This window comes from Streptomyces sp. NPDC015130 (genome assembly GCF_043080005.1).
Taxonomy (GTDB): domain Bacteria; phylum Actinomycetota; class Actinomycetes; order Streptomycetales; family Streptomycetaceae; genus Streptomyces.
In genome coordinates, this window is record NZ_JBIBVC010000004.1 from 282021 (window position 1) to 339691 (window position 57671).

Below are 57671 nucleotides of genomic sequence, written 5' to 3' on the forward strand. Positions count from 1 at the left end.
CCGGCTTCCTGGGCCTCCGCCCGCAAGCGCGCCCGCAGCTCCCGGGCGGCCGGTCCCCCCGTGTCCAGTCGGGCCTCGCACGGGTACACGCGGTCGCGGACGAACGCCGACACCCGCTTCCGCAGCAGATCGAGGTCGGCGTCCACCGCCGTTTCCTCATGATCCGTCACTGTTTCCTCCGTTCGGGGAACTCGACAGAACGCGCGTCCGACTGTCTGCCCGTGGAAGTGGTCGGGCGTACCCGCCCGCCGGTTCCCGCGATCGTGACAGTTCCGTGCGCCGGCCATCGCCCGCGCGAGGAGAGGAGAGGCATGGCGTCATCAGCGCCCCCGCACACCGCGGCGCGCCGCCCGCTCGACGTCCCGCGTCCGCTCGACGCCCTGCGTGTCGGCATCGGTGGCCCTTCGGCCCTCACCCGGGTCGCCGCCGACCACCTGAGACGCCTCGGGGCGCGGGTGGAGGACACGGACGCGGGGGAGACCGTTCTCGGCGGCGCCGGGTTCGCGCCCGTCACCGCCCGTACCGCTTGGGGTGCGCGCGGCTCGGGAATCGAGGACGAGGCCACGGCCCAGGCCGCCACCGGCGTGATGGCCGTGCACGGCCGTCGCCACGGTGCGCCGCGCGGCCTCGGGGCCGACTTCGTGGCCACGGCCACCGGTGTGCTCACCGTCCAGGGGCTCCTCGCCGGGCTCGTGGCCCAGGCGCGCGGCGGCGACGGCCCTCGCCGGGTGAGGACCACGGCCGACCGGGCCGGTCTGCTCGCCGTCTCCCAGTACGTGGCCGCTTCCGGCGCCGACGAGCCGGAGGCCGTCGACATCGGCCCAGGCGGTCCGCCGTTCACCTCGGCCGAGGGCGTCGTCTTCGAGCTGGAGACGCTCGACCCCGGAGCGTGGGCCGACTTCTGGCGGGCCCTCGGCGCACCCGCCGAGGCGATACGGGCGGGATGGCGGCCCTTCCAGTTCCGGTACGCGACGGCCTGCGCGCCCTTCCCGCCGGTCCTGCACGAGGTCACCCGTACGCACTCCCTGGAGCGGATACGGCAGGCTGCCGCCTCCTCCGGGGCCGAGGTGTGTCCCCTGCGCACGCTCGCGGAGCGCGCGACGGAGGACGACGGGGCGGATCCCTGGTCCCTGCGCCGACTCCGCCCCGGCCTTTCCGCGGCCGCACGGCCCGTCTCCCCGGCCGGGCCGCTGGAGGGAATGACGGTCCTGGAAGCGGGACGCCGGATCCAAGCTCCCCTGGCCGCACACCTGTTGGGCCTGCTCGGTGCCCGCGTGATCCGGATCGAGCCGCCGGGCGGTGACCCGCTGCGCGGCATGCCGCCCGCCTGCGACGGGACCTCCGCCCGCTGGCTCGCCCTCAACCGGGGCAAGGAAGCCGTCGAGATCGACATCAAGTCACCCGACGACCGGCGCCGTCTGCGCGAACTCGCCTCCGAAGCGGACGTGTTCCTGCACAACTGGGCCCCGGGAAAGGCGGCCGAGCTCGAACTCGACGCCGAACACCTCGCCGCCGCCAACCCCGCCCTCGTCTACGCCTACACGGGCGGCTGGGCCGACCGGATCGCGGGCGCCCCCATGGGCACGGACTTCATGGTGCAGGCACGCACCGGGGTCGGCGAGGCCGTCCACCCCGTCGACGAGCCGCCGGCACCCTCCCTCATGACCCTGCTCGACGTCCTCGGCGGTCTGCACGGAGCCGAGGCCGTTCTGGCGGGGCTGCTGCTGCGTGAGCGCACCGGTCACGGCGTACGGGTCGACTCCTCGCTCCTCGGTGCGGCCGACACCCTTCTCGCCACCTCCCTGGAACGCGTCCTGCGCGGGCAGGACCCCCGGCCACCGGTCGGATTCCGGCACCCGGTCCGCACCTCCGACGGCTGGATCGCACCCAGCGACCCCTGTGCGGCGGCCGCCTCCGCGTACGACGTGAGCGGCACGTGCACCGAGGACGCCCTTCACCGGCTGCGCTCCGCCGGCCTGGCCGCGACCGCCGTCACGACAGACCTGGCCGACCTGCGGCACGACCCGCGCCTGTCCGGCCCGATCGGCCGGGACGCGCACGGTGCCCCCGCCGTTCCCGACCCCTGGAGCCTCGCGTGACCGTCACCCTCACCGACCTGCTGCCCGCCGGACTCCGCCGCTCCTGGGCGGTCGACGGAACCTGCCCGGACCTCGACCTCTACAGCCTGTTCCGGGCCCGGCAGATCGCCGACCTGCACCGGACCGCGATCCTCGACGCCAAGGGCAAGCTCTGTTACACGGCCCTCGACCGCAAGGTCAGAAGCCTGGCCGAGGGCCTGAGAGAGCTAGGCGTCGGCCCCGGGGACGTCGTCGCCGTCCAGCTGCCCAACCACCGCAACGCCGTCATCGCCGACCTGGCCGTCGCCGCCCTCGGGGCCGTGGCCCTGCCCTTCCCGGTCGGGCGCGGGGCGGTGGAGGCCGAGTGCCTGCTGCGCCGCGCGGAGGCCGTCGCCGTCATCGTCGCCGGCGAACACCGGGGCCAGGCTCATGCCGCCGACCTCGTCGCGCTCCGGACCGCCCTGCCGGCCCTCCGGCACGTGATCTCAGCAGGACCGGGCCCCGCACCCGAAGGAACGATTGCGCTCCGCGAGCTCCTCCGTACCGACCCGGCCCGTTTCGTCGCCGCTCGACCCGACCCCGACGGCGCGGCCCGCATCCTCGTCTCCTCCGGCTCCGAGGCGGAGCCGAAGATGATCGCGTACTCCCACAACGCCCTGGCCGGCGGACGGGGCAACTTCCTCGCCTCCCTCATCCCCGACGGCACCCCGCCCCGGTGCCTCTTCCTCGTCCCGCTCGGCTCCGCCTTCGGTTCGAACGGCACGGCGGTCACCCTCGCCCGGCACGGCGGATCCCTCGTCCTGATCGACCACTTCACCCCCGAGGCCGCCCTCGCCGCGATGCGGGAACACGCACCCACCCACGTCCTCGGCGTCCCGACCATGATCCGGATGATGCTGGAGCACATGGAACGGACGGGCGAGCACGTACCCGCCCCGACCGCGCTCGTCCTCGGCGGCGCCCCGCTCGACGAGGCCACCGCGTCCGCCGCCGCGAACGCCTTCGGCTGCTCCGTCGTCAACCTGTACGGGTCGGCCGACGGCGTCAACTGCCACACCGGCCTGGACCACAGGGTCCCGCCGACCGACCGCTCCGGCGTCGTCGCGGGACGGCCCGACCCGCGCGTCGCGGAGATCCGCGTCGCCGACCCCGAGAGCCACGCGCCGCTGCCCGACGGACAGATCGGCGAGATCGTCTCGCGCGGCCCCATGACTCCGCTCCGCTACGTCGCCTCCCCGGACCTCGACGCCCGCTACCGCACGCCCGAGGGCTGGGTCCGCACCGGAGACCTCGGCTACCTCGACGGGGACGGCGTCCTGCACGTCGTCGGCCGCCTCAAGGACGTCGTCATACGCGGCGGCGCCAACATCAGCCCGGCTGAGGTGGAGCGCGAACTGGCCGGTCATCCCGCCGTGCGCGACGTCGTCTGCGTGGGCGTCCCGGACACGCTGATGGGGGAGCGGCTGGTGGCGTGCGTCGTGGCGAGGGGCGGGGAGCGTCCGACGCCGGACGACCTCGGTGCGTACCTGACCGCCCAGGGCGTGGACCGGTACAAGCACCCGGAGCGCGTGCTGGTCCTGGACGCGCTGCCGCTCACCGCCGCGGGGAAACCGGACCGGGCAACGCTCAGGCGCCGGGCCGCACTGGACGAACGCCCCACCGCACCGGCCCCGGCATGAGGGAAGGGGGAGGGCCGCGCCGACGCGAGACCCTCCCCCCACCGCACGCGGTCAGGCCCCGCTCATCGCCTTCTTCAGCTCGGTGGCGGCGTTGCGGTACACGGCGAGCAGGTCGAGGTCCTCGCCCGGGTAGTTGACGATCTTCACCTGCTCGGCGCCGGTGTCGGGCAGGACGGTTCCCGTCGACATATGGGCGTTGTCGAGGACGAAACCGGGCTTCTTCGCGGAGAGCGCGGCCAGTTGGGCCGGGGTGACCGGCTCGGGGCCGTACGTCCCCACCGTCGTGGCGCCGGCGAGCCCGGCCGCCCAGCCGGTGAAGACCTGCGTGACGACGGACGGGCTCTTCCCGCCCGGCCAGGCGGACTTGAGCTCGCCGTTCAGCTTGGCGACCTCCCCGTCGAGCCGCTCCTTGAACTGAGCGGCGGCCTCCTTCGTGCCGAACAGCGCGCCGAGACGGGCGACTTCGGCACCTGCCTTCGCCGGGTCGTTGTCGAGACCGACCTCGACCAGCTTCGCCTTCGACCCGGCCGCCTCCTTGATCTTGGCGGCGTACGGCTCGAACGGCGCGTACAGCACGAGGTCGGCCTTGGCGACGGCGGCGAGGTCCGAGGGCTTCGGCTCGTAGTCGGGGGCGTGGTGGACCGACTGCGGGACGATCACCGTGACGTCCTCGGCTCCCGCGGCCTTGGCGAAGGCTCCCTCCCAGGTGGTCGTCACGACCACGACCGGCTTGTGACCCGTGGCCTCGCGATCCCCGGGCTTCGAGGCGTCCTCGCTCCCGCAACCGGTGAGGAGCGGGAGGCCTGCGGTCAGTGCGACGAGGGAAGTGAGACGGGCGGTACGGACGCGGGTGCGCGCCATGAGCTGTTTCTCCGTTCGGGGACGAGATGGGCGGCGAGGACGACGGCCCCCGCCGTGAGGACGAGGACCGGGCCGGGAGGCCAGTCCAGCCCCAGGGCAAGCAGGAATCCGGTGAGGTTGACGGCCACCCCGATGCCGACCGCCCAGAGGGTGATCGACCACAGCGAGCGGCCGAGCCGCCGCGCCGCGAGCGCGGGCAGCAGGGTCAGCGCGTCGACGAGCAGGGCGCCGGTCAGTTTGATCGCGCCGGCCACCGCGACGGCCACGAGCACGAGGAGCGCCGTGGTGAGGAGGCGGACCGGCACGCCCGAGCACTCGGCGAGCTCCCGGTCGTACAGCAGGAGGGACACATCCCTGCGCTTCCACCAGAACAGCGCGGGGACGACCACGGCGAGGGCGCCGAGGACGACCAGGTCGGCGGTGCCGACCGAAAGGATCGAACCCCACAGAAGCGCGAAGGCACCCGAGGCGTTGACACCGGAGACGGCGAGGACGAGCAGCGCGGCCGCGACGGCCAGGCTCATCAACAGGCCCATGGCGCCGGACAGCCCGTCGGGCGTGCGAGCCAGCGGGGCGACTCCCGCCCCGGACAGCGCGCACGCCACGAGCGCGCACAGCATCGGATCCAGTCCGGTGAGGAGTCCGACCGCGATGCCGAGGAGCGCCACGTGCATCATCGCGAAGCGCACCGGCATGATGTCGAGCCCGACGATGATCACACCGACCACCGGCAGGGCGACGGCCGCCAGGAGCAGGGCGAGGCCGGCCCGCTGGACGGGCACGAGCTGGAGCACGGCCCCGAGGTCGGCCGTCGCGAGCGCACTCACCGGACCTCCCTGAGCCGGCCGGCGGCCATCTCCAGGACCCGGTCGCACCGCTCGGCGAGCGCCCGGTCGTGCGTGACGACGACCAGCGTCACCGGCAGGGCGGTCAGCACGTCGGCGGCCTCCTCCTGCCCCTCGAAGTCGAGGGCGGCGGTCGGCTCGTCGGCCAGCAGCACCTGCGCCCCGGCCGCCACGCAGCCGATGGCCCGCGCCAGGTACATGCGCTGCAACTGCCCACCGGAGAGCGTGTCCACGGACCGGCAGGTCAGCGCACCGACGCCCAGCCGCTCGGCGGCCCCGGCCGCGTCGGCCGGGGCACCGCTGCTCGCCAGGAGCTCGTCCCCGCGCAACGGGAACCTCCCGGCGGCCGGCTTCTGCGGGATCCAGGCGCAGGACCGCCGCCGCCACGCCCACTCGGCGGCCGTACGGGCGGGCCGCCCGCCGACCTCGATGCTGCCGCTGACCTGCCGGTGCAGCCCGAGGACCGCGCGCAGCAGCGTCGTCTTGCCGGACCCGTTCGTCCCGGTCAACGCCACCCGCTCGCCGGCGGCGATCTCCAGATCGACCTCGGCGACCGCCTCGTCACGGCCGTGCCGGCACGCGACCCCCCGCATGCGTATGTCCAGTCCGCCCATCCCGTGCCCTTCAACTCCACCGTGCTCGTGCGATGAAGCAGTCGGACGGACGGTGCGCCGAGTTCCCGGGAATCGGGGCGCCGATGCCTCAGAAGTCGACGCGCAGAGTTGCCCGGACCGGACGGGAACCGCGAACCGCCCCCGCCCGACCCCTGTCATACCGTCACTCCAGGAACAGGAGCACCGTATGAACCGCAGGGCGTTACTCCGCGCCACCACCGCCCTCGGCGCCACCGGCGCGCTGGCCGCCACGGCGGCGCCTCCCGCGTCCGCGGCCACCCCGGACCCCGCCCGCCCGCTGCGCGTCCACATCGCGATAGCTGACCGTCGGCAACAGCCGACTGCACCACAACACCGTCATCGTCAGCGACGACACCGGCAGCGTCGCGTTCGGCACCGCCCTCGTCGGCTTCGCCCAGACCGCGGTCAGGAACAGCACCATCCACGACAACACGGCCACAGCCGTCGGCGGCATCGCGCGCGGCACCCTCGCCGATGCCTCCACCATGACCGTGAGCGCGACCGTCATCCGCGACAACACTGTCAGCGCGCCCGGCGGCACCGCGGCCGGCGCCGGAGCCGCGACCAACTTCCCGATGGCCATGACCAGCAGCACCGTCACCGGCAACCGCGCCTCAGCCCCTGACGGCGGCACCGCGCTGTCCGCGGGCATCCACGTCGCCGCCTCCGGCAACCTCACTCTGGGCAGCACCACCGTGCGCGGCAACACCGCCACCGCGCCGGGCGGCACCGCCCAGGGCGGCGGCATCGGCAACGCCGGCGGCACGCTGACGGCCGGCCAGGTGAACATCGGCAACAACACCGCCAGCGCTCCCGGCGGCACCGCCCAGGGCGGGGGCCTGTTCAGCACCGGCACGTCGACCCTGAACCAGAGCGCCGTCATCGCCAATCGCGCCACCGACGGAGGCGGCATCTTCGAGGCGGCCGGCACGGTCACCCTGAACAACACCGCGGTCAGGGCGAACACCCCGAACAACTGCGCCCCGCAGGCGAGCATCCCCACCTGCACCGGCTGAGCGACCCCGTTCGGATCCGCGTTCGACCCTAGGTCTGGCGGGCGAGGGCGTCGTGGCCTTCGGTGGCCGAATCACCGTACGCACCAAGCAGGTTGGGGGCTTCCGGGGAATTCCTCCTCTACGATTCGAGCTGCTTCTAGGATGGGCACGCTGAACCGGATCGGGGGGAACATGAATCCGGCACTACTCGCGGCAACGTCCGCGTCCATCGTGGGAGCGTTGACGACGGAGGCGTGGCCGCAGCTGCGCGACCGCATGACGAAGCTCTTCCTCGGCATGCGGCGGCCCCAAGAGGCCGCCCAAGTCACGGAGGAGCTCGACGAAGCCCGCGAGATGATCCTCGCCGTCGAGATCGACGAGGGCAGGCACATCGAGCACGAGGCCACGGTCGTCCTCCAGCGACGCCTACGAGACCTGCTCTACCAGGACGCGTCGGCGAACGAGGACCTGCAGGAGATCCTCGTCGACCTGCTGGTGTCGCCGTCGACGAACTACGACGCACCGGACCCGCGCTCCCTGGCATTGCTTCAGCTGGTCGACGACTCCACTCCTGCCCCGGGGGAGCCCCGGCGTGCGAAGAGAACACTCTCCAGACGCCAGTCGAGTCTGCGCACGGCACTACAGGACATCACCATCGAATTTCCCCTCGCAACGGCACGCATGCTTCCGCAGGACCCCCCCTCCTTCACCGGACGGGATCGCGAACTGCACCAGCTGCTGGAGGTGGGAACGAGAACCGGCGAATCGCCGGTCGTCCTGCTGCACGGCATGCCCGGCGTGGGTAAGACCGCACTCGCGGTCCACGTCGCGCACGCCCTGGCCGACGAATTTCCCGACGGACAGCTGTTCATCAACCTACGAGGCCATGCGCCCGCGGACGTCCCCGCCTCACCGAAGCAGCTGCTCGGCTCCCTGCTCGTGGCAGTGGGTATCCCCGCGCCCGTGCAGCCCCCGAGCGTCCATGGCCGCGCCGGCCTGTGGCGCAGCTGGCTGGCCACCCGGAACGTCCTGCTCATCCTCGACGACGCCGCAGACTTCGCGCAGGTTCAGCACCTCCTGCCCGGCTACCCCGGCTGCCTCACTCTGATCACCAGCCGGGTGAGGCTGGAGGTGCCGGAGATCTCCCTCTCCCTTCCCCTCGACGTACTCAGACCCGAGGAATCCGCCGCGCTGTTCCACCAGATGCTGCACCAGAGAGGAGCGTCGACCGGCCCGTCCCAGGCGGCTGAGGTGGCCCGCCTGTGCGGGCACCTGCCGCTGGCTCTGTCCATGGTCTCCGGACTGCTCATGGCGCACCCCACCTGGACGGTGAACGACCTGGTCGACGACCTCGACCACTTCTCACGGCGCCTCATCGCGCCCAATGTCGGCGCGACATCCGTGGGCCAGGCTCTCGGCACCTCCTTACGCAGCCTGGAACCCGGCCAACAGACCTTCCTGCGCAGACTCTCGCTCCATCCCGGTCCGGACCTGGAGAAGCGGGCCTGTTCCGTCCTGACCGGCGTCACCGTCGACCGTGCCGACGAATACCTGGAGAACCTCTACCAGCGCAGTCTGCTCAGCGAGGTGTCCCCGGGACGCTTCCGGATGCACGACCTGCTCGTCTCCTACCTCGAATCGGCCCCTGAGCGGGATGACAGCGATCCAGAGACGGATCTGGAGCGCGAGGGGCATCTCCAGCGGCTGGTCGACTACTACCAGCGCACCGCGACCGCCGCGTACCTGATGGAATCCCACCTGCAGCCCGTCGAGGAGCTCCGCACCTTCCTGCCCGACTCCGCACCACCACTGAACGATGCCGCTCAGGCCGCCGACTGGCTCGCGGCCGAGCTCGACAACCTCGCGGCCTGCACGCAGTTCGACGCGGACCACCCCGATGCCGTTGCACAGATCTCCACCATCGTCACCGCGCACCTCCTGAGGCTCGGCGCATCCGCCGTGGACACCGCGGAGCACGTCATCGGTGTGGGCAGACACAGGGCGTTCGAGCGCGGAGACCTCCGGGCCGCGGCGCTCTTCACCCACCTGTCCGGGATCATCGCCCTCGCGCGCGGTGAGCTGTCCCAGGCACGGGACACCCTGGACGAGGCCCGTGCGCTCAGCGCCCGGGGCAGGTGGCAACTGGGTGAGGCCCGGGCTCTGTTCACCCTCTTCATCGTGTGCCGTATCAGCGGCGCACCGGACGCTTCCCGTGACACGCTGAACCAAGCCGGGCAACTCTTCGCCGAGGCGGGAGACCAGAGAAGCCTGGCCAGGGTCGCCGAGCAGATCAACCGACTGGAATCGGACAAGGCCGGGCAGGACCTGGCGCAGTTGACCGGTCCGTCCGGTCAGCCGCAGGCAGCACTGCCCCTCGAAGACATCCTCGAACAGCTCGAGCAGCTGGCGCTCGCCATGTACCTGGAGAGTCTCGCCGCCACAGGGCAGACGGCCACCGCCGACGACGCGCAGCGCCTGCCTGCAGCCGAACAGACCGACGAAAAGACGCCTGCCGAGCAGACGACTCCTCCCGACGACGAGACACCAGAGACGGACGCGGGCAATTACGGTGGCATCGGGGGAGAACCCCCGGACACCCCCGTTCCCGCGGAGTTCCCCGACGAGGACCCCGATCCGTGCCCTACGGGCGACATCTCGGCAGATGCCGAATCGTCGATCCCCGTCGAAGACCTCGACGCGATCGACGAACAGGTCATCAACTTCTGGTTCACGGACGACATTCCGGACGACCAACCGCTGAAGGTCGACACGTCGTACACCGGTTGCTTCCAAGTCGGCCCCGACCGTGACGAGAACCGCGCGGAGGGCGACCGCGCCATCCCCCCGGACGACATTCCCGCCGACGGCCTGCCCACGCAGTGGTACGTCCTCTCCAGGACGTGCAAACTCGCCCTCGCCGACGAAACCCGCGAGGCGGAGCCCTCGACAGCCGGCGAACACCCGGAATGGGCCGTCGAGTTCGACCTCCTGGTTCTGCCTCACGCACCCTCCGAGGAACGTCTCGTCACCGTCACGCCCACAAGCCCCGGGACCTGCCGCATCGACGTCCTCGTGATGGTCGACGGCGACCTCTACCGAGAGCTCACCATCGAGTTTCCCGCCGAGCCCGCCACTCCCGGCTCCACCCCTCCCACGCAGGGCACGCCTGCGACGGGAGCAGCACCCACCCGGGAGTTAGCCAATCTGCCTGCCCCTCGTGACGAGAAGACCCCGCCTGCCCTGCCACCGTCCGAACCGGGAAACGCTTCCGCGAGAGCCGCGTCAGCATCGCGGCGTCCTCCCAACCAACGCCCCGGCGCGCGAGTGTCGATACGCAGTACCCGCAGAGTCGCGGCCAAGCACACGGCACTGCAGAACCCGCACGACTGGCAGCAGCCGGCCCATACCCTCACGCTCACCCTGATGCCGCCGAGAGCGGTGTGGCAACTGGACGTCGAAGGTAAACCCGGCCAGAAGACTTCTGGTTTCGAGAACTGGCAGCCCGAAGGTGACGCGGCCCAATGGGCAAGCGAGGTCCAGGAGGCGCTGGAGGCGTACCGGCAGCACCACGCAAGCCGGTACAACAGCATCACGCCCAAAGACATCGCCAACAGACTCCACGAGTTCACACCCGACGCAGACTGGGCGAACTCCGGAACACGGGCCACTCCCGACGACCAGCAGGCGTGGAGCGAGGTCGAGCACAGCCCACACCTGCGCGAGCTGGCCATGGCCGGCAGCCAGCTCTTCACGACGCTCTTTCCCAGGGAGCACCGCTTCCACCAACTGATCAAGAACCTCGCGCCGGGCGACAGACTCCATGTCAACTGGAGAGACGACAGCCTCGACCACATCCCCTGGCCGCTGATGTACGGCGGAACGCTCCCCAGCGCAGGCCAACCGGTCAGTGCCCAGGAGTTCTTCGGTCTGCGACTTCGCACCACCCACATCGCGCGCTCCGCGGAGACCGCGCGGGTGCTGTCGCCCGACTTCGCGCGAGCCCATCTCATGTACTGGGGCGGCAGCGAAGGAGACGAGACGACGCGGGTGGCGCTGGAGCACATCAACGAACTCGACCAGTGGAAGCCCCTGGTCCTGCCCCAAGGCCAGGAACGGCGCAAGGAAGAGCTCTCCACCTACCTGTGCAACCCCGACTCCCTCTCGCTGCTCTACGTCTTCAGCCAGGCGTACAGCAGGAAGGGACAACTCCGCGGCCTCCGCTTCGGCAGCACGGTCGAGGACGAAGACGTCCTCCTGCTCTCGGAGATGGGGGACCAGCCCCTGAGCGACCAGCCACTGGTGTTCATGAACGCCTGCGAGACCTCCTCCGCGGAGTACCTGCACAGCAACCTGCTCCAGAACCACTTCGTCCGACGCGGCAGCCGCGCCTACATCGGCAGCGAGTGCAAAGTCCCCGCAGGCTTCGCGGCCCGCTTCGCCCACGTCTTCTTCCACTTCCTCTACGACCGGTCCCACCGCAACCACCCCACGGCCGCCGGCGAGGCCCTCGCCCAGACGCGCAAGTTCTTCTGGGACCAGTACCGCAGCATCGGCGGTCTCTTCTACAGCTACGTCAACGACGACCAGCTCTTCGTCGCCCGCCCCGGCGAAGTCGAAGCCATGCACAACCCCCGCCGGGCAACGCCCCAGACAACAGCGAGGTACGCGTGACCACACCGCACGACCGGCAGCACACAGGCCACCAGTTCCTCGAGGGCGACACGGCGACCCGACTGTCGCTGCTGCGCTCGCCGGACCACGCCGACAGCCTGCGCCGCTTCCTGGGAAGCCGCGTCTACACCGAACTGCTCGACCTGGCCGGCCCCGCACCGCATGAGCATCTGGCCACGACGACCGGATCGAGCCTCGTCTTCGTCCCCGGCGTCATGGGCAGCGTCCTGGTCAGCCGGGGTCTCGGCGGAATCTGGTGGCTCGACGTCAGGAACCGCCACCGCGTCGACAGCCTGGCCCTGGCACCCGACGGCCTGAACGACGCCCACGACTCGTTCAAGGTCACACCCGCGGCCCTCGACATGTCCTACGAGGGATTCCTGATCGCCGCCGCCGCCCACCGGGACCACGACCCCCACGCCTTCCCCTACGACTGGCGCAAGCCCCTGGACGCCAGTGCCGACGAACTCCACCAGACGATCCTCGCCACCCGTGCGGCCACGCCCGGGCGACCCGTCCACGTCGTCGCCCACAGCATGGGCGGTCTGGTCGTCCGCACCGCCCTCATGCGCCACCCCGACCTGTGGAGCCACATCGGCAAGGTCGTCTTCCTCGGCACACCGCACTACGGTTCACCCGCCATCGCCGGCTACCTGAAGAACCATCTCTGGGGCCGAGAACTGCTGGCACTCCTCGGCCGCTACCTCTCCCGCGACACCTTCCGCAGCCTCACCGGCGTCCTGAGCCTCCTGCCTGCCCCGGCCGGCGTCTATCCGTCCAGCACCAGCCCCTCCGGCGATCTCTACCACCACCCCTGCGCCGACTTCGACCTCTACGACGCCGCCGCCTGGCATCTCACACTCTCACCCGCGCAGCAGCTGCAGCTGCAGGCACGACTCGACGACGCCCGCAAGAGCCACGAGGATCTCCACCTGTGGCACAGCGCCCTCGACCAGGGCCTGCGGGACCGGATGGCCGTCATCGCCGGCACCGGATTCAAGACCCTCTTCCGCATCGCCTATGCCAAGCGTCCAAAGCTCTGGCACAGGATGGACCGCGTCACCAGCCGGGAACCCGGAAACCCGCACCGCGACGGAGACGGCCGTGTGCCGCTCGCCTCGGCGCGACTGAAGTCCATCGGCGAGACCCGCTACATCAACGGTGAGCACGGAAGTCTCCCCAACCTTCCAGAGGTCCAGCAGGACGTCTGGAACTTCCTGGCCGACCGTCCCATGCGCCTCGCCGAGACACCGGCAGCCGCCCTTCAGGAACACCTCGGCGGCGCCGTACAGAGGACTTCCGCGCTGGCCCTTCCTCACGTCCCCGGGCTCCCTCTCGACGACCCCGGCTACCTCGACTTCACAGGCCCCACCTTGGCGCAGCTGGCAGACCTCGAGAAGCGCCTGGCCGACGGCGAACTCCCGGACTTCATGAGAACCCGCCTCCTCTGACGTACTCGCCAGGGGGCGGGCCGTGGCGGTCGGCCTGACGGCCCGGCCGCCACGCCGGGATCACGGCCCTACCGGTCGGGAATGCATGACCGGCGGTGTCCTCATCACGAGCAGAAGACATGGCAGGTGCTCTCCCAGCTGCCGACCGAGCCAGGTGAGCTCCTGGAGGGCTCGGCGGCGGTGGATGAGGGCTGGGACGCCTTGACCCACGTGGCCGCCTTGCTCCTCATCTCTCGCGAGGTCGGGATTTCTGACGGGGGAGCGTGGGCAGTGGCGGCAACACCCAGGTGAGGGGCTTCGGGCCTGCCGTAGAGGTGACGTGCTGGTCCCCGGTCCCGTCGCCGAGGTCGACGCGGTACGCGTCCGGGCTTCCGGCCTGCTTCCATCGGGCGTGGAGGGTTTCGAGCTCGGCCCAGATGTCGCGCGGTCCGTGGACACGGACGGTGCCGTCATCGGGACCGACTACGGCCCACGCGTCGTCCCCGGGCGCGACGAGAGTCATGGTGTCGGCCTGGAAGTCCCGTACCACCCCGCCCACCAGGTACGCGGCGGCCAGCCAGAAGCCGTAGGCGTCATCCGGCGGCGGCGCGAGCCGCGTCGCCCGCGCCGTGCCGGGGTCCGCCTTGATGCGGGCTCGGTGGTCGACCGCGTTCAGCCACCGGTAGCCGAGCATGGGCCGATACCCACTCCGCCCGCCCCGCAGGGTCGCCCCGATGCGGCCCGCGCGGGTGCGGGTGACCTCGATCCGGCCGGGCCAGCTCGGAGTGCGGGTGGCAAGCGTGGTGAGCAGCCGCCCACTCGGCGCGAGCTGCTCCGTCCAGGCGCGCGGGACGCGGGGGACACCGATGCCGGAGTGGATCCGGTCGAACTCCCCTCCCTCCGGGTGTCCATCGAGGGCGTCGCCTTCCAGGACCGTCGCTTCCAGGCCGAGCCGGTCGAGGCTGCGTTGGGCGAAGGCGGTCATGTGCCGGTCGTGCGGCGTACTGGGGCGCCGCCCACAGCACCGCGGTCGGCCAGGTGTAGGTGGAGCACGGTGCAGGCAGGCAGCGTCGTACGGCCCGCGTGGGCGTTACGTCCGGCTCCGCCCTGGCCGGCGGGCCAGGGTGTGCACGAGGCGGCCGACATCCCGGTACGGGCTCCGCCCGGACGCGGCCCACTCCAGTTCCAGCACCGCCGCGTACACCTCCGGCTCGGGGCTCCAGGTGTCGTCGAGGTGGTCGTGGAAGATCCGCACGCCCTGCCACGGCAGCGGGACCAGTCCGTGGTCGGCGGCGAGCCGGTCTAGGACCACCGGGTCGTCGCCCCGGGTCATCAGGCCGAGACGGCCGGCGCTGCTGTCGGCGTGCACTCCCGTTCGCGGCTCGGCCTCGATGAGCCGGCGCGCGGTCACGTAGTCGCCGCCCAACGCCTCGCGCACGCCCAGAGACCTGCGGTTCTTGACGAGGACGCTGAGCAGGCCGCCCGGCGCGACGAGCACGGCCAAGCAGGCCAGTGCGGCACCAGGTTCGTCCAGGTACATCAGCACGCCGTGACAGCACACCGCGTCGAACCGCTCCCTGTCGAAGGGGAGGGACTCGACACCGGCTTCGACCAGCCGGACACGATCCGCGAGCGCGGAGCGGGCGGCGAGCCGCTCGGCCACGGCGCTCAGCATCCGGGCCGACGGATCGACAGCGGTCACGTGGTGTCCGGCCATGGCCAACCGGATCGTCATCTCTCCGTTCCCGCACCCGACGTCGAGGATCTCCACGGGACGGCCCGGGAGTTCCGTGCGAAGCCGCCGCTCGACCAGGTCGTGACGGAGCCGGCCCCGCGCGCTGTCGCAGTGATCGGCGTACACGGCGCCCACCTCGTTGAACCCGTTCGCGCCGCCGTCTCCGATGAACCCGTTCACAGCGCCCACTTCGTCGAACCCGCTCACGGCACCCACCCGATCTCCGTGTAGGCGCGTCCCGCCTGGATGCCGTCGATCGCGGCGCGGGTGTACGGGACGGTCGGCTCAGGGAGGTCCTTCACGTTCCACCACTGCCAGTCGACGCACTTGTCCGGCTCCCGTAGGGTCGGAGTGCCCTCCCAGGGCCGGGCCCGGAAAAAGAGCTGGACGCGGGGCGGATCCGAGGGCTGTTCCCGCATGTGCACGGTGTGGACGAGGTCGACGTCGGCCGGGTCGATCACCAGCCCGGCCTCCTCGTATGCCTCCCGCACGAGGCATGCGATCGCGGCCTCTGCCTCGCAGTGGCCGGCCAGCACGTGCCAGAAGCCGCCGGCGTACGCCGAATTCGGGTGCCGGCGCCCCAGCAGGACCCGGCCGTCGTGCTCCAGGTAGAGGTGGACACCGACCACATGCAGCACCGTCCCGGACGGCGGCGACGACCCGGCCTCATTGCCCGCCGGTTCGTCGACGACCGCAGGGTGGGTCCGGTCCTGTGGCTCCCGACCGCCGCCCAGCAGCGACCATCGTCCCGGTTCCCAGATCCGCGGCTTGTCGGCGTCCCGCAGATGCAGCAGGTACCGGCCGCGGCCGTCATGGATGATCGCGGAGGCGTTCACCGGAACGATCACGCTCTCCAGGCCGGACGCGGTGAGCTTGGCACGCAGCGTCGGGGAGGACACCTCGTCGAACGGCAGCCACACCGCGTCCGCCACCTCCTCGGGCTGCAGGGTGGGCGCGGGCGCTTCGTCGGCGAGGTGGAAGACGAAGCGGAAGTCGTAGTGGCGGTGGCCCGGCTCGTCCTTCGCCAGGTCGGGGGCGATGTCGTGGACGTCGATGTCGATCGGCCCGTCCCGGAACTCGGCGGTGGGGACGAGGGAGGCGGCAGGGATCCCCGTCTCCTCCGCGGCCTCCCGCAGGGCTGCGGCCGGCAGCGTGTCATCGGTGGCTTCGACGTGCCCGCCCCGGCAGAGGAGCAGCCCGCCGGACGCCTTGTGACGGATGTGCAGGACCTGCCGGTGACGGTCGATCACCACCGCGCTGCAGGTGATGGGTCCGGGAAGAGCGGACCGGTCGGTCGGGGCGTCGCCGGTGTCCAAGGCGGCAGACAGACCGGCCAGCATGGCGCGCTCGGAGGGGTTCCGGTCCAGGTAGGCGGCGACCAGGGCACGCAGGTAGGGGAGAGCGGGCGGCATGTCAGACCTCACAGACAGGGAAGGGGGAACGGGCGTCCGAGACGAGCGGTGGCGTCATGACAGGACCTGTCCCTCGTCGACGGCGTCGGCGGTCGTGTCCTGGGCCTTGTCCGCAGGGGCGGTCTGGACCGGCACCGAGGTGGTGGTGAGGAACTGGCGGGCCTGCAGCTCGTACGCATCACGGAACGCGCCCGTCCCGGTGACGGGATCCATGAGCTCGGTGAAGGTGCCGTGCTCGACGACGCGTCCTTCGTCGAGGACGTAGATGAGGTCGGCGTGGCGTGCGCTGGCGAGACGGTGGGTGATCAGGACGACCGTCTGTCCTTCGTCGGCGAGCCGGTGGATCTGGTCGAAGACCCGCTGCTCGGCGGCGGCGTCCAGCGCGCTGGTGGGTTCGTCGACGATCAGGACGTCCCCCCGGCGCAGCCGGGCGCGGGCGAGCCCCAGCTTCTGCCATTGCCCGCCGGAGATGTCCTGGCCACGTTGGTAGCCGCGGGCGAGCAGCGCGTCGAGTCCCTGCTTGAGCCTGGCGATGACCTTGTCGGCGCCGGAGTACGCGGCGGCGTCCTGGATCTCCGCGTCGTTCCAAGAGACGGAGCTGCGGCCGATGCCGATGTTGACGCGGGCGGTGAAGGGCCACCTGTAGAGGTCCTGGGCCACCATGGCGATCCGGTCGAAGATCTGCTCCCGGTCGGCCTCGGCGGTGCTGACACCGCCCCACAGGACCCGTCCCTGGGTGGGCTGCCGCACGCCGCTGAGGAGGCTGACCAGGGTGGACTTGCCGGCGCCGTTCGTACCCACCAGGGCGACCGTCCTGCCCCGAGGGATGACGAGATCGACCTCCGCGAGGGAAGGCGTGTCCTTGCCGGGGTAGGCGTAGGTGACGTTCTCGAAGCGGATCTCGTCGACCAGGTCCGGGAGGGCCTTCCCGCCCGTGGGCACAGCACGCCGGACGGCCTCGTCGCAGAGGCGCTCGAGGTCCGCGATGTACAGGGCTTCGGCCTGGAGCTCGGTGACGCGCATCACGAGGCTCGTGATGCCGGCCGAGCTGCTACGGATCGCCAGGACGGCCGTGCCGGCGATCGCGAGGTCCATCTGCCCGGCCCACAGCAGTGCCCCCAGCACGCCGTAGGTGGCGATGGTCGCCACCCCCCGTACGGAGTCCGAGAACAGGTTCACCCGCACGCCGGTCCAGGCCAGCCTCGTCTGCTCGACCTCGCTGGTCTCGGCCATCAGTCGGAAGTGCCTGAGCAGCAGGGGAGCCACCCCGTGGACGCGCACCTCGGCCGCGGCCCGCTGGTCGATCAGCAGCTGACTCAGCAGCTTGGCGGCCCGGGCGTGCTGGGCGAAGCGGTGGAAGCTGGTGTACCGGTGCCGGGCCATGCTGATCGAGCCCCATGCGCTGGGCAGAGCCATGAGCGCCAGGAGAGGCAGGAGTACCGGGTGCAGCACGGTCAGGACTCCGGCGGCCGCGACCAGTGAGATCGCGGAGGTGACCACGGCGGTGCAGTAGCCGACCATTCTCCGCGCGGCGTCCGCACCCCACTGCGCGGTGTCCATCAGCTTGTGGAAGCCGTCGTCCTCGATGGCCTCCAGCTCCACCCGGGCCACGAGGCTGAGGTAGCGCTCGGTCGCCGCGCGCTGCACCTTGGGCTCCAGGATGCGGGTGGCGGCGAGCGAGGCCGACCTGCAGACCGCGCCGACCGTCGAAAGGACGGCGACGATGGTGATCGCCGGCAGCGCGGCCCGCAGCCTGCCAGGTACGTCTCCGGGAGCGAGGAGCTCCACGAGCAGGGCGTTGACCATGATGAGGGAGACGGCCTGCGTGATGCCCTGCCCGAACTCGCTCAGCGCGACCGTGGTGAACGCCGGGCGGTCGACTTCCCGGGCGAGGCGGACGGCGAGTCGGACCTGCCGGGGGAGTGAGCGGGCCATCTCCCCCATACCGAGCCTCGCCCAGGCGTCGGAGTGGACGGCGAAGCCCTGGTCGTAGGTGAGCTTCCCGCCGAACAGCAGCCGCTCCGACTCCGACGCCTCGTCCTCGGACGCCGGCACTTCACTGGTGTGCTTCATGCCTTCCACCCCGGATCCGGGCGGTTCGTCCGAGCGGCTGCGCCGGCCAAGGCGCACGCCGGCACCATGACGGCGCAGGCGCCGCGCCGAGGCTGATGGATCTGCTGACGGAAGATGGGAAGGGGATGCATCACGGGCTCCGGTGAGGCGAGTTGGGGTGTCGCGTGGCTCAACGACACGGAGCGGTGGAGCGAGCACACAGGATTCGGACGCCGTTCGAACCCCGGAACCGAGCGAAAACCCGTTCGTGCGGTGTGCACCGATCCCCGTAGGACGGGGAAGCGGCCGATGCCGAAGGTGGCCGAAACGCCGAGGAAGCCAGGTCGAGGTTCCCGACACGCAAAGTGGTGAGCGTGACCTCGCGGGAGGAGGGTGGCACGACGGTCTTCGGTAACCGCAGCTTGGATCCCGCTCGTGCCTGTGCTCGCGTCGATCACCGGGCGGTCGGTCCGCCCGGTGATCTGCACGGTGCAGGCCGCACCGCTGCCTTGGTATCGGCCGGATCGGTACGTGAGGGGGGCAGGGCCTGCCGACACGGCCTCGGGTTCGTACGGAGGGAGCCCAGGCGGCGGTGGCCCGCGAGCAGATCAGCCCTTCGCTTCGCGGACGTCCTTTCCCTCCTCGGCGAACGCCTTGAAGTCCCGCATGTGCTGTTGCGACTGCTTGCGGAAGGCGCCGGGCATCAGGAGCCCCACCAGACGCATCGGCAAGCTGCTGAACCAGTACTCGTTCTCACTCACCCAGAGCGTGGTCCCCGGACCGGCCTCGGTCAGGCGGTCGCGCGCGGCGCTCCACATGCCCTCGCCGACGATCTCGCGGTCGAAGTGGACGACACTCCCTTTCGGGATCCCGTGCAGATCTGCCGGTTCCCGGCGCGTGATCGTCTCGGTGCACTCGAACTTCCGCTGCCCCATCTGCATCACGACCCGCGACGTGGTACCGACCTGCCCGTGCACGCCACTCAGCGGCTCGTGCAGGACCAGGCCGCGCAGCCACTTCGGCAGGTGTACCGGGTCGGCGAGCAGCTGGACCACCCTCTCCCGCGGCAGGGCGATCTCGATCGAGACGGTGTACTTCATGGCAAAGCCCTCCGGGTTGCAGAGTCAACGGGCACCTCTGCTGATCTCTCACCGGCACGAGGGATGCCGTAACAAGATCACCGCCGATTCCAGCTGGTGCCCGGGGGCCCCGTTGCGTCCCCGCCGGATTGGTGTGTCAGACCACGGCGAGCCGGTCCACCAGCAGTTCGACCCTCGGCTCGATGTACTCCCGTGGCAGCCGTCCGGCCCGGGTGAGGGTGGCGAGGCCGTGGAGGCCGGCCCAGAACAGCTCGGTGAACAGTCCGGGGTGGACGCCCGGCCCGGCGACTTCACCGAGGGTTTCCTGCAGGGCGGCGAAGGCGTCCTTGAGGGGTTCCGGGGTGTCCTCGTCCGCGAAGGCGAGGCCGCCGTCGAGCTGGAACAGGGCGTCGTAGACCGCCGGGTTGTGTGCGGCGAAGTCGAGGTAGGCGTGGGCGAGGGCGGCGACACGCCCGCGCGGGCTGTTCGCGCCGGACGCCGCGGTCCGCACCGCCACGGCCATCTCGGCGGCGCCCTGGAGGGCGACGGCGCCGATGATCTCGCGTTTGCCGCGGAAGTGGCTGTAGAGGACGGGCTGGCTGTATTCGATGCGCTCGGCGAGCCGGCGGGTGGTGACGGCGTCCCAGCCCTGCTGCTCGGCGAGTTCGCGGGCGGTGGCCACGATGAGACGTTCGCGGTCCGCCCGTTCGCGCTGCTTGCGTTCCTGTACCGACATGATCCGACCCTAGCACCGCTAGACAATCGAGCGACAGCAGTACTAGCGTTGCCTCATCACCTAGCAACGCTAGATTCCAGGGGGATCGCCATGCTCGACACAGTCCAGGTCGTCACCACCGTCGTCGTCGGCCTGATGGTGGGGGTGGAGTTCTCCGTCGCCTTCATCATGAGCCGGATCCTGGACGCGCTTCCCGAGGACAGCGCCCAGCTCGGCCACGCGCACGGCGGCCGGATGCTCGGTGCCCTCATGCCGTTCTGGTACATGGGCTCGCTCGTCCTCAGCGCGATCTGGGCCGTCACCGGATGGCACCACCAAGGTGCCGGACTCGTCGTCACCGCCGCCGGGCTGCTGATCGTCAGCGTGGTCATGTCGATCCTGCTGCTCGTCCCGATCAACAACCGGAACAAGACCTGGACCGCCGAGAACCGGCCCGCCGACTGGAAGGAGCTGCTGAACCGCTGGAACCGCTACCACTACGTCCGTGTCGCCGTCATCGTCGCCGCGTTCACCCTGCTCGTCACCGCCCTCGCCTGACACCACCCTGGCGCGTGTCGATTCGCCTACCCGCTCCGCCGAACGGACGGCCGCACAGTGCAGCTCGACAACGGATCGCCGCCTCGCTGCTCAGCCACTCCTCCGGCCGAGGCCCCTCAAGGGCCGTACAACTCACACCCTCAGTCACCCCCGCCACACTCAAGCTGCAAAGGTGTCCTGATGCGCATCCGTCTCCTCAAGGGGCTCGCCCTGCTGTCCACCGGAGCCCTCGCGGGCGCGTTCGGCTACGGCGCGGCCAATCTCGTCCCCACGTTCGATGCCGTGCCGCTCCAGATGAGACTGTCCTTCCACACGCAGCTGATGGAGATGAACGGCATCACCATGCAGGGCGCCATGGGACTGTCCGCGCTCAGCGCCGCGACGCTCGCCGTGCTGACCCGCGGCTCCCAGAGGTGGCTGGCCGCCGGGGCGGGCCTGCTGACGCTGGCATCCTTCCTGATAACCCGGCTCGGCAACGTCCCCATCAACGGGCGGATCAAGCAGTGGGCCGCCACCTCGGCACCCCACGATCACGCCGAGATCCTGGATCGCTGGGAGGCTTTCAACTACGCCCGCACGGGCACCGCCTTCGCCGCCTTCGCGCTGCTGATCCTCCTGGCTCTGCATCACCGCAGCGCCCATCCTGAGCCGAACGCATCGGACTGACGGCAGCGAGGGCGACGAGGGCGAGATGGCCGTGAAGGGGCGGGGCTGGGTGACGTTGGTGTCGGATTCCTGCCGGACACGAGGCCTGCGTGGTTGGTTGGCTGAGCACATGATCACAGCGCACACGGACAAGGCCCAGTTCTTCCGGTCCCTCCACAGGACCGCCCGCCCCCTCGCGCTCGCCAACGCCTGGGACGTGGCGAGCGCCCGTCTCATCGAGGCCGCAGGGGCGCCCGCGATCGCCACCACCAGCGCCGGGGTCGCCTGGTCGCTCGGTCGTCCGGACGGGGAAATCCTCTCTCCCGACCGGGCGGTGGACCTGATCGCCCGCATCGTCGCTGCCGTCGACGTCCCGGTCACCGCGGACATCGAAGGCGGGTACGGTCAGGACACGGCAGGCGTCGCCAAGACCGTTGCTCGGGTGCTGGAAGCGGGCGTCGTGGGCATCAACATCGAGGACGGGGAACGCCCTTCGGCCGAACTGAGGGCGCGACTGGTGGCGGCCCGGGCCGAGGCGGAACGCGCGGGCGTGGCCCTGTTCCTCAACGCCCGTATCGACACCTACCTGTTCGGTCTCGGGGACCCCGCCACCCGACTGGAGGACACCCTGGAGCGGGCGCGTGGGTACGTGGACGCCGGCGCCGACGGCATCTTCGTCCCCGGCGTCGCCGACCCGGTCACCATCGGGGAACTGGCCTCGGGCGTCTCCGTTCCCCTGAACATCATGGCCGGCCCCGGAGCGCCGGGCGTCACCGAGCTGGGTGGCCTCGGCGTAGCCCGTGTCAGCCTCGGCTCGGGCGTCGCCCAGACCGCCTACGCCGCCACCCGCCACGCCGCGCAGCGGCTGTACGACGCCGGCGACTACCACCCGCTCGCCGACAGCATCCCCTTCCCGGAGCTCAACGGCCTCTTCCCGGGCCGGCGCTGACCACGCTGCACACGCGGATGGCGCCGACAGGTTCGTCCCAACTCTTCACGGTCGTTTCACCCGTACGGCACCCGCGACGAGACAACACCTGGCAGCGACTCCGCTCAGTGCTTGACCTCGACCTTGGTTGATGTACGAGAGTCGTGTCATCGACGGCGAGACGAGGAGATGGCGATGACGCAGCCCAAGATTCTGGTGACCGGCGCGACGGGCAAGGTCGGCGGCGCGGTGGTGACCCACTTACGTGCGACGGGTGTGCCCGTGCGGGCGCTGGTGCGAGGGGAGGTGGACTTTCCGGAGGGCGTGCACGCGGTGCGGGGTGATCTCGGTGATCCCGAGTCGCTGGACGCGGCTCTGGAGGGTGTGGACGCGGTCTTCCTGGTGTGGCCGTTCCTGAGCGCCGAGGGCGCTGCGGACGTGATCGACGTGATCGGGAAGCATGCTCGACGGGTGGTGTACCTGTCGTCCGCGGGGGTCGGGATCGAGGAGGAGGAGCCCGGTGAGGCGATCACCATGTTCCATACGGAGCTGGAGCGACTGATCGAGGCTTCGGGACTGGAGTGGACGGCGCTGCGTCCTACCGGGTTCGCGAGCAACACGTTGGGCTGGGCGGAGGAGGTCCGCGCCACCGGTGTGGTGCGGGCGCCGCTGGCGAGGCTGGCCCGCCCGCTGATCCATGAGGCGGACATCGCCGCGGTCGCCGTCGAGGCCCTGACGGCGGACGCCCTGCTCGGCGCCCGCCCTGTGATCACGGGCCCCGAACTGGTCACGCAGGAACGGCAGGTGGCCCTGATCGGCGAGGCGATCGGTCGGCGGGTGCGGTTCGAGGAGATCGGGCTGGAGGAGGCGGCTGAGCAGATGAAGGCCGCAGGCTACCCGGCGGATTTGGTGGAGGCCGTCCTGCCGGCCCAGGCGCAGATGCTCGACGATCCGGAGCCGGTCAACGATGAGGTGGAGCGCATCACGGGCACCCCGGCCCGGCCCTTCCAGGCGTGGGCGGTGGACCACGCGGCGGACTTCCGCTGAGGGCGCGGGACGCACCGCCTTGGGTCTCGCCGTCCTGGCCGGCACGTGGTGGAGCGGGGTCGCCGCCGCTCGTGTGGCGCACGAGCGGCGGCGACCGTGGGTGGTGTCAGAGGCGGTCGAGGAAGAGGCCGGCGTCGATGGTGTGGTCGACGGTGCCGGGTGCGCCGGTGGTCACGTCGGCAGTGGCGTACCGGCCCTTGTTGTCGGTGTCGGGGACCGCGTCGGAGTTGAGGTCCGCGGGTGCGCCGTTGGCCTGTACGGGCGACCAGACCAGGCCGCCGGCGGCGGGAGGTCGGCGGGGGTTGATGACGCTGGTGTCGGCGGTGGACTTGTCGAAGCGCACCTTGTACGTGGTGTTGGGGCGGACTCCGTGCTCGGGGCCGAAGTAGTAGGCGCCGTCGGCGCCGGTGCGGACGGTGGCCATCACACTGCCGTCCTCGGCCAGGAGCTCGACGGTGACGCCGGGGATGCCGGGTTCGCTGTCGTCGACGCTCTGGGCGCCGCCCTTGTTGCGGTCGTACCAGACGCGGCTGCCGATCTGGACGGCCGGTTCGTCGCAGAGGACTTCGAGGTCGCCGAGGCCGTTCGCCTTGCCGAAGCCGCCGTCGAGCGGGTCGTTGAGCTTCTGGAGGGTGAAGCCGTGCTCGCCGGGGTTGGCGCCTCGGCCGCCGTTCTGGCGGTCGAAGTAGGCGGTGCCGCCGGTGAAGAACTGGCTGGCCGGGTCCATGGCGGTGGAGGCGATCCGCTGCTCGCGCAGGTGGAGGCCGATGGCGCCCTGGGCGGTCTCCAGGTGGGCGTTGGGCACGAAGTCGCCGGGGTAGAACTCGACGACGTTGGCGGGCTGGCCGCCGTTCGGGCGGGTGGGGGCGTTGTTCGGACAGGCGCCCGTGCCCTCCCACTCGAAGGTGCCGTCGGACTTGCGGCAGGCGCGGTTGAGGTCGCCGCCGGAGTCGGTGACGCTGCTGTTGCTGTACGAGGGGTTGGGGTTGGGCATCTCGTGTCCGGTCATGTCCGCGAACCGGTCGCGGAAGCCGAGGACCATGTCGCCGTTGCTCTCGATGGCGATGTCACTGAGTTCGGGCTCGGGGTGGGCGACGAGCTGCTGGGGGAAGGTGGAGGCGCCGACGGTCCACGGGAACCAGCGGTTGAAGCCGGGGACGTTGACGTTGACCTCGCCGCGGGGGAAGGCCAGCGGCTGCTGGAGGATCGGCGTCTGCCCGAAGGTCGCGGTGACGGGGTTGTACGTCCAGACGACCGCCCTGAGGTCGGCGGCGGACTGGGAGGACTCCGCAGAGCAGACACCGCCGACGTAGACGACACCGTCGCGCACGCCGAGGCCGAAGGGCCGCCAGTCGCCGGCCGCCCGGCAGCCCGGGTTGGGGATGGCCACGGACGTGACCGGTGCGGTGGCGGTGGGCTGGGTGGCGTTGTAGGTGTAGAGCCTGCGGTCGTTGAGGTTGACGGCGAAGAGCTGGCGGTTGTTCTCGGAGATGTCGATGTCGCCGAGAGACTCCTTGCCGACCACGCCGACGAAGGGGCCGTCGAAGCGGACGGAGTCCTGGTGTGCGGTGGTGCCGGCGCTCGGGACGGTCGTGAAGAGGGTGGTCGCCCCGCCGTTCCGGGGGGTGACGTAGATGGCTCCCTGCCCGCCGGGGCCGTACACCGTGTGCCGCTTGGCGTGGGCGCCGGTGAAGATGCGGCGCTGCTGCTTGTGGTACGCGACGCCGTAGGTGTTGCCGGTGTCGTTACGGGTGGAAAGTGTCGCGGTGTTCCCGGTGTTGCTGTCGCCGCGCTCGCGGAACGGGAAGGTGACCGTGGTGCGTACGCCGCCGGACTTGGTGGCGGCGACCTGGCAGACGGTGCTCAGCCGGGCGTCGTCCTCGCACCAGTCCGCCGGGTTGCGCACGCCCATCGTCATCTCGGCGTCCCCGTCGATCACGTCGACGATGCTGGCGTTCGACGCGAGGCCGCCGGCGGCGCCGAAGGTGGGCTGGAGGAAGGAGCCGTTGGGCATCCTCATGCGTACGTAGTACTTGCCGCCGGTGAGGACGGTGTTGGGCGGGAAGACCGCGTATCCGTCGGAGCCGGTGACTCCGGTGACCACGTTGCCGTCGACGTCGGTCAGCTCGACGGTGATGCCGGCGGCCGGGGGCTCGGATGCGCCGTCGTGACGGCCGTTGGTGTTGGAGTCACGGATGACTTTGACGCGGACGGTGCCGTCGCTCGGGTCCGCTCCGGCCGCGGGATGCTGCAGGACGCCGGCGGTCAGGGCAAGGCCGGCGGCGACCGCCACCATGGCCTTCCTCAGGGCTTTCAAGGATCTCCTCCATGTCACGCAGGGTAGCGATGAACACGCTGCGTGACATGGTCTCGATTCGCTGATCGTTCCCGGAAGGCCTGGGGGAGGGGTTCGCACTATTGAGTGATGCGCCCCACGGGCGGATGGGACGTGCAGAACGGATTCAGCCCTGACCTGCCAAGAAGCCTGCGCCAAGGGGCCGTTTGGCGTCGAAGCCGGGCAGGACGAGGAAGGCCCCGGACGCCGTGGCGGTGACGAACCGCATCAGGTCGTCGCCGTCGTCCAGTCGCCGCTGGGTGGCGGTGAAGGTCCGCAGCCGCCGCTGGAAGCTCACGAACAACAGCCCCTGATCGTCAGGTCCGTTGTGGTAGCTGTAGCCCCGGCGCAGCATCCTCCCGCTGCCGGTGGCGTTCGGATTGGCCCGCCGGGCGTGCGCCATCACGGGCACCAGGTACCGGCCGCGCGCGGACTTCGCCGACAGGTCGAGGCGGTCGAGCGGGCCGCCGCCGCTCAGTGGCGCCCCGTCCGCCTTGCGCCGCCCGATCGCCTCCTCCTGTCGGGCATCGGGCTGAGCGAGGAACCCGGACACGTCGATGCGCAGCCGCCGTACGACGGCGACCGTGCAGCCCGCCAGTGGCCCGGGAAGCCACACTTCCTGCTCGACCTCGGCGGGCGTGCGGGGGTTCTCGATGCCGTCCGGGAATCCCAGCAGATTGCGGACCGCTCCGCCGCCCGGCGGCCGGAAGCCCGCCTGCGACCAGCGGCGGGACGCCCCCTCGGTCTCCAAGGCCGTGGCCAGGCGGGTGTCGGCGAGGACGGCCACGACGGGATCACTCGCACACGCCTGCACCAGCAGGTCGCCACCCCATGCAAGGGCCGTTCGCTCCTCGCGCGCGAAGGCCGGCAGCTCCAGCCCTCCCGGGACGCTGCGACGGGCCAGGGCGACCAGGCGTGGCCCGACTCCCACGGTCACGGTCAGGTCCCCGGCCTCCGTCCCGAAAGCGGTCCGCGCCTTCGCGGTCAGCTCCAGGACCACTCTCCCCAGCCGCGCGAGAACCGGCGCGGGACCGGTGTCCGGAGGGACGTCGTACACGGATGCCAGGGTGTGGGTCTGTGGCTGCGCCGGCCTGTCGACCCCTGCCTGACGCTGTCCCTCCGCGCCGCTCGTACCGCCGTCAGGTTCTTGGGCGGTGGCGCGCGACCCGGGGGAGGCGGGTGTGGGCGGGGCGGACCGGCAGGCGCTCAGCGCCGCCAGGGCGGGCAAGGCTCCCAGGAGGGAGCGGCGAACCACAGAACGGTTATCACTCTGCGTGGTCATGTGGGTACTCTACGCACGAATGATCGGCCGTCGGATCCCAGCGGTCGCCCACCCCTGCCTGCCCGGACGAGGACGTCACGTGTCCGCTCCCCCCTCCCGACTCCGCCTACTCGCCGCGCTGTTCATGTGCGCGACGGCGACCGCATGCACCTCGGGGCCCGTCGGCCCCGCCGACGACGCTCCGCGCGGCCCGGTCACGATCCGCGTGCCCGCCGAGGCACCGACCATCACCGCCGCACTGGAACGGGCCCGCCCGCACGATCTGGTGCTGATCTCACCCGGCCGGTACCGCGAGACCGTCCGCGTCCGCACCGACCGCGTCACCCTGCGCGGCACCGACCGCAACCGCGTGGTCATCGACGGCGAAGGCCGGCGCGGCAACGGCATCGTGGTCACCGCCCCCGGCGTCTCCGTCGAGAACCTCACCGTCCGCAGCCACCTCCAGAACGGCGTCCTCGTCACCGGCCTGAAGAGCGGCGACGAGGGCGTGGGCCGCGGCAGCGACGGCTACCACCGCCTCGACCCCACGACCGATCCGCCCCTCGACGGCTTCCGGGTCCGCTACGTCACCGCCGCGAACAACGGCCTCTACGGCATCTACGCCTTCAACGCCCGCCGCGGGACCATCGAGCACAACTACGCCTCCGGCAGCGCCGACTCCGGCATCTACGTCGGGCAGTGCAAGCCCTGCGAGATCCTCGTACGGGACAACCTCGCCGAGCGCAACGCCGTCGGATACGAGAACACCAACGCCAGCGGCCCTCTGTGGATCGTCGGCAACCGCTTCGCCGGGAACCGGGTCGGGATGACCGTGGGCTCCGACTACCTCGAAGCCCTCACGCCCCAGACCGGGGCCACCATCGCCGGCAACCTCGTCGCCGACAACACCGCACACGACACGCCCGAACAAGCCGACGGCGGCTTCGGCATCGGGATCGGCATCTCCGGAGGCCGGGACAACGCCGTTCTGCGCAACCGCGTCACCGGCCACCCCCGCGCCGCCCTGATCCTCTCCTCCTCCGAGGACATGCCCCCCGTCGGAAACCGGGTGAGCGGCAACCACTTCGCCACCAACGCCCTCGACGCCGCCTACCTCGCCTCGCCGCACGCCCCCGGCAGCGGCAACTGCCTCGACGGGCCGCTCGCCCGCACCCTCCCCGCCGACCTCGCGGACACGATGGCCTGCCCCGGCGACAGCGCCCCCACAACAGGCCCACGGACCGCACTGGACACCCCGGCCGCGCCCCTCGGCCTGCCCTTCCTCGACATCCCCCTTCCCCCGGACCAACCCCAACTCCCCCAGGCCACAACGGCCGGAGCCACGCCCGCCACCGCCGGGCCGGAGCCCATCGACCCGATGACCGTCCGCCTCCCCGACGCGACCCTGTTCGCCCGATACAGCAGGGACAGCCGATGAGCCGGATCCGCCGGGCGACAGCGGCCGTACTCACCTGCTGGCTCGCCCTCACCGCATGCTCCGGGCCCGCAGCGTCCGAAACGAAGAACAACGGCCCCCGGCCACTCACCGCCGACGAGGCCGACCGCGTGGCGCTCGCCCGCTTCACCACGTACCGGCGCGGCACCGGCAACGTCACCACGACCATCCCCTCGCAGGGCCGCACCATCACCCTCACCGGCCGCGTCGACTGGCGTCGCCACCTCGGCTACGCCGAAATCCGCAACGACGCCGAGCCGCCCGTCCGCGAACTCGTCCAGTGGACGATCACACACGTCACCACCCGCCCCCACTGGACCGGCGGACTCCCGAAACGGCCCCCGGCCACCGGCTGGGAGACACATCGGCTCACCCCCCACCGCTCACCCCTCGACACCGCCCTGATCCTGCTGCTGAACCTGGGCACCGACCGCCCGGACAACGCCCAGCTCCTTGCCCGCAGCAGCGCCCGCCTGGTCAGGCAGGACAGGATCGCCGGGACACCGGTCATCGTCGTCGCGGGCCCCGCCGCCCCCACCGCGGCATCCCAGGCTGCATCCGACCGGCCCGCACTCGGCAACACCCGGTACTGGATCGACCGCGACGGCCGCCTGCTCCGCTTCCAGGCACGCGCCGGCGGGGAGAGCGCCTGGATGACCGCCGACCTCTCCCGGACCGCAGCGGACCCCCTGCCTTCACCGCCACCCGCCGCAGCCACGCCCGCGCCGTCGAGCCGCTGACCCGGCCCGGTGGCGAGCGGACGCCGGGAAGCGGACCGCCGACGACGTCGTCGACGTGGTCCTGCTGTGGTGTCGGGAGAGCGACGGCGACCTGGTGGACGCGCTCACCGACGCGGTCGGCCCGCCGTCAGAGAGCGGGGTGGTCTGGGTACTCGCCCCTCCCGCTGCCGCTCGTTCGTGGCTGATACTTCCCGCATGGGGGAACGTGACACTGTCCCGGTGCGTCTGCGGGCCGCTCTGTGCGCAGGCGATCCGTGGACCGCGCTGTACGAGCTGAGCACCGACCGGCCCGGCGGTCTGGCCGAGGCCGTCGAGGAGCTGTACCGGTCGGACGAAGACCGGGCCGCCTTCCGTCCTTACCTTGCCGGGCTTCTGCGGGGGCTCGGCAAGGCCGGTGACGAGGTGCTGCTGCGGTTGCTCGCCGAGCCGTTGGTCGGCGCCGGTGACCGTCAGGACCTTCTGAGAGCTGCCGTGGCGCGCGGACTACGGCTGCCCCCGGAGCTGCTGCGCATGTACGGGGGGCAGCCCCCGGCATCCGGAGGGAGCGAGGGAAGCGTCGGCGGCCCGCCCGCTCCCGAACTCGTCGACGCCATGGGACTCTCAGGCGACCCGTCCTTCGCCCCGTACCTCGGCGCCCTCCTCGGACACCCCGCCGTACGAGGCCGCGCCGCTCTCGCGCTGGGGCGACTCGGCGCCCGCGAGTGGACGGGCCCGATCGCCGGCAGGCTGTCCGAGGTGACCGGGCTCGACCACACCGCGTTCGCCGTCGCCCTGGAGCTGATGGGCGATCCCGCCGCCGTACCGCATCTGCTTCGATGGCTGGCCGAGAGCGGCGAGGAGCGGGTGTACGACGTCCATGACGCGCTCGTACGCCTCACCGGACGCGACCCGCTGCTGCCCGAGGGGGCGAGCGGGGCGGCGTACGCGGCGGCCGTGCGCGCCTGCTGGGCCGACGGTCGCACCGATCGTGAGCCCGTGCGGGTACGGGATCTTGTCGTCGAGTCCGACACACGGGCCCGGTTCTCCGTGGACGGCGGCGCGGGCCGGATTCGGATCGCCTTCGATCCGCCGTTGCCCGGTTCCACCTGGCCGCGCTGGAACCGGTCCCTGACCTTCGACGGGAAGCCGCTGTACCGGCTCGGCTCGTTCTGCGACACGTGCGAGCTGGGACTGACGCTGCTGGACTGGCCTGAAGAGGAGGCGAGGAGGATCGCGGCACGCATGCGCGGGCGGCTGGCCGCTCTGGACCGGCTCGACGCCGGACTGCTCACCGAGTGGAGCCCTGTGCTCGGCGAACTGGAGACCGGTCACTACCGTGCTCTCCTGCTCGACCTCCCGCTGGAGCAAGTGTCCGAGCCCGCCCGGTCCTGGTGGTACCGCCGCACGGCGGCCCGGGTGGAGGAGGACGACGACTCCGCGTACGACGACCGGCCGGAGGACTACTGGCCCGGCGTCTCGCACTTCCAGCTCACCGCGCCGGTCCCGGGCGGCCGGGTCCCGTCCACCTACGGCGCCGTCCTGCCCTCGCAGCCGCCGGAAGCGCTCGACAAGGCGACCGTCGCCCGGCACGCGGCCGCCATAGCAGCGGGGGAGCGGCCCGCCGCCGTGGTCCTCGGCTGGATCGACGACCGGTACGTCGAGGCCCGGCACGAGGAGCGATGGCTGGTGGGTGCCGTACTGGACGGTCACCACCGGCTCGCCGCGTACGCGACCGCGGGCGTGCCCGCCCGGGTCCTCCTGCTCGCCCGCGAGGGTGAGGGCGGGGCCACCGACGGCGGCCTGGAGGGACTGGCGGAGTTGGCAGCGGCGTACGGTCGCCAGGACTGACCGCAGCGCCGCGGACGCGGTGCCGTGGTCAGGGGTGGGAGAGCGCTCGGGTGAGGCGGTCGGCCGCGTTGACGGCGGCCTGCGCGAGTCGGCTGCCGGGGTGTCGGGTGAGCCGTTGGACGGGGCCCGTGACGGTGATGGCGGCGACGACCCGGTGGGACGGGCCGCGGACCGGGGCCGAGACCGACGCCATCCCGGGTTCGCGTTCGCCGATCGACTGGGCCCATCCGCGGCGCCGTACGCCGCTGAGGGCGGTGGCCGTGAAACGTGCGCCTTGCAGCGCCTGGTAGAAGCGCTCGGGTTCCTCCCAGGCCAGCAGGACCTGGGCGGCGGAGCCGGCCTTCATGGGCAGTGCGGTTCCGACGGGCACGGTGTCACGCAGGCCGGCGGTCCGCTCGGCGGCGGCGACACAGATACGTGTCTCGCCCTGGCGCCGGAAGAGCTGTGCGCTCTCACCGGTGGAGTCCCGCAGGGAGGTGAGGACCGGGCCGGCCGCGGCCAGCAGGCTGTCCTCGCCCGCGGCGGCCGAGAGCTCGCCGAGCCGGGGGCCGAGGACGAAGCGGCCCTGCAGGTCCCTGCCGACCAGGCGGTGACGCTCGAGTGCGAGGGCAAGCCGGTGCGCCGTGGGCTGTGCCAGGCCGGTGGCGGCGACCAGTTCCGCGAGTGTGGCCGGGCCCGACGCCAGCGCGCCGAGGATGACTGCGGCCTTGTCGAGGACGCCAACACCACTAGAAATATCCGGAATGTCCATGAAAGGGGTGCTCCAGTCTCGGTCCGCGAGCGATGACTCGCGGCGATCTCGCTCAGAGTGAGGGCGGGACGGTCAGCGGGGAAGGGCCGAAACGGCCGGCCGGCATGCCGCGGCGATCACGAGATGGGTGTGCGGAAGGCCCGGGACGGACAGAGCCGGGGCGAAGGGCAGCGCAGAGAGCACCGTGTCTCCTCATCTTTTCCCACGCCACGTTGGCGCGGGCCGGAGTTGGCACTGACCCCGACGGCGCGGCGCGAACGATGAGCGCCGAGTCGACCGGGGAGTTGCCGGGGCTTCGTAGGGCCGGTCCCTCCACCCCTCTGGATGATTCGCGAGGAACCATACAAGACTCCCGGGGCTGCCCGCCAACACCTTCCCGCTCCGGGATGCGGCGGGCCGGGTTGAGTCGCGGCAACGTCAGGGGGGTCCGCTGCTCCGGCTACCGGTGTTCGGTGCCGTCTGTCCGCGCTTCACGAGGGGCTTCGGCAGGCGCGTTCCCCGCCCGCAGTTCCCGTCGCAGAGCGCGCGGCGCCGTGCGTTCCTCGGCGCGACGCCTCAGCCAGGCAGGCCGGCGCTTGCGCGTGATGACGAGGAGAAGGATCAGGAGCGGGACAGTGGGTGTCGAACTCCTCAACTTGCCTGCTCCTTGCGGGTGTTGAGGCGTGCCGATGGGGCGAGTCGGCCTGGGAGGGGGTGAGGGGGCGGATGCGGAACAGGCAGTGGATGTCCCACCAGTTCCGGGGCAGCGCCGCGGGTGTGACCTGGTGACTCATGCGAGTGCCGACCGAGGTGGAGCCGGTGACCACGACGACGTCGGCGGCCTCGCTGTGCACGTGGACCGCATGGGCCAGTCCGCCGTGGGGATGGTCGGGCACGTGGCGCAACGCGACCGCCTCGCAGCCGAGTTCGGCGACGAGGCCGGGAAGGAGGGCCCCAGCGCGTCCCTGACCCGTCCGGGCTCCGGGGCACCCGAGTGCTGGAGTTCGGCGCCGGTGACCAGTGCGGCGACGCGGGGCCGGGGGCGTACCAGCAACGAGTCATGACCCGCGGCGGCGGCCAGGCCCACGAGCGCCGGCCCGATGCGTGTCCCGGCCGGAGCCAGACGGTCGCCGGCTGCCGCGTCCTCGCCGGTACGGCGGATGTGACGGGCTCCCGGCGGCGCGGCGCCGAACACGTGACCGTCGGTGCCCGTCACGACTTCGAGCGGGACGACCGCGTCCGCGCCGACCGGGACGACAGAGCCCGTGGCGATACGGACGCACTCACCGGGGCCGAGGACCCCCTGCCACGCCGTGCCCGCCCGCGCCGTTCCACAAACGGTCCAGGGCGGAGCGCCTGACACGGCGTACCCGTCCATGGCGGAGGTATCGAAGGCAGGATGCGGGCCGAGCGCCAGGACGTCGTCGGCGAGCGTCCGTCCGGTGGCGTCACGCAGAGGTGTACGGCGAGGGGGGACGGGGTGCGCGGCGTGGTGGGCGCGCACGCGGGCCTCGTGCCAAGGAACCGCTCGCTGAGGCGTCGGTGCGTCCGCGGAGGACGGTTCGGTAGCTGCGGAGGCGGGCGGGGGAGGCATGGTCTCCACACTCTGCCACCGGTGTGTCGGGTTGCGGCCGAACTCGTGTCCCCGCCGCGCCGACCGGCTCACCACCGGTGCGCACCGACCGTGAGCCGCGACTGCCTCACCCCGGCGAGGGCCGCACCCCCGTCCGGGAGCACTGCCCTCACCGCGAGTGCGTCGATCAGGCGGCGGAGAGGGAGATCTCCGTGGACTTGATCAGCGCGACGACGGAGGAGCCGGCGGCCAGGCCGAGGTCCTCGACTGCGTCCCTGGTGATCGCGGCGGTCAGCTCGCCGCCCTCGACGGAGACCTTCACGGACCCCATGGCACCGCCGGTCGCGACCTCGGTGACGGAGCCCGGAAGCTGATTGCGGATGGACAGTCCCTCGACCGGACCGGTCGCCAGGGCGACCTCGGTGGACTTCACGAGAGCCTTGACCGCGGACCCCTCGGCGAGGCCCAGCTCCTTGACGGCGTCGGCGGTGATGGCGGCGGGGACGGTGCCGGGGAGCTGGTGACGAATGGACAGGGTCATGGAACACGCCTCACAAAGCCGGAAAGGGAAGCATGCGTGGCGACCCGCGTCGCATCCGCCAGCCGAACGGACGCATGGGAATTGCTCGTTCAAAAGGCGGGCGAAGAAAACGACTCTGTGGGTCAGCACTCACCTGACCGGCGGATACGTCCTCGGGACAAGCCCTTGGGTCTGATGATGGCTGGGTCCGAATGAGGTAACTGCTCCACATGCCGCCACTTCATCGGCCTCAACTGTCTTTTGCTATTAGGCAATTCCTTCCGCTGTCAGGGTGGGAACCCGGGTCGGAGGCCGCCGCCAGGTGCGCGTGCCGCCGAGGGAGTGTCAGGACGCCTGCTTGGTAAGGGTCGTGGAAGAGGATCGGCGTGGAACGGCTCAGTCGTTCATCGGGGAACTCGTGCCGCTCTCGTCCGGTGACCGCATCGGCAAGACTTCATCCAGAAGTAACCTCGCAGATGTGCCCCTGGAAGGCCCGTCCTCCTCTTGGATGATCCACCGTAATGGCGCCTCGCGTGAGGGTCGTTTTCTGTGCCTGGATCCCATCGCGTCCGGAGGTCGGGGACTGCTTGACTGGCTCGCGTCGGCGCCGAGGTGGCGGAGTGGCTCTCGCGCCCTCGGCCGGTCGACCGGAAGGGCCCTGCGCGCTGTTCGCGGTGTTCTGTGCGCAGGGGCCCTTTGTAGTGCGGGACAGAACTCGGGAAGCGGTCCACTGCCGGTGAGGAGGGAGTCGCCGTCCGCCGACGCGGTCAGCGTGACCCGGCCGTGGACGGGCCGGGCGGCTGGACGAGTACGAGGACGCCACCGGACACTTCCTGGCCCGCGCCAGCGCCCGGTGCCCTGCATTCCGACCGCGGCACCGACTGCCGTCCGGTCGCTCAGGGCACCGAGCGGATGCGGCGGACCAGGACGGAGCCCGCCAGGGCCAGGCCGCCCGCGAGGGTGTAGAGGGCGGTGTATCCGCCGAGGTGGGTGACGACCGGGGCCGCGATCGCGGGGGCCAGGACCTGGGGGAGCGCATTGGCGATGTTGATCAGGCCCAGGTCCCTGCCCCGGTCCTCCGGGGTCGGCAGCACGTCCGTGAGGAGGGCGAAGTCCACGGCCGTGTACACGCCGAAGCCGAGGCCGAGGACGAGCGAGGCGACGATCGCGCCGGTCCAGGACTGCCAGACGGCGAGCAGCAGGGTGGCCGCGGCGATGACCAGCCCCGACCGGATGACGTAGGACTTCCGCCGGCCGCTGCGGTCCGAGCGGATGCCGCTGATCACCACGGTGGAGAGCAGGGTGAGTGCGTTGAGCGCCGTGAGGATGAGGACGCCGTTGTCCGCGTCGCCCTCGTAGTGCACGGCGTCGGTCAGGTAGTAGAGGAGGTACATGGTGCTGATGGAGTACGACAGGTTCATCAGGAACCGCGTCAGCCAGGCCCAGCCGAAGTCGGGGTGGCGCCGCGGGTCGATCCAGAAGCCGCTGAGGAAGGTCCGCCACCGGAAGGCCGGCCGGTCGGCGGGGGCGAGCGTCGAGTCGCGCCGCATCAGCACGTACGGGACGGCCGCGAGCACGGTGAAGCCCGCGCAGGCCAGGTAGCCGGCGGTGATGCCGCCCGCGACCGTGGCCAGTGCCGTGCCGACCAGGATGCCGATGACCTGGGAGACGCCGAGCCAGCCGCCGACCAGGCCGCGCTGCCGGGGCGGGACCTGGTCGGGGACGGCCGCGGTGAGTGCGGCGAACGCCGCGTTGAGGGCCAGCTGGACCAGGCACCAGCCGACGATCACGGCCGTGACGCTCGCCGCCAGGGAAAGGGCCACCAGGCCGGCGGCCCCGCCCGCCACCCCGGCGACCACCCAGGGGATCCGGCGCCCCGCGCGCGCCGTCGTACGATCCGACAGCGCCCCGAAGACGGGGTTCGCGACCATCGACACGGCCGCCCCCACTCCCGTCACCAGGGCCAAGGTGGCTGCCTTGTGATCGGGGGTGAGTTGCTCGGCCTGGCGCGCCAGGAGCAGTTGCAGCGGGCCGAACCAGCCGACCCAGACCCCGAGGTTGGCGAGGGACAGCGCGCTCACCCACCGGCCGCCCGGCGCGGCGACCGCGTCCGTGGCCTTCGGCTCGGCGGTCATCTGCCGCTCTTGATCAGGTCGCGGTACCAGGCGTACGACTCCTTGGGCGTCCGGGCGAGGGTCTCGTAGTCGACGTGGACGAGCCCGAACCGCTGCCGGTAGCCCTCCGCCCATTCGAAGTTGTCGAGGATCGACCAGATGAAGTAGCCGCGTACGTCGGCGCCCTCGGCCATCGCCTGGCGCAGGGCGCGTACGTGGCCCTCGTGATAGGAGATCCGGCGCGTGTCCTCGACCCTGCCCGTGCCGGGGTCCGGCCCGTCGCCGTACGAGCAGCCGTTCTCGGTGATGTACAGGGGCGGAAGCCGGTCGCCGTAGCGCTCACGCAGGACGGCGAGCAGTTCGCGCAGCCCGTCCGGGACCACCGGCCAGTCGAAGTCGGTGCGTTCGTACCCCTCGATCTCCCGGATGGCGAAGGGGAGTCCGGAGGGTATCTCGATGCCGCCGAAGGCGGAGGCGCCGGACGGAGTCGGGGCTCCGACGAGCATCGGGTTGTAGTAGTTGACGCCGTACCAGTCCAGGGGCGCCGAGATCGTCTTGAGGTCCTCCGCCACCGGGCCGGGCAGGAGGGAGTCCAGGCCGTCCGGGTAGGCGCCGGTCAGGATCGGGTCGGCGAAGAGGCGGTTGGTGAGCGTGTCGTACAACTCGGCCGCGGCGCGGTCCTCTTCGCTGTCGCCGGCGGTCCAGACGGGGCTGTGCGAGGCGGCTATGCCGATCTGGCGGGCACCCGCCGCGCGCAGGGCCTGGACGCCGAGCCCGTGGGCCAGGAGCTGGTGGTGGGCGGCGGGCAGCGCGTCGAAGACGAGCTGCTTGCCGGGGGCGTGTTCGCCCAGACCGTATCCGAGGAGAGTGACCTCGGCAGGCTCGTTGATGGTGATCCACAGGGGCACGCGGTCGGCGAGGCGCTCCGCGACCACGGAGGCGTACGCGGCGAACCGCTCGGCGGTGTCACGCTCCAGCCAGCCGCCCCGCTCCTCCAGGGCGAGCGGGGTGTCCCAATGGAAGAGGGTGGGCGCCGGGGCGATCCCCGCGGCGCACAGCTCGTCGACGAGCCGGTCGTAGAAGTCCAGCCCCGCGCCGTTGACCGGACCGTGGCCGTCGGGCAGCACGCGGGACCAGGAGATCGAGAAGCGGTAGGCGTCCACGCCGAGTTCGCCCATCAGCGCCACGTCCTCGCGGTAGCGGCGGTAGTGGTCGGTGGCCACTTCCGCGTGCGAGCCGTCCTTGACGCGTCCCTGCTCCTTGGTGAAAGCGTCCCAGGAGGAGGGGCCCCGGCCGTCGGCCGTGAGCGAGCCCTCGATCTGGAAGGCGGAGGCGGAGACTCCCCAGAGGAAACCGGGCGGGAACGGGGGGATGGGCACCGTCATGCGGACTCGCTTCGGTCGAGGCGGCGCGAATCCCTGACACGGGTGCGGGGAGGCGCTGCCGGGCGGGCTGCTCACGGCACCTTCGGGTCCCGGGGCCGGCCCTGTCAAGAGAAAGTGAACAATCCTCAACTTTTTCTGAAGGGCCTCTGACGCGCCTTTCCCGCCGAGGTGTCGTCGTCCGGTGCACCCGCCCGGCGCGGCTGTCAGTCGCCCGCCGCACCCGCCGCACCCGGCGCCGTCCGGGCCGAGGACGCCCTCCGGCCCCTGCGGCGCGAGCGCGGACGCCCCGGCGCCGTGCGCGTCGACAGCTGGAACGTGACCGCCACGCGGGCACCGCCCAGGGGACCGCGCGTGATGCGGACGGCGCCCCGGGCGGCGAGGGCCGCGCGACGCGCGATGTCGAGCCCGAGGCCGGTGGAGCCCGTACTCCCGCCGCGGGCGAGGGCACCGTCCGGGTCGGCGATGCCGGGGCCGGCGTCGTGAACCGTCAGTTCCACGGTGTGGGCCGTGCGGTACACCGAGACCTCCAGGGCGGTGCCCCGGGAGGTGTACCGGAAGACATTGCCCACGAGCGCGTCCACGACGGCCGTGATGTCCGCATCGGGGAGGCAGACGGGGGTCGTCTCGTCCGTGATCTGCAGGGTGCAGGGCCGGTCCTGCTGACCCGCGAGTACGGCCCAGAAGGCCGCGCGCCGACGGACGACGTCGGCGACCTCGCAGTGGTCCCCGCCCTCCCGCGGCCCGTCGGGCGATTCCTCGCCCCGCAGGGCCCGGCCCATCGGGCCGACGGCGAGCGGCGTACGAGCCTCGGCGATGATCGCGTTGAGCTCCCGCTCCAGTTCGGCGACGGCCGCCTGGATGCGTCCGGTGTCCGCGCTCGGCGCGATCCGCTCGACCGCCAGGTGCAGGGCGGTGAGGGGGGTGCGGAGCCGGTGGGACAGGTCCGCGACCAGTTCCCGTTCGACGGCGAGCAGGTCCGTCATGCGGTCGGCCATGGTGTTGAAGGCCGTGCCCGCCTCCTTCAGCTCCGGCGGACCCTTCGGCTGGACGCGGGTGTCGAGGTTGCCCGTGCCGAGCCGGCGTGACGCCTCGGCGAGCCGCTTCGCCGCCGTGACGACGGCGGAGCCGAGGCGGTCGGCGACCAGGACGGAGCCGCCGAGCAGGACGACCGCCAGACCGGCCATGACGCTCCACGACAGGACGACGCCGCGGGTCAGGTCGTCGTCGGGGACGAAGTTCTCCACCACCGCGACCCGGTCCTGGGGCAGGATCACCGGCTGCAGGTAGATCCAGCCGCCCGGCACGTCCCGGGAGATGGACTCGCGTTCCTTCCCGGCCCGGCCCAGCAGATCCGGCGGAGCGTGCCCCGCGCCGCCGACCGTGCTGCGGTCCGGCAGGTGGATGACCATGTGCTCGGCCGCGCGCAGCCCCGCCCCCGCCTCGCGCAGCTCGCCCGCGTCCGTGGTCAGGGCCAGGATCGGCGCCATCGCCGCCGCGCTCTGCTCGGCCGCCGTGATGCTCTGCTCGCGGGCGAGCGACATCACGAGCAGCCCCAGAGGGATCAGGAACGACAGCGCCACCATGGAGGTGACGGCCAGTGCCACCCCCGCCAGGGAGCGCCTCACCGCGAGGCCCCGGGCTCGTCGTGGCGTCTTCGGGGCCCTCGGTTCACGGGTGCAGCGCTCCAACGGGTAGCCGTGTGCCCAGCGCACGGTCGGGGGATTCGGGCCCGAGGTCCGGGCGACGGGCCGCCGGAGGATCTTCCGGTGCGACGTCAGCCGATACGACGTCTCCCGGTACGAAGCCCTCCGTGAGACGTCCTCCGGGAGTGGCGTTGCCGTCACCGGCCCCGCGATCCGGGACGACGGGCCGTCAGGAGGTGCCGAACGACAGGCCGTGCTCGTCGGTACGCAGGGCCACCGCCCGGTCGGCCACCGGGATCGTACACCCCTCGGTCGAACTGCAGCTCGCATAGCCGATCAGCACTTTCGCCTCGCCCGGAGCGGTCGCCCGGATCGGCAGCGTCACCGTGACAGGGCCGTCGGGGTAGACCGGCAGAGCGGCGCGCACGCCCGGCACCGTGATGCTCTTGACCTGCTTGTCCACCGTCATCGCACCGGCGGTGGCGACCGAACCGACGGGACGGACCTCGGTCGGCCGCCCCACCCCTTCGACGCCCTCGGCGGGGAGGGCGGTGCTGTACAGGTGGAATCCGGCTTCGTCGGGCGTGAACGTGGCGACCAGGGTGCCCGCGTCGGACTTCCAGTCGGCCACGCTCAGCCGGACGGTGACGCCGTTCTCGTTGAATTCCGTCACGGCGGCGGCGTGCGACGGCTCGGACTCCTGGCCGCAGCCGGTCAGCGAGCCGGCGGCAAGCAGCGCGGCCGCGGCCCAGGCGCGGCGCGTGCGCGCGGCGCGGCGGAGACGGGGAGCCGGGCGGGGAGAGGTGATGGGGTGTCTCATGTCGGCTTTACGAGTCTTTCTCGTGATCCGGGAAGTCAAGGGAGTTCGGGGAGGTTCAGGGGAGAGTCGAGCCCTTTCGGGCGGCGCGTGGCCCTCGTACTCGGGCACCGGCGCTCACAGGGGCGCGGTCGTCCCTTGCAGCCGTACCTGCAGCGCGTACACCAGGTCGGTCCACAGGCCGGTGACCAGCAGGACGCCGACGAGGACCAGAAGCGCGCCGCCGGCCCGCATGACGGTCCCGTGATGGTTCCTGACCCAGCGGAAGGCGCGCAGGGCCCGCTGGAAGGCGAGTGCGGTGAGCAGGAAGGGCGCGCCAAGCCCCACGCAGTAGCAGACCATGAGGAGGGCGCCGCGCCCGGCGCTGGCCTCGTTCCAGGCCAGGGCCTGCACGGCTGCCAGGGTCGGCCCGATGCAGGGGGTCCAGCCCACGCCGAAGACGACGCCCAGCAGAGGAGCGCCGGCCAGGCCGAAGGAGGGCCGGCGGCTGCTGCGCAGCTCGCGCTGGGTGAAGCCGGGCAGCCAGCCCGCGAACGCGAGGCCCATGACGATGGTGAACAGGCCCAGGACCAGAGTGATGCCGTCCTGGTAGGCGAGCAGGTTGCGTCCGACGAAGCCGAACAGGGCGCCCCCGGAGACCAGGACGCCGCTGAAGCCCAGGACGAACAGTGCTGCTCCGGCGACCATCCGCCCGCGCCGCCCGCCGTCCGCCTCGGCGAGGTCGGACACCGACAGGCTGGTGACGTAACTCAGGTAGCCCGGCACGAGCGGCAGGACGCACGGGGACAGGAAGGACACCAGGCCCGCGGCGACGGCCACCGGCACCGCGAGGAGCAGGGTGCCCGACACCGCGCCGGTGGCCGGCCCGGCGGCCAGCGCCACCCACGTGGGGCCGGTCACGCGTCCTCCTCGGCGACCCGGTCCACGAGGGGCTCCAGCCGCGCGCGGGTGACCGGACCGGAGACGGCGACGGCGATCCGGCCCCGCCGGTCGATGACCAGCGTGGACGGGATGGCCTGCGGGTTGAGAAGCGCGGGCGGGAAGGCCAGCAGCAGCTTTCCGTCGGGATCGTGGATGCTCGGGAACCGCAGACCGTAGGTCCTCTCGAACTCCCGGGCCGGCCCGGTGGAACGGTCGCGGACGTTGACGCCCAGGAGCTCCACGCCGCGCGGCGCCGCCGCACCGCGCAGCGCCTCCAGGCCGGCGGCCTCGGCGCGGCAGGGGGCGCACCAGGAGCCCCACACGTTCAGGACGACGACCTTCCCGCGGTACGAGCGCAGCGCCAGGTCCCGGCCCGTGAGGTCCCGGCCGGAGGTGTCGGGGGCGGAGGGCCGTTCGGCGACCGGCAGGACCGCCGCGGTCTCGGCGGTGCCCGCTCCCGGCGTGCCGCCGTCCGCTCCCGCCACGGCGCCCCCGCCGCAGCCGGTGGCTGTGAGGGCGAGAAGGAACAGGACGACCGTCGCCGAAGCACCGCGTCTGTGGCTGCTGGCCGTCATCAGGCCCACTTCCGCAGGAACGCGCCGAGGCCCGTCTCGGTCAGCTCGGGGTTTCCGGTCGAGTGCGTCTCGGTCACCACCTCGCCGTTGCCGTCGAGGACGACCAGGACGGGCATCTTGTACGCGCCCTCGCCGGTGCAGTAGTCGCGCAGGAGGTCGAAGGCCGAGGAGTCCTGGCTGCCGATGTCGACCTTGACCACGTGGTACGAGGCGTCCAGGAGCGCCCCCACGGCGCTCGTGGCGAACACCCGGTCGGCGGCCTTGCAGTTGCCGCACCAGTTGGCGCCGAAGTCGATCAGTACCTTCTTGCCGTCGGCCTCGGCGGCGGCGACCGCGGCCTCGACGGCCCCACGGGCGTCCGCACCGGTCGGGTAGCCGCTGGTGAAGCCCGAGGAGCCGGAGACGGGAGCGCCCTTCTTCACGGCGGGCTTGGTCGGGGCGGGAGCGGCCGTCGTCCTGGCGGGGCGAGGGGCGGCCTTGCTCGTCGTCGCCGCGGGGCGAGGAGCGGCCTTGCTCGTCGTCGCCGCGGGGCGCTTGGCCACGGGGGAGGAGGCGGCGGGGCTCGGCCGGGTCGTGGGCGGGACCGACGTCGCCGCGGGGGTGGGGGAGGCGGACGCCGCCGTCGCCTCCATGGGCGCCGGGGCGCCGGTTTCCTGGTCGGCGGCGGGCGCGTCCGGGGCCGCCGCCACGGAAACGTGCTGCGCCGCGTCGTCCTTCGAGCCGCCCACTCCGCAGGCCGTGGCGACGGCGGCGGAGGCGACCGTGAGGGTGACGGCCGAGAAGCGGACGAGGCCCTGGATGCCGGCGGTGCGTTGTTTGCGGCGGTGTGCGGCCATGACGGATCAACCCCTTGTGTCGGTGAGTTCTCCGGGGCCTGGAGGCGGCCGATGCCGGAGCGGGCGCAGGACGCGGCCCGGCGTCCTGTCCGCCGGGGCCGGAGCGATCGTCCTGACCGACCGTGAGCCTAGGTGCCGAAAACGCCTCCGGGACCGTCCTGATGCCACTCATCAGGCACGCTTAAGGAACTGCTCAGGTTCCCGGCCGCAAGCCCTTGACCAGGGGTTCTCCGGCCGTGGCATCTGCCCGGGGACTCACAACCGGGTCTCGCGCACGCTGGCCTGCGCCCTCGGTACGACGGTCGCCGTGATCTGCGAACGGTGGTCGTCGCTGGTGAAGACGACCACCAGCGTGCCGGGATCGCCGTGACCGGTGCTCGTGCGGAAACCCGGATCGGGAACGGCCGAGACGAAGCACACGCTGTCGCGGCCGTACTGGACGGTGACCTTGCCCCCCTTGGAGGGAACCGTGTGCAGCCCGGGTCCGCCGCTGCACTTCGAGGCCGAAGGCCGGGGCGTGGGCGTGACGGGCGCCCGCGTGACCGAGGGCGACGGCGAGGGGGTTCGGGTGGTCGGCGGCGGCGCGGAGGGAGACGCGGGCGAGGTGGTGGGCGCCTTCGGCGTGGTCACGGCGGACGAGGCCGGCACCCCGACGCGGACCGACGGGGAGGGGTACACCGCCTGGACCGACCGCGCGGCGGGCGGGGTCGGCCGGGTCAGGCCGATGACGAAGTGCACCGTGAGCATCACCGCGGTGACGCTGGCCGCGGTGCACGACAGCCATATGAGGAGATAGCGCAGGAGGCGTGGCACCGCATCAGTGTGGCCGACGCCCACCGCACCACCCACCCCGCCCTCGCCCACGGAGCGGCGCACGTGTCCCGCACGGAGCGGCGCGACCGGCGCCACGGCCTGGTGACCGCACCGATCCGGTAGTGAACCTGAGCTGTTGCTTAGGTCCTCCTGAGCGCATCCCTCAGACGGCGTTCTCGCAGCTCCGGCGCGCCTACGCTCCCGTCTCGGTGCCGGCGGACCCGCTCCGCCGCACGAAACCCGCCCGAGCCGACACGGAGCCTGGGCCGGCCCCGCAACCGCACCCGTACACCCTGGAGGAAACCGAGATGAGTCCCCGAGCCGCCCACGGACGTCGTGGACATCGCGCCCCGCGTCGCCCGCGCGTCACAGCCGCCGTGGCGGGCCTCAGTACCCTGGCCGTCGCCGCGGTCTGCCTGGCGGCCGCCGAGCTCGCCGGCTCCACGCACGACAAGGCCGAATCCGTCGCCCTCGGCGGCGGCCCGCCCGACCCGAAGCCGACCACCACCGGGCCGGAGACCGCCGCACCGCAGGCCGCCGCACCACCGACCTCCCCGTCGGCCGTCCCGCACACCCTGACGACCCTCTCCGCCAGGCCGACGGCCCCCTCGGCCACCCCACCGTCCTCGGCCACCACCCGGGCGGCGAGACCTTCCGTGTCCCCGGGCGCGCAGAAGCCCACGTCCGCACCCCCGGCCACCACGAAGCCCCCGGTCACCACGAAGCCCCCGGCCACCGCGAAGCCCCCGGCCACCGCGCCCGACGGCGGTACGCGTCCGGCGGGCGGCGGCGAGGCCGAGGAGGTCGTACGCCTCGTGAACGTCGAGCGCGCGGCGGCGGGCTGCAAGGCCCTGACGATCGACGCGGACCTCACCGAGGCGGCTCAGGACTACACCGACGACATGGCCGCCACCGGCAACTTCTCCCACACGGGAACCGACGGTTCCCAGCCGCAGGACCGCATCGAGGCGGCCGGATACACCTGGTCACGATCCGGCGAGAACATAGCCAAGGGACAGGCCGACGCGGCCGCCGTCATGGACGCCTGGATGCACAGCCCCGGCCACCGGGCGAACATCCTCAACTGCGGCTTCACCGAGATCGGCGTCGGCGTCAGTACCGACGGAGGCCCCTGGTGGACCCAGGACTTCGGCACCCCCTCCTGAGCCGCTTCTCAGTGCGGCGCCACCAGCTTGATGCCCACCCCGCGCACGGTGCGCAGATAGCGCGGCGCCGAGGCCCGCTCGCCGAGCTTGCGGCGCAGCGCGGACACGTGCACGTCGATGGTCTGGTCCTCGATGTAGGACTCCTGCCAGACCTCCGCGAGCAGCCGGTGCCGGGACACCACCGTGCCGGCGTGCCGGGCGAGATAGGCCAACAGATCGAACTCCCGGCGCGTGAGCACCAGTTCACGCCCCGCCAGGTAGGCCGAACGCGCCGGCGGATCCACGGTCAGCTCACCGACCGTCACCAGCCCCGACGGATCGGCGGGCGGGGCCTGTCCGGCGACTCCGGCGGGCACCACGGTGCGCCGCAGCACCGCCGAGAGCCGGGCCAGGAGCTGTGCCCCGGAGAACGGCTTGACGAGGTAGTCGTCGGCCCCCGCGTTCAGGAGCTTGACGATCTCGCTCTCGTCGTCGCGGGCGGTCGCGACCACCACGGGCACGTTCGATATCCCGCGGATCATGCGCAGCGCGTCGCCGCCGTCGAGATCGGGCAGGCCGAGGTCCAGCACCACCGCGTCCAGCGAGCCCTGCGTGACCTCGCGCAGCGCGCCGAATCCGTCGCCCGTGCTGCGCACCGCATGGCCGTGCTCCGCGAGGATCTCCATCAGCGAGGCACGGATGCTGGGGTCGTCTTCGACCACGAGTACGCGGGGCATGGCGGACACCCTACAACCGGCCGTCCGCCCTTCCGGACCGCCCTCACCAGGTCCGACTCCGGGCGCGGGGCCTCCCGGACCAGGGGTGGTCCCGGGGACCGCCGCCCCGAGCGCCCCCGTCCCGGAGAAGGCGTCCGGATCCCGTTCATCCACGGACGCGGCGAGGAGGCCGAGGAACTGGTCTCCACCGTCGAGCGCGAGGTCGAGCTCCCGGTTGCCGCCGGCCGCCGACACCGACCGGAACGCGAAGCGCGTGGTGCCCTGCCCGGCCGGCACCGTGTAGGTGCCCGTGCAGTACCTCCAGGCCGTGTTCCCGTCCGTGAAGGTGCGCTGCTCGACCACGTTCCCCGTCGCCCCGATGTCCAGCGCCATCGTGTCCTGCCCCTGACGGCCCCGGTGGTAGAGCCGCCAGTACAGCTTCGTGCCCGGCTCCCGGAAGGTTGAATCATGAGCCGTCAGGTTGACGCGCATGGGCTCGGAGGCGTGGCATGCCTCGGTGATGCCGACGGAGTCGATGGGTACCACCCCGTCAGGGGGTGGCGGTTCCGGTCGTCGTGGCCTGCCAGTTGCCGCCGTCCACCCGGTACACCGTCAGTCGGCGGGTGACGGTGTCGCCGCCGTCGAAGGCGACCCGGCCGGTGACGCCGTCGAAGGTCAACTGCTGGACGGCTCGCGGCAGTTCCTTCCGGAAACCGGCGGCGGGTGTTCCGTCCTCCGCCTTCGCGACGGCCTTCACCGCTTCGATGAGCGCCCAGGTCGCGTCGTAGGCGTAGGGGCCGTACCAGCCGGGCTGCTCCGAGTAGCCCGCTGCCTCGTACCGGGTCAGGAAGTCGCGTCCCGCCGCCGACTCCGTGGCGGGTGCGCCGATCTGGGTCGCGAGGTCGCCGTCGGCCCGGGGGTTCCCTGTGAGGTACTGCTGGTCGAAGATGCCGTCGCCACCCATGAAGGGGACGGCCACTCCCGCCTGCTTGAGCTGCTGGGACAGCGGTGCCGCGGTGTCGTAGTAGCCGCCGAAGTAGACGGCTTCGGCGCCCGAGGACCGCACCCTTTCGGCCAGACCCGCGAAGGAGCGCTCCGCGGGATCCACCTGCTCCGTGCCGACGACGGTTCCCCCGAGCTTCCTCCACTCGGCCGTGAGGCCGGAGGTGAGGGCGGTGCCGTGGTCGCTCGCGTCGTCGACGACGTAGAGCTTGGTCTTCCCGGCCCCGTGCAGGTACCGGGCTGCGAACGGCCCCTGGTCGACGTCCGTGCCGATGGTCCGGAAGTAGGTGGAGTACGGACGGACGCGGGTGCCGGACGCCCAGTCGGGTCCCAGCGTCAGGGCCGGGTCGGTGTTGCCCGGTGAGACGTTGACGACGCCCGCGCGCGACAGCGCCGGCACCAGGGTGCGGGCGACGGCGGAGTTGAGCGGGCCGACCACCCCCACCAGTTTGTCGTCGGACACGAGTCGGGCGGCGTTGGCCGCGCCCTTGGCGGGGTCGGCCTCGTCGTCCACGGCCGTGATCTCGAAGGTCACACCGGGAACGTGACCGTTTTCGTTGGCGGTCCTGACCGCCAGTTCGGCGGAGTTCCTGATGCCGGCGCCCATCGAGGAGAGCCCGCCGCTGAGTGGCGCGTCCACCCCGATCCTCACCGTGACCGAAGACGCCGCCCCGCTGCTCCCCGCCCGGCCGCCGCTCCGGGCATCGTCGTCGCGGGTGAGGGACCAGGTCAGGAGGGATCCCGTGGCGAGTACGGCGAGTGCCGTGCCCAGGACCGCGGAGCGCCGGGTGAGGCCCCGGCCTCCCGCGGACACCTCGTCTCCCCGGTCTGATGGAGCCGTCGGGCCGAGGGTGCGCCGCTGTTCGTCCGGGTTCACCACGATGAGCGGGGCCGTCGGCCGGCCCGGCACGGGGTGAGGCGAGGGGACGGCGTCGGACCCGGAGAGGTCCGGGACCGTGGGGGTCGGCACGGACGACGGCGACGGCGACGAGGGAGGCTGCTTCGGCATCGTCGGGGCCGAGGACTCCGGCGCCGGCGTCTTCGGGGTCGGCTTTTGCGGGGTCGGCATCGTCGGGGCGGTCATCAGTACGCCCCTGAGCATCTCGGCTGCTTCCGGGGCGCCCACGCGTCGTGCCGGGTCCTTGGTGAGGAGGGCGTCCAGCACGGGCGCGAGCGGGCCGGCGTGGACCGGCGGCCGGTGCGGGCGGGTGAACACGGCCACGGCGAGGGCGTGGAGACCCTCCGCCTCGAACGGGGGGTGCCCCTCGACGGCGTGGTACAGGGTGGCGCCGAGCGCCCACAGGTCGTTCGCCGGCGTCGGGCGCTTGCCGTCCAGCTGCTCCGGCGGCATGTACTGCGGCGTGCCGATGACGATCCCGCTGTGGCTCAGCTTGGTCGTGGCGTCCGCGAGGTGGGCGATGCCGAAGTCGGTGAGGACGACACGGTCCTTGGCCAGGAGCACGTTGTCCGGCTTGATGTCGCGGTGGACGATCCGCGCCTCGTGCGCCGCGGTCAGCGCGTCGAGGACGGCGGCGCCGATCTCGGCCACACGCCGTACGGGCAGCCGTCCCTGGCTGCCGATCGCGGCGGCCAGTGACTGGCCGCGGACCAGCTCCATGACGATGACCGGGGCGCCGCGATGCTCCACGACGTCATGGACGGTGATGACTCCCGGATGGCTGAGAGTGACCGCCGCGCGCGCCTCGCCCGTGAACCGCCGCAGCAGCGACTCGCGGGCGTCGTCGTCCATTCCCGGTGGGAAGAGGATTTCCTTGACGGCGACTTCGCGCCCGAAGAGTTGCTGGTCAAGACCGCGCCAGACCCGGCCCATGCCGCCTTGGCCGATACGTTCGACCAGTTGGTACCGGCCGGCGATGAGTTCGTGGTTCTGCTCGGTCACGTGCTCACTCTAGGTCCTGATGGGCCGACCAGGTGACCGAAAGGCGACTCGGTCCGGGCCGGCTCGCCGCCCGGCCGGGCTCCTGCGATGCGCGCTTCCCGACACGCGCGCCGGTGCTACGGCAGGGCCGCGTGCCCAGTGCCCGGTGCCCGGTGCTCAAGGAAAGGGTGACTACTGCGAGGTGGACCCCTGCACGGAGCGGAGCACGAGCAAGGTGATCTCGCTGGGGGCGAAGACACGGAAGGGAGGGCCCCAGAAGCCGGTGCCGCGGCTGGTGTAGAGGAGGGTGCGGGCGCCGTGGCGGCTGAGGCCGGCGACGGCGGGCTGGTCGAGCCGGACCAGGTAGTGGAAGGGCCAGATCTGGCCGCCGTGGGTGTGGCCGGAGAGCTGGAGGTCGATCCCGTGGGCCGCCGCCCGGTCGACGAACGTGGGCTGATGCGCGAGCAGCAGGACGGGCAGGCCGGGATCGGCGCCCTGGAGGGCTCCGGCGAGGTGGGCACGGTGACCCGCCAGCCCGGAGGACTCGGCGGTGACGTCGTCGACACCTGCGACCACGAGGGTGTCACCGCCGCGTTCGAGCAGCAGGTGCCGGTTGCGCAGCGGCTCCCAACCGAGCTCGTCCATCAGGTCGACCCAGCCCTGAGCCTCGCTGTAGTACTCGTGGTTGCCGGTGACGTAGACCTTGGCCCGCGTCGCCTGCACGGTGCCCAGGGGAGCGGCCTGGGCGCGACGGCGGTCGGCCGTGCCGTCCGCGATGTCACCGGTGTGGCACACCAGATCGGCTTCCAGGCTGTTGACCGTCTCGCAGACCCGTGCCGACCAGCGGGCGCGGTCGAGCGGACCGTAGTGGGTGTCGGTGATCAGAACGACGCGGGTGCCGTCCAGTCCGGCTCCCAGACGCGGGAGCGGCACATCGAGCCGGCGCACGCGCGGCACGCGTCGGGCCTCGGCGTACCCCCATGCGAGCAGTACCGCCGCTGTGCCGAGGACGGCCCAGGTGACGATGCGCGCCCGGCCCTGGCCGTCACCGACACCGGCCACGGCCAGGACGAGCCGCAGCGTGACGCCGAGCAGAACGGACCAGGTGAACAGGACCCAGATGCCGCCCAGCAGCGTGTCCCCGACGATGGCCGCCCGGTCCTGCTGGCGACGACCGTGGCCGCGCGCCATCGCGAGCGGCATGCCGACCAGGCCGAGGACGAAGAGCGCGGTGCCCGTCAGGGTGACGGGGAGCGGCCAGTGCTGACCCGTGTGGAGGAGGACCCAGCACGGCACGGCCCACAGCAGGAGGGGGGCGATCAAGGGGAGGTAGCGCATCAGGCGATGCAACCGGCTCCGTGACGCCTCTGGCGCCTCCTGGGCGGCGGATCGGGTGTTGCTGATCTCTGTCACGCTTCCCTCCTGAGATTCTGTGCGGCGGACCGTGCGAGTGGTGGAGTCGGTCCATTGTCCGCCGTGGGGGACCGGGCGACCCACCCGCTGCGCAGGTCGTGGGTCCGACTCACGTGTGGTCGTCGCCGGCGGCGAAGACGGTGTGGGCGGCCTGGAAGAGCCGGGTGCAGCGCCGGGTCATGGCCTCGGGTGACTGGTCGGGGTGCTCGATCCACCACCGGACCAGAGCGGTGCACAGGCCGCGCCAGGCGTAGGTGAGGGCGTCGGCGTCCAGTGGGTCGGTGGCTCCGGCCGTACGCAGGAGTTCGGCGGTGCCGGTCGCGGCGAGGCCGTCGATGGCGTCGCGGTGGTGGGCGGCGCGCAGGGCGGCGTCGCTGCCGGGCGGCAGTGTGGGGTCGTAGAGGACGAACCAGGCCCTGCGCTGTCCGTCGAGTGCGGTGAAGAGGGCGTTCAGGACGCGCACGGGGGTGGGGTGCGCGTCGGTGTCGTGTCCGGCCATGGCGGTGCGGACGGCGTCCAGCAGCCGGTCGCCGATCGGTTCGAGGCAGGCGAGGTAGAGGCCCTGCTTGCTGCCGAAGTACTGGTGCAGCAGCGGCTTGGTGACGCCGACCCGTACGGCGATGGCCGCCACGGTGGTCGCTTCGTACCCATGGCGGCCGAACTCCTCGGTGGCCGCGGCCAGGATCTGTTGTTCGCGATCGGCTCTCGGCACGCCCTTGGTGCCGGCCTTGGAGGAGGGCGTTGTCATGGAACGAGATCTTACCTTAAGGTAATTTACCACTGAGTAAGTTCCATCGGACCCCAACTGGGAGCACTCTCATGTCTGCGATCCCATCTGTGTCCCGCTCCGCCCGCACCCGCTCCTGGTGGGGGTGGGGCTACACCGACGCCCACCCCGACGACGCCGAGTGCGCCGCGATGGGGGCTCTGCTTCCGGGCACCCTGACCCGCCCGCTGCCCGTACCCCGCATCGCCGATCTGACCGTCGACCGACCCGCCGTGACGCCCCCGCCCTCCCTGGCGCACCTGACCACCGGCGACCCGCGGGCGCGCGCCGCCCACGCCATGGGCAAGGCCTACCGCGACGTCATCCGGGCCCTTCGCGCCCGTCCCGGCCGACTCCCCGACCTCGTCGCCCACCCGACCGGCGACCAGGAGGTGGCCGACCTGCTGGACTGGGCCGGCGAGCACGACGTGGCCGTCGTGCCCTTCGGCGGCGGCTCCTCGGTGGTCGGCGGCGTGGAGTACCGCGGCGATGCCCACCGCGCCGTGCTGTCGCTCGACCTGACCTCGATGGACCGCGTACTGGAGATCGACACCGACGGCCGCTCGGCTCGCATCCAGGCAGGAGCCCTCGGCCCTGTGCTGGAAGAGCAGTTGCGGCCCCACGGCCTGACCCTGCGCCACTTCCCGCAGAGTTTCGAGTTCTCCACCCTCGGCGGCTGGCTCGCCACGCGGGCCGGCGGCCACTACGCCACCGGCCGCACCCACATCGACGACTTCGTGCAGTCCCTGCGTGTGATCACACCCGCCGGAGCCGGTTCGTCCTGGCGCCTGCCCGCCTCCGGCGCCGGCCCGTCACCCGACCGGCTCTTCCTCGGATCCGAGGGCGCGCTCGGCGTCATCACCGAGGCATGGATGCGCGTGCAGGAACGCCCCCGCCGCAAAGCCTCCGCGTCCGTGGCCTTCACCGACTTCCACCGCGCGCTCGACGCCGTGCGCGCCATCGCCCAGACCGACCTCGCCCCGGCCAACTGCCGCCTGCTCGACGCCGGCGAAGCCCTTTTCTCCGGCGCCTCCCACGACGGCTCCTCGGTTCTGGTCCTGGGCTTCGAATCCGCCACCGGCCCCGTCGGCGACCGCCTCGCGAGCGCGGTGGACCTGGCCCGCGCCCACGGCGGCCGAGCCGAGACGCCCCCGGCGGACGGTGACGCCTCGGCCGGCTCGGCCGTGGGCGCCTGGCGTTCGGCGTTCCTGCGCATGCCCTACCTGCGTGACGGCCTGGCCCGCATGGGCGCCGTCGTCGAGACCTTCGAGACGGCCGCCACCTGGGACAGGATCCCCGCCTTGATCGAGGCCGTCCGTACCGAGGTGGGCGCCGCCGCACGGAAGATCACGGGACACCCGGCCACCGTCAACTGCCGCCTGACCCACGTCTACCCCGACGGGGCCGCCCCCTACTTCACCGTGGCCGTCGCCGGCCGGCCCGGCGACGAGGTCGAGGTCTGGGACGACATCAAGGCCGTCGCCGGCGAGATCCTGCACCGCCACCGTGCCACGATCACGCACCACCACGCCGTCGGCCGCGACCACCGCGCCGGCTACGACCTCCAACGCCCGGAGCCCTTCGCGCTGGCACTGCGCGCGGCCAAGGACGCCCTGGACCCCTGCCGCATCCTGAATCCCGGCGTGCTGCTCGACTGACGGGACCGGGTGGCGGGACGGCGGAGGGGCCGTGCTGCCGTGTGTGCTTCGTCCTCGGGGCCCACGGGGGCGGCGGCCGGCAGCCGGCGCCGCGGTTCGCCGCCGTGCAGCCGTCCCCGACATTGGAGTGGCCCGGGGCAGGTGGGGCGGCGTGGTTCCCGCATCTCCCGGCGCCACTTCCTATGGTCGGCGCAGGTACGGCAGTGGGCCGGCCGCTCGGACCCGATGGGGAGTCATGGTACGTACGACGGCCAGACCCGGAACGGCGACGCCCGCGCCCTCGAAGGGACGCGCCACGCGCCGGTGGGCCCGCCGACTCGCTGCCGCGGTGGGCCTCGCGGCCCTGTGCGCGCTGCCCGCGACGACGGCGGGCGCGACCCCGTCGCAGGACGGCCGGACCTCTGCACACGCGCCCCTGTACGTGTCCGACTACGGTGGCAACCGGGTCGTCGCCCTGCCCACGAGAGGCGGCGACCAGACGCCCGTGCCCTTCGAGGGCCTCGTACGGCCCACGGGCATGGTCTGGGACACGTCGGGTCGCCTCTACGTCTCGGACACCGGCAACAACCGCGTGGTCGTGAGAGCGGCGTACGGGGGTGCCCAGTCCACCGTCCCCACCGACGGCTTGTCGCGCCCCCTGGGGCTCGCCCTCGACCGCGCCGGGAATCTCTACGTCGCCGACAGCTTCAACGACCGCGTCGTGAAGGTGTCCGTGGCGACCGGGACCCAGACGACCGTACCGACCGCGGGCCTGCTGCACCCTTGGGGACTGGCGCTGGACGCCGCCGGGAACCTGTACGTCTCCGACTTCGTCAACGACCGCGTCGTCAAGGTGGCCGGTGACGGGAGCGGCCAGTCCACGGTCCCCGCCCTCGGCCTCTCGCAGCCGACCGGCCTGGCACTGAGCGCCACGGGGGACCTCTACATCGCCGACAGCGGCAACAACCGCGTGGTCAGGATCGCGGCCGGCGGCGGCCAGACCACCGTCCCCACCACAGGTCTCAGCGATCCGCTCGGCCTCGCCCTCGACGGCTGCGGCGGCCTGTACATCGCCGACGGCTTCAACAACCGGGTGATCAGGGTCCGGGAGACGGGGGGTGGCCAGACCACCCTCCCGGCCACCGGCCTGAACACGCCGACGGGCCTGGCCTTCCCGCCGACGGGCACCCGCCCCTGAACCGCCACGATCCCGCGCCTCAGGGCGGCGACAGGGTCTCAGTTCCGGGCGTTCAGTTCCGCGACGATCGAGGCCGGCGTGTGGCCGCTGCTGTCGGACACCCGGTGGAAGTCGACCGAGACGAAGTTCGGGTCGCGACCGCCGGCCGCCGGGCGGCACTGCCGGTCGATGCGGTCACGCAGCTTGGTCCCGTTGTCGAGGGCGGCGTTGATGGCCGTGGGCACGTTCCGGTGGTGGCTCATGGTGAAGAGCCGCCGGAAGCCCGGTTCCTGACGGTCCAGCGGCACGTCGGACCACCGGCTGACGCAGGAGACGTCGTTGCCGAGGTCTCCGAGGCTCCAGTAGTTGCTGACGGTCCAGGCCTTGTCGTGCATGACCCCCAGGTGTTCACGGCCGGGCGCGTCGCTGAAGATCAGCAGGCGCTTCCCGGAGCCGACGAGGTCGGTCATCCTCGGCCACCCCTGCTGGCGCACGTTCCATGCGTCGGGCCGGAAGAGCAGCTGGTCGAGGCCGCGTACCCGGCCGAGTGAGTCGGCGAGCTGCTGGGCGCTGACGTAGTCCTCCAGGAAGACGGTCACGACTTCCTGGGGGTTCGCCGCGAGGAAGTCCACCACGGTCTGCACGCCGCTCTGGAGGGACTGCCGGGGCAGTGCGTACGTGACCCCTGCGAAGGTCTTGCACTCGCCGTGGCAGAGGTACGCGTCGCTCGGGTAGCAGTCGCTGCCGAAGCTGATGACGCAGAGCCACGTGCTGCGCTCGTACCAATGGGTGTCCAGGCTGAGGCCGCGCACTCCGTTGTCGAGCTGGTGGCGTACGGACTCGGACTGGGACACCGAACTCCAGCGGGAGTCCTCGTAGTTGGTGAACGCGTTGTGGGTGCCGAGGAAGGTGACCTCGTCGAGCCGCCGGTCCCCCCAGCGTGCCCGCGCCTGGGCCACGGCCGTGTCGTTCGCGTCCGCCGCCACCGCGAACGCGCGGGTCGACGCAGCGGGCGGTGCGGCACTGGCCAGGGCCGGTATTCCGAGGAGGCTCGCCAGAAGGAGGAGGACCACGGAAAGTCGTCCGGCTCTCCGCGACGAAGCGGTCCCGGCCGAGGGCGGCCCGAACCGTGGGCCCGCGCCTGGGCGGGCACCCCGAGGTGACATGTCCATGATTGGCATGCGGGGGAGCGTATCGGTTCGCCGGTCGATCCGGTCCCGTCGGGAACGCAATGGCCGGAATTCCTGTCGTGTCCGCACGTGATCGTGTCCGCACGTGATCGTGGCCGACGACGAGCGCGGTCCCTCGGCACGTTTCGTGTCGGGCTTCTCGGTCAGACGCGTGAGTGGAGTCGTTCGGCGATCGGAGCGAAGGAGAGGGCTGTCATGTCGAAGGTGTCGCATCTGCCCGGACGGGCGGAGCATCAGTGGGACTGGCAGAGGGCGGCCGCGTGCCGCGGCCTGGGTACCGAGGTGTTCTTCCACCCGGAGGGCGAGCGAGGCAAGAGCCGGGCGATGCGGGAGGAGTCCGCCAAAGCCGTGTGCGACCGATGCCCCGTACAGGCCCGGTGTCTGGAACACGCCGTCAGCGTGGGCGAGCCGTACGGAGTCTGGGGCGGTCGTACGGTGAACGAGCGCCAGGAGTCCGAAGGGACCGACGCCGCCGCGGCGTAGCCGGACCCGGCGACGTCGCGACGGTCATCCGTCGCCGCGGGTGGCCCGCCGTGCGTCCCACCGGTCGCGGAGGGACGGAAGGCGCCGACGTTCACTGCGCTCGCGGACCCGGCGGTCCAGCTCCTCCATCAGCCGGTGGCCCCGGTGCTCGGGGTCGAGTTCGTCGAGGATCCGGTCGACCTCGGTGAGCAGCGCCCCGTACAGCTGCCAACTGCCGGGATCGGCGAGGGCGAGGGCGAGGAGCCGGTCGGCGGCGCGATCTCTGCAGGTCCTGGCCGCCCGCAGCTCGGCCGCAAGCCGGGTCTCCGCGGCCTGGGCGTCCTCGCTGCCCCGCGTGGTGACCAGGACGGCGAAGCTGACGAGGGCGTCGGCGGTGTACCGGGCGGTCTCCCGGATGGCCGGGGCGGCCCCCTCGGGCAGCAGCTGGTGCCCGCCGCGGTGCTTGGCCAGGTCGGTGAGGGTGCGGGCGAGGACCCGCAGGACGACGGCGCAGATCTCCAGGGTGTCGAGGCCGGTGCGCAGCACCACCCGGTGCAGGAGGCCCTCCTTGATGCGGGGGTTGAAGCGCAGGCTGTCCTCTGCGGTGCGCAGTGCCCCGTCGACGTCGGCGACGTCGTTGTCGAGGCGGCGGGCCTCGTGGAGGCGGCTGGCGGCCTGCTCGACGGGGGGTGCGCCGGTGAACTCGTCCGCCACGTCGAGGAGCAGCAGCCGCATCCGCCGGGCGAGGTCCTCGATGGAGTCGCCTGCGGTGTCGACCCAGACGGGCGGTGCGAGGAGCAGGTTGAAGAGCATGCCGACGACGGCGCCGATGAGGGTCTCCAGGACGCGGTCCCATGCGGTGTCGGAGACCTGGGTGACGCCCAGGACGAGCATGGCGCTGATCGCGACCTCGGGGATGAACTCCTCGACCCTGACGAGCCGGCCGACGAGCAGCGAGGCGAGGATCACGAGGGCGAGGCTCCACCAGGAGAGGCCGACGACGACGCTGAACGCGATGGCGATGAGGACGCCGACGACGACCGAGGTTACCCGACGCAGACTGGTGGTCACGGTGGAGTAGAGCGTGACCTGGACGACGAGGAGGGCGGTGAGGGGTGCGGTGAGGGGGACCGGTTCACTGCTGAGCCAGAGGGCGACGACGTAGCTGAGCGTGGCAGCCACCGTGGACCGCATCGTCTGGACGACGAAGGGATCGCGCCGGAGACGCGTGAGCAGCCCGTCGCCCTGGTCGTGCCGTCCTCTGCCGCGTGCCACGCCGCACCTCGTCCCGTCGCCGTCCCGCCAGGGCCGTCTGGACGACTGCCTGCCCGGACGGCCCCGGGCTCAAGCGCGGGTACGCCCGGCCGGGCGAGGGATCACCTCCGCTTCGGGGACGGGCGGCTCGGAAAAGGACAAGGGCCGTCAAGGCGGTGCCGCGACGGGCCTGGGGTTCCGGCACGCAGCGCCGTACCTGGAGGGTGTGGGTTCCGTCCTTGGGCGGGGTGACGGTCAGGGCCTTGGTGGTGGTGCCCCCGGTGGCGACCTTGGTCCAGGTCACTCCGTCGAGGGACCATTCGAGCCATTCGTGGTCGGTGCCGTTCGGGGTGACGGTGAAGGTGCCGGCCTGTCCCGCGCCCTTGACCCACGTGCCCGACGGGTAGTCGGTGGAGGCGATCCCGGGGGGTGCGGAGGGTGCGGAGGTGTCGACCGTGAAGGTCTTCCACTCCGACCAGCCCAGGTTGTAGTGCGTGCCGTCGTACGGGCTGCTGCGGAACCTGTACGTCTTGCCGTTGGCCGGCACACCCGCCGGCACGACGACCGGGGCGGGCTGTCCGGACGGCACGAAAGCCGACCGCAGGACCGCGCCGACCTGGGTGTCGGTTGTGGCGTCGAAGATCTGGTACGCGCCCTGGACCTTGTCGCCGTTGGGGTCGACGAACGTGTCGCGCAGGGTCGGCGTCGCGGTGTTGACGACATAGGCGCCGGAATAGGAGAAGTACGGCGGACCTGCCTCCTGCTGCGTGCCCGTGCGGGGCCGGTAGTTGTGGGTGACGACCAGTTTCGGCGGGTTGGTGGCGGCGTTGGCGGAGTGGAAGTTCCACAGCGACAGCTTCGCGTCCATCACCAGGGCGTCGGCGATGGGCGCGGTTCCAGCTGACGAAGGAGCGCGCGGTGCGGTAGGTGCCGTCGGCGTTCTTCGTGCCGGGGTTGCCCAGGTCGAGTTCGACGTCGTTGGACCAGTCGACCGTCGTGCCCTGCTGGACGTAGGTGTCGAAGACGTTCGACAGTGCGGACGTGGACGGGTCGACCGTCACCGGGTACTTCGTCGCCGGATCGGCGAGGAAGTCGCCGTCCGGGGCGAGCACGAGGTCGATGCCACCCTTGGCCTTGACGACCTTCATGGCGACCCGGACCTGGCGTGTGTGCTCGCCGGAGACGGGGTCGACGGTCGCGTCCCACATCACCGGGGCGGGCATGACCGCGGTCTTCCGGGACTTCCTGTCGGTGAAGAGCACGCTGCCGTCGGGCTGCTGCTCCGCCTTCAGGCCCTTGGCCTTCAGCGGCAGGGTGTACGAGAAGCCGGCCTCGGGCCGGGCCTTGATGTCGACGAACTGCTCGAAGCCCGTACGGGTCGCCTCGACGACCACGTCGGCGCCGGGCACCGCGTCGACGTAGGTCGCACGAATGCCGTCGAGCTTCGGTGCGGGCAGACCGCCCCGCCACTGGAGGGTGATCTGCTCCTCGCCCTGGCCGAGGGTGACCAGGTCGGTGGCCGGTGCGGACCGCGCCGCGAGGAGGGAGCGCGCGGGCGATCCGGTCCTGCCCGCCAGGGTCAGACCCTCCGGATGGGCCTTGGGGGCGACGGAACCGTCCGCCTGCGCGGCGAGGTCGACGTCCACATCGCGCCAGGAACCCGTGACCGCGTCCTTGAACCGGACCGGCCCGGCCGACAGTTCGGTGGTGAGGGAGCCGTCCTGGTCGGCCCAGGTGGTCGACGTCTCGGTCCGCTCCGAGAGCGCCTCCACCCGTCGGCCCGACAGCCGCGCGGCGACACGCGCGGAGGGGATGTCCGCCGCCTGCGTGGCGGCGGATCTGTCGGGGGTGGCCGCCGCCGGGAGCGGCGCGGCTGCCGCCTCGGCGCCGGTGAGGAGCGTGAGGGACAGGGCGAGGGCGAGGCTTCCCGCTATGCAGCCGGAAGCCCTTTCGCGCCAGATGCGTCTGCGTCTTGATGGCGCAGACATACCGAGCAACGCGATTATTCGATCTCCAGTTCGATTATGTGGGTGCATGGGTGGGCTGTGGTGGACATGGATGTGCCGCCGTGGGCGAGCAGAGGGCGTGTCGACCGCCGGAAGGGGCGTCGACCGCCAGG

The 57671-nt window shown here is 71.9% G+C and carries 45 protein-coding genes, 4 pseudogenes and 1 riboswitch (1 of these 50 only partly in view); of the genes and pseudogenes, 17 read left to right on the plus strand and 32 right to left on the minus strand.

Annotated elements, in window-relative coordinates; genetic code table 11:
• Positions 1-146 carry the beginning of an acyl-CoA dehydrogenase family protein gene (locus tag ACF08F_RS09905; RefSeq protein ID WP_392298012.1) on the minus strand. It extends 1027 nt beyond the left edge of the window, so only the first 146 of its 1173 coding nucleotides appear in the window; it begins with the start codon at positions 144-146; the stop codon falls past the left edge of the window.
• 165 nt (positions 147-311) lie between these two features.
• Here ACF08F_RS09905 and ACF08F_RS09910 point away from each other — a divergent pair, with 165 nt between their 5' ends.
• On the plus strand, positions 312-2099 hold the full coding sequence (locus ACF08F_RS09910; RefSeq protein WP_392298013.1) for a CoA transferase: 1788 nt from the start codon (positions 312-314) through the stop codon (positions 2097-2099).
• The gene (locus ACF08F_RS09915) at positions 2096-3757 is read left to right on the plus strand and encodes a class I adenylate-forming enzyme family protein (RefSeq protein WP_392298014.1); all 1662 of its coding nucleotides are present in this window, start codon (positions 2096-2098) and stop codon (positions 3755-3757) included. Before ACF08F_RS09910 ends, ACF08F_RS09915 begins: the two co-directional genes overlap by 4 nt.
• 51 nt (positions 3758-3808) lie before the next feature.
• Here the strand turns inward: ACF08F_RS09915 and ACF08F_RS09920 are convergent, their stop codons facing one another.
• The 4 genes from ACF08F_RS09920 to ACF08F_RS09935 form a co-directional block, all read right to left on the minus strand.
• Positions 3809-4618, minus strand: coding sequence for a metal ABC transporter solute-binding protein, Zn/Mn family (locus ACF08F_RS09920; RefSeq protein WP_392298015.1), 810 nt, complete (start codon positions 4616-4618; stop codon positions 3809-3811).
• On the minus strand, positions 4567-5445 hold the full coding sequence (locus ACF08F_RS09925; RefSeq protein WP_392298016.1) for a metal ABC transporter permease: 879 nt from the start codon (positions 5443-5445) through the stop codon (positions 4567-4569). The genes ACF08F_RS09920 and ACF08F_RS09925 overlap by 52 nt, the downstream gene beginning before the upstream one ends.
• Complete coding sequence (locus ACF08F_RS09930) at positions 5442-6077, minus strand: metal ABC transporter ATP-binding protein (protein ID WP_392298017.1); 636 nt, start codon at positions 6075-6077, stop codon at positions 5442-5444. Before ACF08F_RS09930 ends, ACF08F_RS09925 begins: the two co-directional genes overlap by 4 nt.
• A gap of 202 nt (positions 6078-6279) precedes the next feature.
• Positions 6280-6699: a hypothetical protein gene (locus ACF08F_RS09935; protein WP_392298018.1), complete on the minus strand. Its 420-nt coding sequence runs from the start codon at positions 6697-6699 to the stop codon at positions 6280-6282.
• On the opposite strand from ACF08F_RS09935, the gene ACF08F_RS09940 reads away from it, so the two are divergent.
• From ACF08F_RS09940 to ACF08F_RS09950, 3 genes are all read left to right on the plus strand, one after another.
• Complete coding sequence (locus ACF08F_RS09940; protein WP_392298019.1) at positions 6680-7114, plus strand: hypothetical protein; 435 nt, start codon at positions 6680-6682, stop codon at positions 7112-7114. The genes ACF08F_RS09935 and ACF08F_RS09940 overlap by 20 nt on opposite strands.
• Before the next feature lie 141 nt (positions 7115-7255).
• On the plus strand, positions 7256-11764 hold the full coding sequence (locus ACF08F_RS09945) for an NB-ARC domain-containing protein (RefSeq protein WP_392298020.1): 4509 nt from the start codon (positions 7256-7258) through the stop codon (positions 11762-11764).
• Positions 11761-13215, plus strand: a complete 1455-nt coding sequence (locus ACF08F_RS09950; protein ID WP_392298021.1) for a lipase family alpha/beta hydrolase — start codon at positions 11761-11763, stop codon at positions 13213-13215. Before ACF08F_RS09945 ends, ACF08F_RS09950 begins: the two co-directional genes overlap by 4 nt.
• Before the next feature lie 226 nt (positions 13216-13441).
• On the opposite strand, the gene ACF08F_RS09955 is transcribed toward ACF08F_RS09950, so the two are convergent.
• The 6 genes from ACF08F_RS09955 to ACF08F_RS09980 form a co-directional block, all read right to left on the minus strand.
• Entirely contained in the window at positions 13442-14179 is a 738-nt protein-coding gene (locus ACF08F_RS09955) for a hypothetical protein (RefSeq protein WP_392298022.1), read from the minus strand.
• Between the two features lie 105 nt (positions 14180-14284).
• On the minus strand, positions 14285-15109 hold the full coding sequence (locus ACF08F_RS09960; RefSeq protein ID WP_392298023.1) for a methyltransferase domain-containing protein: 825 nt from the start codon (positions 15107-15109) through the stop codon (positions 14285-14287).
• Positions 15110-15132: 23 nt separating this feature from the next.
• Complete coding sequence (locus ACF08F_RS09965; protein WP_392298024.1) at positions 15133-16341, minus strand: NUDIX domain-containing protein; 1209 nt, start codon at positions 16339-16341, stop codon at positions 15133-15135.
• Between the two features lie 54 nt (positions 16342-16395).
• Positions 16396-18414: an ABC transporter ATP-binding protein gene (locus tag ACF08F_RS09970; RefSeq protein WP_392298025.1), complete on the minus strand. Its 2019-nt coding sequence runs from the start codon at positions 18412-18414 to the stop codon at positions 16396-16398.
• 587 nt (positions 18415-19001) lie between these two features.
• Positions 19002-19493, minus strand: coding sequence for an SRPBCC family protein (locus ACF08F_RS09975; protein ID WP_392298026.1), 492 nt, complete (start codon positions 19491-19493; stop codon positions 19002-19004).
• 136 nt (positions 19494-19629) lie between these two features.
• The gene (locus tag ACF08F_RS09980) at positions 19630-20208 is read right to left on the minus strand and encodes a TetR/AcrR family transcriptional regulator (RefSeq protein WP_392298027.1); all 579 of its coding nucleotides are present in this window, start codon (positions 20206-20208) and stop codon (positions 19630-19632) included.
• Positions 20209-20298: 90 nt separating this feature from the next.
• Here ACF08F_RS09980 and ACF08F_RS09985 point away from each other — a divergent pair, with 90 nt between their 5' ends.
• From ACF08F_RS09985 to ACF08F_RS10000, 4 genes are all read left to right on the plus strand, one after another.
• A complete protein-coding gene (locus ACF08F_RS09985) occupies positions 20299-20745 on the plus strand; it encodes an anthrone oxygenase family protein (RefSeq protein WP_392298028.1) in 447 nt (148 codons plus the stop codon).
• 180 nt (positions 20746-20925) lie between these two features.
• Entirely contained in the window at positions 20926-21411 is a 486-nt protein-coding gene (locus ACF08F_RS09990; RefSeq protein ID WP_392298029.1) for an anthrone oxygenase family protein, read from the plus strand.
• A gap of 109 nt (positions 21412-21520) precedes the next feature.
• Complete coding sequence (locus tag ACF08F_RS09995) at positions 21521-22339, plus strand: isocitrate lyase/phosphoenolpyruvate mutase family protein (protein ID WP_392298030.1); 819 nt, start codon at positions 21521-21523, stop codon at positions 22337-22339.
• Positions 22340-22513: 174 nt separating this feature from the next.
• A complete protein-coding gene (locus tag ACF08F_RS10000; RefSeq protein WP_392298031.1) occupies positions 22514-23365 on the plus strand; it encodes an SDR family oxidoreductase in 852 nt (283 codons plus the stop codon).
• A 106-nt stretch (positions 23366-23471) separates the two neighbouring features.
• On the opposite strand, the gene ACF08F_RS10005 is transcribed toward ACF08F_RS10000, so the two are convergent.
• Together ACF08F_RS10005 and ACF08F_RS10010 are read right to left on the minus strand one after the other, a co-directional pair.
• Entirely contained in the window at positions 23472-25682 is a 2211-nt protein-coding gene (locus tag ACF08F_RS10005; RefSeq protein ID WP_392298032.1) for an SdrD B-like domain-containing protein, read from the minus strand.
• A 145-nt stretch (positions 25683-25827) separates the two neighbouring features.
• Positions 25828-26982, minus strand: a complete 1155-nt coding sequence (locus ACF08F_RS10010) for a Dyp-type peroxidase (RefSeq protein WP_392298033.1) — start codon at positions 26980-26982, stop codon at positions 25828-25830.
• A 79-nt stretch (positions 26983-27061) separates the two neighbouring features.
• Here ACF08F_RS10010 and ACF08F_RS10015 point away from each other — a divergent pair, with 79 nt between their 5' ends.
• From ACF08F_RS10015 to ACF08F_RS10030, 4 genes and pseudogenes are all read left to right on the plus strand, one after another.
• A complete protein-coding gene (locus ACF08F_RS10015) occupies positions 27062-28399 on the plus strand; it encodes a nitrous oxide reductase family maturation protein NosD (protein WP_392298034.1) in 1338 nt (445 codons plus the stop codon).
• A complete protein-coding gene (locus tag ACF08F_RS10020; RefSeq protein WP_392298035.1) occupies positions 28396-29157 on the plus strand; it encodes a hypothetical protein in 762 nt (253 codons plus the stop codon). The genes ACF08F_RS10015 and ACF08F_RS10020 overlap by 4 nt, the downstream gene beginning before the upstream one ends.
• Positions 29158-29203: 46 nt before the next feature.
• Positions 29204-29434: pseudogene (locus ACF08F_RS10025) on the plus strand (DUF3052 family protein); the annotation flags it as partial.
• Positions 29353-30984: a HEAT repeat domain-containing protein gene (locus ACF08F_RS10030; RefSeq protein WP_392298036.1), complete on the plus strand. Its 1632-nt coding sequence runs from the start codon at positions 29353-29355 to the stop codon at positions 30982-30984. The pseudogene ACF08F_RS10025 and the gene ACF08F_RS10030, both read left to right, overlap by 82 nt.
• Positions 30985-31012: 28 nt before the next feature.
• Here ACF08F_RS10030 and ACF08F_RS10035 read toward each other — a convergent pair whose 3' ends face one another.
• From ACF08F_RS10035 to ACF08F_RS10090, 12 genes and pseudogenes are all read right to left on the minus strand, one after another.
• Complete coding sequence (locus ACF08F_RS10035; protein WP_392298037.1) at positions 31013-31735, minus strand: IclR family transcriptional regulator; 723 nt, start codon at positions 31733-31735, stop codon at positions 31013-31015.
• Positions 31736-31924: 189 nt separating this feature from the next.
• Positions 31925-32066, minus strand: a riboswitch (SAM riboswitch).
• Between the two features lie 139 nt (positions 32067-32205).
• Positions 32206-32661: pseudogene (locus ACF08F_RS10040) on the minus strand (hypothetical protein); the annotation flags it as partial.
• A gap of 128 nt (positions 32662-32789) precedes the next feature.
• Positions 32790-33308, minus strand: a pseudogene (locus ACF08F_RS10045) (molybdopterin molybdenumtransferase MoeA); the annotation flags it as partial.
• A 166-nt stretch (positions 33309-33474) separates the two neighbouring features.
• Complete coding sequence (locus ACF08F_RS10050; protein ID WP_392298038.1) at positions 33475-33828, minus strand: molybdopterin-binding protein; 354 nt, start codon at positions 33826-33828, stop codon at positions 33475-33477.
• Positions 33829-34703: 875 nt separating this feature from the next.
• Positions 34704-35942: an MFS transporter gene (locus tag ACF08F_RS10055; protein ID WP_392298039.1), complete on the minus strand. Its 1239-nt coding sequence runs from the start codon at positions 35940-35942 to the stop codon at positions 34704-34706.
• Positions 35939-37306, minus strand: coding sequence for a GH1 family beta-glucosidase (locus ACF08F_RS10060; protein ID WP_392298040.1), 1368 nt, complete (start codon positions 37304-37306; stop codon positions 35939-35941). Before ACF08F_RS10060 ends, ACF08F_RS10055 begins: the two co-directional genes overlap by 4 nt.
• Before the next feature lie 203 nt (positions 37307-37509).
• Positions 37510-38931, minus strand: coding sequence for an ATP-binding protein (locus ACF08F_RS10065; protein ID WP_392298041.1), 1422 nt, complete (start codon positions 38929-38931; stop codon positions 37510-37512).
• Between the two features lie 247 nt (positions 38932-39178).
• Positions 39179-39769: a hypothetical protein gene (locus ACF08F_RS10070; protein WP_392298042.1), complete on the minus strand. Its 591-nt coding sequence runs from the start codon at positions 39767-39769 to the stop codon at positions 39179-39181.
• A 114-nt stretch (positions 39770-39883) separates the two neighbouring features.
• Entirely contained in the window at positions 39884-40666 is a 783-nt protein-coding gene (locus ACF08F_RS10075; protein ID WP_392298043.1) for a cytochrome c biogenesis CcdA family protein, read from the minus strand.
• Positions 40663-41262 (minus strand): TlpA family protein disulfide reductase, encoded by a 600-nt coding sequence (locus ACF08F_RS10080; protein ID WP_392298044.1) that lies wholly within the window; start codon positions 41260-41262, stop codon positions 40663-40665. Before ACF08F_RS10080 ends, ACF08F_RS10075 begins: the two co-directional genes overlap by 4 nt.
• Positions 41262-42098: a thioredoxin family protein gene (locus tag ACF08F_RS10085; RefSeq protein ID WP_392298045.1), complete on the minus strand. Its 837-nt coding sequence runs from the start codon at positions 42096-42098 to the stop codon at positions 41262-41264. Before ACF08F_RS10085 ends, ACF08F_RS10080 begins: the two co-directional genes overlap by 1 nt.
• Before the next feature lie 255 nt (positions 42099-42353).
• Positions 42354-42911 carry a hypothetical protein gene (locus tag ACF08F_RS10090; RefSeq protein ID WP_392298046.1) on the minus strand — a complete coding sequence of 186 codons (558 nt, stop codon included), beginning with the start codon at positions 42909-42911 and terminating at the stop codon, positions 42354-42356.
• 377 nt (positions 42912-43288) lie between these two features.
• On the opposite strand from ACF08F_RS10090, the gene ACF08F_RS10095 reads away from it, so the two are divergent.
• The gene (locus ACF08F_RS10095; protein ID WP_392298047.1) at positions 43289-44077 is read left to right on the plus strand and encodes a CAP domain-containing protein; all 789 of its coding nucleotides are present in this window, start codon (positions 43289-43291) and stop codon (positions 44075-44077) included.
• Between the two features lie 8 nt (positions 44078-44085).
• Here the strand turns inward: ACF08F_RS10095 and ACF08F_RS10100 are convergent, their stop codons facing one another.
• The 4 genes from ACF08F_RS10100 to ACF08F_RS10115 form a co-directional block, all read right to left on the minus strand.
• Entirely contained in the window at positions 44086-44793 is a 708-nt protein-coding gene (locus ACF08F_RS10100; RefSeq protein WP_392298259.1) for a response regulator transcription factor, read from the minus strand.
• Positions 44794-45322: 529 nt separating this feature from the next.
• Entirely contained in the window at positions 45323-47674 is a 2352-nt protein-coding gene (locus ACF08F_RS10105) for an ABC transporter substrate-binding protein (RefSeq protein WP_392298048.1), read from the minus strand.
• A gap of 171 nt (positions 47675-47845) precedes the next feature.
• Positions 47846-49066, minus strand: coding sequence for a metallophosphoesterase (locus ACF08F_RS10110; RefSeq protein ID WP_392298049.1), 1221 nt, complete (start codon positions 49064-49066; stop codon positions 47846-47848).
• A gap of 109 nt (positions 49067-49175) precedes the next feature.
• The gene (locus ACF08F_RS10115; protein WP_392298050.1) at positions 49176-49814 is read right to left on the minus strand and encodes a TetR/AcrR family transcriptional regulator; all 639 of its coding nucleotides are present in this window, start codon (positions 49812-49814) and stop codon (positions 49176-49178) included.
• A 71-nt stretch (positions 49815-49885) separates the two neighbouring features.
• Here ACF08F_RS10115 and ACF08F_RS10120 point away from each other — a divergent pair, with 71 nt between their 5' ends.
• On the plus strand, positions 49886-51490 hold the full coding sequence (locus ACF08F_RS10120) for an FAD-binding oxidoreductase (protein WP_392298051.1): 1605 nt from the start codon (positions 49886-49888) through the stop codon (positions 51488-51490).
• A gap of 235 nt (positions 51491-51725) precedes the next feature.
• Positions 51726-52667: an SMP-30/gluconolactonase/LRE family protein gene (locus ACF08F_RS10125; RefSeq protein ID WP_392298052.1), complete on the plus strand. Its 942-nt coding sequence runs from the start codon at positions 51726-51728 to the stop codon at positions 52665-52667.
• Between the two features lie 38 nt (positions 52668-52705).
• Here the strand turns inward: ACF08F_RS10125 and ACF08F_RS10130 are convergent, their stop codons facing one another.
• Positions 52706-53719 carry a PI-PLC domain-containing protein gene (locus ACF08F_RS10130; protein ID WP_392298053.1) on the minus strand — a complete coding sequence of 338 codons (1014 nt, stop codon included), beginning with the start codon at positions 53717-53719 and terminating at the stop codon, positions 52706-52708.
• A 312-nt stretch (positions 53720-54031) separates the two neighbouring features.
• On the opposite strand from ACF08F_RS10130, the gene ACF08F_RS10135 reads away from it, so the two are divergent.
• Complete coding sequence (locus ACF08F_RS10135) at positions 54032-54319, plus strand: WhiB family transcriptional regulator (protein WP_392298054.1); 288 nt, start codon at positions 54032-54034, stop codon at positions 54317-54319.
• Between the two features lie 24 nt (positions 54320-54343).
• Here ACF08F_RS10135 and ACF08F_RS10140 read toward each other — a convergent pair whose 3' ends face one another.
• The gene (locus ACF08F_RS10140; protein ID WP_392298055.1) at positions 54344-55492 is read right to left on the minus strand and encodes an aromatic acid exporter family protein; all 1149 of its coding nucleotides are present in this window, start codon (positions 55490-55492) and stop codon (positions 54344-54346) included.
• Positions 55493-55763: 271 nt separating this feature from the next.
• A pseudogene (locus ACF08F_RS10145) lies at positions 55764-57462 on the minus strand (sugar-binding protein); the annotation flags it as partial.
• Between the last annotated feature and the right edge of the window lie 209 nt (positions 57463-57671).

What these genes read in the sequence shown, in the direction of transcription:
- ACF08F_RS09910 (WP_392298013.1), top strand. Translation starts at nt 312, where the DNA reads ATGGCGTCATCAGCGCCCCCGCACACCGCGGCGCGCCGCCCGCTCGAC.
- ACF08F_RS09920 (WP_392298015.1), bottom strand. Translation starts at nt 4,618, where the DNA reads ATGGCGCGCACCCGCGTCCGTACCGCCCGTCTCACTTCCCTCGTCGCA.
- ACF08F_RS09930 (WP_392298017.1), bottom strand. Translation starts at nt 6,077, where the DNA reads ATGGGCGGACTGGACATACGCATGCGGGGGGTCGCGTGCCGGCACGGC.
- ACF08F_RS09940 (WP_392298019.1), top strand. Translation starts at nt 6,680, where the DNA reads ATGACCAGCAGCACCGTCACCGGCAACCGCGCCTCAGCCCCTGACGGC.
- ACF08F_RS09945 (WP_392298020.1), top strand. Translation starts at nt 7,256, where the DNA reads ATGGGCACGCTGAACCGGATCGGGGGGAACATGAATCCGGCACTACTC.
- ACF08F_RS09955 (WP_392298022.1), bottom strand. Translation starts at nt 14,179, where the DNA reads ATGACCGCCTTCGCCCAACGCAGCCTCGACCGGCTCGGCCTGGAAGCG.
- ACF08F_RS09965 (WP_392298024.1), bottom strand. Translation starts at nt 16,341, where the DNA reads ATGCCGCCCGCTCTCCCCTACCTGCGTGCCCTGGTCGCCGCCTACCTG.
- ACF08F_RS09970 (WP_392298025.1), bottom strand. Translation starts at nt 18,414, where the DNA reads ATGAAGCACACCAGTGAAGTGCCGGCGTCCGAGGACGAGGCGTCGGAG.
- ACF08F_RS09975 (WP_392298026.1), bottom strand. Translation starts at nt 19,493, where the DNA reads ATGAAGTACACCGTCTCGATCGAGATCGCCCTGCCGCGGGAGAGGGTG.
- ACF08F_RS09980 (WP_392298027.1), bottom strand. Translation starts at nt 20,208, where the DNA reads ATGTCGGTACAGGAACGCAAGCAGCGCGAACGGGCGGACCGCGAACGT.
- ACF08F_RS09985 (WP_392298028.1), top strand. Translation starts at nt 20,299, where the DNA reads ATGCTCGACACAGTCCAGGTCGTCACCACCGTCGTCGTCGGCCTGATG.
- ACF08F_RS09990 (WP_392298029.1), top strand. Translation starts at nt 20,926, where the DNA reads ATGCGCATCCGTCTCCTCAAGGGGCTCGCCCTGCTGTCCACCGGAGCC.
- ACF08F_RS09995 (WP_392298030.1), top strand. Translation starts at nt 21,521, where the DNA reads ATGATCACAGCGCACACGGACAAGGCCCAGTTCTTCCGGTCCCTCCAC.
- ACF08F_RS10000 (WP_392298031.1), top strand. Translation starts at nt 22,514, where the DNA reads ATGACGCAGCCCAAGATTCTGGTGACCGGCGCGACGGGCAAGGTCGGC.
- ACF08F_RS10010 (WP_392298033.1), bottom strand. Translation starts at nt 26,982, where the DNA reads ATGACCACGCAGAGTGATAACCGTTCTGTGGTTCGCCGCTCCCTCCTG.
- ACF08F_RS10020 (WP_392298035.1), top strand. Translation starts at nt 28,396, where the DNA reads ATGAGCCGGATCCGCCGGGCGACAGCGGCCGTACTCACCTGCTGGCTC.
- ACF08F_RS10030 (WP_392298036.1), top strand. Translation starts at nt 29,353, where the DNA reads ATGGGGGAACGTGACACTGTCCCGGTGCGTCTGCGGGCCGCTCTGTGC.
- ACF08F_RS10035 (WP_392298037.1), bottom strand. Translation starts at nt 31,735, where the DNA reads ATGGACATTCCGGATATTTCTAGTGGTGTTGGCGTCCTCGACAAGGCC.
- ACF08F_RS10050 (WP_392298038.1), bottom strand. Translation starts at nt 33,828, where the DNA reads ATGACCCTGTCCATTCGTCACCAGCTCCCCGGCACCGTCCCCGCCGCC.
- ACF08F_RS10055 (WP_392298039.1), bottom strand. Translation starts at nt 35,942, where the DNA reads ATGACCGCCGAGCCGAAGGCCACGGACGCGGTCGCCGCGCCGGGCGGC.
- ACF08F_RS10060 (WP_392298040.1), bottom strand. Translation starts at nt 37,306, where the DNA reads ATGACGGTGCCCATCCCCCCGTTCCCGCCCGGTTTCCTCTGGGGAGTC.
- ACF08F_RS10070 (WP_392298042.1), bottom strand. Translation starts at nt 39,769, where the DNA reads ATGAGACACCCCATCACCTCTCCCCGCCCGGCTCCCCGTCTCCGCCGC.
- ACF08F_RS10080 (WP_392298044.1), bottom strand. Translation starts at nt 41,262, where the DNA reads ATGACGGCCAGCAGCCACAGACGCGGTGCTTCGGCGACGGTCGTCCTG.
- ACF08F_RS10085 (WP_392298045.1), bottom strand. Translation starts at nt 42,098, where the DNA reads ATGGCCGCACACCGCCGCAAACAACGCACCGCCGGCATCCAGGGCCTC.
- ACF08F_RS10100 (WP_392298259.1), bottom strand. Translation starts at nt 44,793, where the DNA reads ATGCCCCGCGTACTCGTGGTCGAAGACGACCCCAGCATCCGTGCCTCG.
- ACF08F_RS10115 (WP_392298050.1), bottom strand. Translation starts at nt 49,814, where the DNA reads ATGACAACGCCCTCCTCCAAGGCCGGCACCAAGGGCGTGCCGAGAGCC.
- ACF08F_RS10120 (WP_392298051.1), top strand. Translation starts at nt 49,886, where the DNA reads ATGTCTGCGATCCCATCTGTGTCCCGCTCCGCCCGCACCCGCTCCTGG.
- ACF08F_RS10125 (WP_392298052.1), top strand. Translation starts at nt 51,726, where the DNA reads ATGGTACGTACGACGGCCAGACCCGGAACGGCGACGCCCGCGCCCTCG.
- ACF08F_RS10135 (WP_392298054.1), top strand. Translation starts at nt 54,032, where the DNA reads ATGTCGAAGGTGTCGCATCTGCCCGGACGGGCGGAGCATCAGTGGGAC.
- ACF08F_RS10140 (WP_392298055.1), bottom strand. Translation starts at nt 55,492, where the DNA reads ATGCGGTCCACGGTGGCTGCCACGCTCAGCTACGTCGTCGCCCTCTGG.